This is a genomic window from Bacillus cereus group sp. BfR-BA-01381 (genome assembly GCF_022663555.1).
GTDB lineage: Bacteria > Bacillota > Bacilli > Bacillales > Bacillaceae_G > Bacillus_A > Bacillus_A pacificus.
In genome coordinates this window covers 1-57,671 of the sequence record NZ_JAKUFR010000002.1, presented here as the reverse complement: position 1 = coordinate 57,671, position 57,671 = coordinate 1, and the positions used below count along the sequence as shown (strand labels likewise).

Here is a 57,671-nt window from a genome sequence, read left to right as displayed (position 1 = left end):
GCGATTGTGGCAATTGTTATTATCAATGGTATTCTCGGCTTTTTTCAAGAAAGAAAGGCTGAAAAGTCATTGGAAGCTTTAAAAGAGCTAGCCGCCCCGCAAGTAACTGTACTGCGAAATGGAAAGTGGGTAAAGGCACCGTCTAAAGCACTCGTTTTAGGTGATATTATTAAATTTTCTAGTGGCGATCGTGTTGGAGCTGATGTACGTCTTGTTGAGGCGTCAAGTTTATATATTGAAGAATCGGCTTTGACAGGAGAGTCAGTACCCGTGCAGAAGAAAGTAGAAGCATTGCAAGGGCAAGATGTTTCAATTGGTGATCAAAAAAATATGGCTTTTATGGGTACGATGATTACACGAGGGTCTGGAACAGGAGTCGTTGTAGCAACGGGTATGAATACAGCGATGGGACAAATTGCAAATATGTTACAAAATGCAGAGCAGATGGAAACACCACTGCAAAGAAGATTAGAGCAACTGGGAAAAATATTAATTATTGTGGCTCTTGTTTTGACAGCGCTTGTCGTGTTAGCTGGTGTGTATCAAGGGAATGAAGTGTATCATATGTTTTTAGCGGGTGTGTCGCTAGCTGTTGCTGCTATTCCAGAAGGATTGCCAGCAATTGTTACAGTAGCCTTATCGCTTGGTGTACAGCGTATGATAAAAAAGAGAGCAATTGTAAGAAAGTTACCAGCAGTAGAAACGTTAGGTTGCGCTTCTGTTATATGCTCTGATAAAACAGGAACGATGACGCAAAACAAAATGATGGTAACACATATGTGGTCAGGTGGAGAGTTGTGGAAAGTGACAGGCCAAGGATATGAACCTAATGGCTCGTTTATGAAAGGTGAAAAAGAAATTAATCCAGCTAAGACGAAATCACTTTATCAACTACTTACATTTGGTTCGTTATGCAATAACGCAAATATTATTCAAAAGAAAAAGGCGTATGTATTAGATGGAGATCCAACTGAGGGAGCGCTTGTAGCTGCAGCAATGAAAGCGGGGATAACGCGTGAGGCGCTGAAAGGAAAATTTGAAATTATCCGTGAATTTCCGTTTGATTCAACTCGAAAAATGATGAGTGTTATTGTACGAGATCGAGAGGGTAAAAAGTTTGTCGTTACGAAGGGAGCACCAGATGTCCTTCTGCAAATGAGTCAAACGATTTTATGGGGGGATAAGCAGCAACCATTAAGTGAGTTGTATAGAAAAGAAGTACAGGCGGCTATTCATAGCTTAGGTAGTCAAGCACTTCGAACAATTGCAGTTGCTTTTAAGCCTTTAAAAGTAACAGACTCAATTGAACATGAAAGAGACGTTGAAAAAGATTTTATGTTAGTTGGAATACAAGGAATGATTGATCCGCCAAGGCCAGAAGTAGAGCAGGCAGTAAAAGAGTGCAGAGAAGCTGGTATTCGAACAGTGATGATTACAGGTGATCATAAAGTGACTGCAATGGCGATTGCAGAACAATTAAGCATTTTACCACCAGGTGGACGCGTTGTTGAAGGGGTAGAACTCGCAACTATGGATGTAGAAGAATTAGAAAATGTTGTAGAAGATACGTATGTATTTGCTCGTGTATCACCAGAACATAAATTAAAAATTGTTAAGGCGTTGCAAAATAAAGGACATATAGTAGCGATGACAGGTGATGGAGTAAACGATGCTCCAGCTATAAAAACAGCGGATATTGGGATAGCGATGGGAATTACAGGGACAGACGTTGCGAAAGAAGCTTCTTCTCTTGTATTACTGGACGATAATTTCGCCACGATAAAATCAGCAATTAAAGAAGGTAGAAATATATACGAGAACATACGTAAGTTTATTCGTTATTTATTAGCATCGAACGTTGGAGAAATTTTGGTCATGCTATTTGCAATGTTGCTTGCATTACCGCTGCCAATGGTTCCAATTCAAATTTTATGGGTGAATTTAGTTACTGACGGTTTACCGGCGATGGCATTAGGTTTGGATAAGGCCGAGGGAGACGTGATGAAGAGGACGCCGCGTCATCCGAAAGAAGGGGTATTTGCTAGAGGGCTTGCCTGGAAAATTATAAGCCGTGGCTTTCTAATTGGGGCAGTGACGTTAGTAGCGTTTATTATTGCATATAATCAACATCCAAATGAACTGAAATATGCACAAACTGTAGCGTTTGCAACGTTGGTACTTGCTCAGCTGATTCATGTATTTGATTGCCGAAGTGAGCATTCTGTTTTCCACCGCAATCCGTTTGGAAATGTGTATTTAGTAGGAGCGGTTATCATTTCATTACTACTCATGCTCGTCGTTATATATTATCCACCGTTACAGCCGATTTTTAGCACGATGCCAATACAAGCGAGAGATTGGTTGTTAATTGGAGGTTTATCATCAATTCCGACCTTCTTATTAGTAGGCTCTTTATTAACAGGGAAAAAGGGGAAGAAGGAAAAGCCAATATTATATAAGAAGGGATTAAACTTGAAATAGTCAATGATATGAAAATGTGATATAATTTACAGAAGGTAGTAGAGCCTTGTCTCTATTACCTTTTTCATTGAGTTATTTCATGGCTTGGATGTGATAAAAAATGATTTGTAGTATGACAGGATTTGGAAGGTCGAAAGTAGAGAGTGATACTTTTCAAATTACAGTAGAAATGAAATCGGTGAACCACCGTTTTCTAGAGATGAGTATTCGACTACCGAAGCAAATGATGGTATTTGAAGACAAAATTCGTAAAATAATTGCACAGCAAGTTCGCCGTGGACGTATTGAAGTGTCTATTAGTATAGCGGGTGAAGGGCTTGTTGAAAGAAAATTAAGTGTGAATTGGTCGCTTCTTGAGCAGTACCAATCAATTATGGAAGATATAAAAGGAAAATTTCAATTACAAGATTCTATTACACTCGAGCAATTAATGGCAATGCCAGAAGTAACAGCGATTGAAGAGGTAGAAAACGTAAATGAACAATTTGAGAACAGTTTATATGAGGCTGTTCGCCAAGCTGCTTATATGTTAAAAACGATGAGAGATGGCGAAGGAGAACGATTACATAAAGATATAGCGTATCGCTTACAAGAGATTCACAATTGTGTAAATGCTATTATTCCGCATGCACCAATTGTTACACGAAAATATCGTGAACGATTAGAAAATCGCTTAAAGGAATTACATAATCAAGATCTAGATGAACAAAGATTGCTAACAGAAGTTGCAATCTTTGCTGAGCGTTGTGATATTCACGAAGAGTTAGTTCGTTTGCAAAGTCATTTAGAACAATTCCGTGAAACACTGCAGATTGAAGAGCCTGTTGGAAGGAAAATGGATTTCATCGTGCAAGAGATGCATAGAGAAATTAATACGATTGGTTCTAAGGCAAATGACTTAACAATTTCAAAATATGTTGTAGAAATGAAAAATAACCTTGAAAAAATTCGTGAACAAGTACAAAATATTGAGTAGCTTTCAAAAAATATATAAAGTTATACGTGGTGGAGAAATCGGATAGACTTACTAGGAGGCGCAAACTATGGCCATGCGGTTTTTAAATATTGGATACGGAAATATTGTATCTGCTCATCGAATTATTGCTATTGTAAGTCCGGAGTCAGCTCCTATTAAACGAACAGTACAGGAAGCACGCGAACATAATGCTTTGCTTGATGCTACGTATGGGAGAAAAACAAGGGCGGTTATTGTTATGGATGATGGGCATGTTGTATTAAGTCCAATTCAGCCAGAGACGATTGCACATCGTTTGAATAATAAAGAAGATTTAAGTGAGGAAGGGTAGGTTTTACATATTTATGAGAAGTAGAAGAGGATTGCTCATCGTTCTTTCAGGACCTTCTGGGGTTGGTAAGGGAACGGTTCGAAAAGAGCTGTTTAGTCATGAGGATACACGTTTTCAGTACTCCATTTCAGTAACGACACGTAAGCCACGTGAAGGTGAAGTGGATGGTGTGGATTATTTCTTTAAAGAGAGAGAAGAATTTGAGGAAATGATTCGTAATGAAAAATTACTTGAGTGGGCTGAGTTCGTAGGTAATTATTACGGAACACCAATTGACTATGTTGAAAAAACATTACAAGAAGGAAAAGATGTATTCTTAGAAATTGAAGTGCAAGGAGCAATTCAAGTTAAGAAAGCTTTCCCAGAAGGTGTATTTATTTTCTTAGCACCTCCAAGTTTATCTGAACTAAAGAACCGAATTGTCGGTCGTGGTACAGAAACTGAAGATGTTATTGAAAATCGTTTAACGGTAGCGAAAGAAGAAATTGATATGATGGACGCTTACGACTACGTTGTAGAAAACGACCAAGTTGAACTAGCTTGTGAAAGAATTAAAGCAATTGTGGTTGGCGAACATTGCCGCCGCGAAAGAGTAGCAAAATATTATAAAGAAATGACGGAGGGTCTATAATTATGTTAAATCCATCAATTGATTCATTATTAACAAAAATCGATTCTAAATATACACTTGTAACAGTGGCTGCAAAACGTGCGCGCGAAATGCAACTTGCTAATAACTGTGTTGTAGAAAAACCAGTTTCTCATAAATGTGTAGGTAAAGCATTAGAAGAAATCGATATTGAAGCGTTAAGCTACGTACCAAGTGAAGATAAAGTAACTGAATAAGACTTTGTCTTCGACAATTTAAAACATAGACTTTATAATTTTCTATGTAACGGTAACAACCTATTTACAAGTAGGTTGTTATTTTTTTACGGTAGGGAAGAAATATTGATACTGATGAGCTGATAATCTTGTTTCAGTATTATAAGTTTGAAAAAGAAAGAGGACGAGCCATATGCTAAAAGGGAAAAAGATACTTTTATGTGTAACAGGAGGCATTGCGGTCTTTAAAGCTGCTGCGTTAACGAGTAAATTGACACAATCTGGTGCTATTGTAAAAGTAATGATGAGTGAGTCGGCAATGAAATTTGTTACACCTCTTACATTCCAAGCGCTTTCTCGCCATGATGTATATACGGATACATTTGATGAGAAAGACTCAGCTGTTATTGCTCATATCGATTTAGCAGATTGGGCAGATGTTGTACTTGTTGCACCTGCTACAGCCAATTGTATTGGAAAGTTAGCTAACGGTATTGCAGATGATATGATTACAACTACTTTGTTAGCTACTACAGCCCCAGTGTGGATTGCACCTGCTATGAATGTGCATATGTATGAAAATAAAATTGTTCAAAAAAATATGATGACGTTAAAAACGTTAGGATATACATTTATTGAGCCTGGAGAAGGTTTTTTAGCGTGTGGTTATGTAGCGAAAGGAAGATTAGAAGAACCTGAAGCGATTATCTCACGGTTAGAAGAGGCTTTTTCAGAACAAAAACCATTACATGGAAAAAGAATATTAATAACTGCTGGTCCAACGCGTGAAAAGATTGATCCAGTTCGTTTTATGACCAATTTTTCTTCTGGAAAAATGGGATATGCGATTGCGGAAGTGGCAGCGAACTTAGGTGCTGACGTCATACTCGTTTCGGGACCGACAGCATTACATCCACCATTACATGTAACTACGGTGCAAGTGGAATCTGCGCAAGATATGTTAGAGGCGGTTATTCAACATTATGAAGACGTAGATGTTGTTATTAAAACAGCAGCAGTTGCAGATTATCGCCCGAAATACGTTCATGATAATAAAATGAAAAAGAAAAATGGCGATGCTGTAATTGAACTTGAGAGAACAGTAGATATTTTAAAAACGTTAGGTGAGATGAAGGACAAACAGTTACTTATCGGTTTTGCGGCTGAAACGACAAACGTAGAGGAATATGCAACGAAAAAATTACGTGAGAAAAATGCGAATATGATTGTTGCAAACGACGTAAAGGCGCAAGGAGCTGGATTTGGTACAGATACGAACATTGTAACAATGTATAGAAAAGATGGAGAAGTTATAGAGTTGCCACTTTTAACGAAGAAAGAGGTTGCTCGTGAAATATTAAAGCAAATTGAAATGATGTTAGAAGATGATCGTCTATGAAATTTGCAAGTGTAATTGTTGATGTACCTGCACGTCAGACAGATCGACCATTTGATTATATTATCCCTAAAAAATGGGAAGATATTGTCCAGACAGGCATGCGTGTAGTAGTTCCGTTTGGCCCAAGGAAATTGCAAGGTTTTATTATTGGGATTAAAGATTCTGTTGAAGTAGAAAGTAAGAAGTTAAAGACAATCCATGAAATTTTAGATGTAACACCCGTTTTAAATGAAGAGTTGTTAAAGCTGGGGTATTGGCTTACAAGTGAAACGTTATGTTATATGATTTCAGCTTTTCAAGTTATGCTTCCAACGGCGATAAAAGCAACATATAAAAAACGTCTACAGCTTTGTAAACAAGAAGAAGTAGCACCTGAACTACTGTTTTTATTTCAGGACAAAGAAGCGATAGATTGGGAAGCGATTGAGACGCAGCCACATCTATACCGCACGATTCAACAAGAAATTAAACATGGCACGATTGAAGTTGTTTATCAAGTAAAAGATAAAGTACAAAAGAAGAAACAAAGAGTCGTTCAACCGGAGTTGCCAGAAGATAAATTAGAATTAGCAGCATTTGAACTGAAAAGTAAAAAACAACAAGATGTCCTCTATTATTTTGTGGAAAATTATAAAAGTGTACCGCTAAAAGTAATAACAGAAGAGTTACAAATAACAGATGCTCCAATTAAAGCACTTGTTAAAAAGGGACTACTCTCAGAAAAGTATGTGGAAGTGTACCGAAATCCGTATGACGATGACGATTTTGAACAAACGAAACCATTTCCACTTACTGAGGAACAAAAGCAAGTTATTACACCGATTTTATCATCAATTACAAATGAAACTTACAATCCATTTTTACTATATGGTGTTACAGGAAGCGGAAAAACAGAAGTATATTTACAATCTATAGCAGCGGTGCTCGAGAAAGGAAAAGAAGCTATTGTACTTGTTCCTGAAATTGCACTAACGCCTCAGATGGTAGATCGTTTTAAGGGTAGATTTGGCTCACAAGTTGCAGTTCTTCATAGTGCGCTGTCTGTTGGAGAAAAATATGATGAATGGCGTAAGATTTTAAGAAAAGAAGTGAAAGTCGTAGTTGGTGCACGTTCAGCTGTATTTGCTCCTTTTGAAAATTTAGGGATTATTATTATTGATGAGGAACATGAATCGAGCTATAAGCAAGAAGATAATCCGAGGTATCATGCAAGGGATGTAGCTGTGTGGAGAGGACAATATCATAAATGCCCTATCGTTCTTGGTAGTGCAACACCGACGCTTGAATCGTTTGCAAGAGCGAAAAAAGGTGTGTATGAATTACTGACGATGGAAAAACGTATGAACGAACAAGCTTTACCGACAGTAGAGATTGTTGATATGCGTGAAGAACTTCGTGAAGGGAATCGCTCCATGTTTTCAAAGGCGCTGCATGAAAAAATAGCAGATCGGTTAGAAAAGAAAGAACAAATGGTGCTCTTTTTAAATAGAAGAGGTCATTCTACATTTGTTATGTGCCGTGATTGCGGGTATGTTGTACAATGTCCACATTGTGATATCTCGCTGACATATCATAAAATGAACCATCGTTTAAAATGCCATTATTGCAGTTACGAAGAAAATATGCCGACTGCGTGTCCTGCTTGTCAAAGTACATACATTCGTTTCTTTGGTACAGGTACGCAAAAGGTAGAAGAAGAAATTACAAAACTATTTCCAGAGGCACGAGTCATTCGAATGGATGTAGATACGACGAGTCGTAAAGGGATGCATGAGAAATTATTAAAGGCGTTCGGGGAAGAAAAAGCAGATATATTACTTGGAACACAAATGATTGCAAAAGGGTTAGATTTTCCGAAAGTAACGCTTGTTGGTGTTTTAACTGCTGATACGATGCTTCATTTACCTGATTTTCGGGCGAGTGAAAAGACTTATCAGTTATTGACGCAAGTAAGTGGACGAGCAGGCCGACATGAATTGCCAGGGGAAGTTATCATTCAAACGTATACGCCAGAACATTATAGTATAGAGTTAGCAAAGAACCAACAATATGATGTGTTTTTTGATCAAGAAATGCAAATGAGGCGAACGAGACAATACCCACCTTATTACTATGTTGTACTTGTGACGGTATCTCATCCAGAATTATTAAAGGCAGTACAAGTGACGGAAAAAATTGTCGGTCATTTACGGACTCACTGTTCGCAGCAAACGATGGTGTTAGGACCGGTTGCTTCAGCAATTCCAAGGATAAAAGATAGATATCGTTATCAATGCATGATAAAATACAAACGGGAACCAAACTTAAAGAACGTGCTCAAAATGGTAAATGAACATTATCAAGCAGAAATGCAAAAAGAGCTACAAATCTCAATTGATTTTAATCCAACAATGTTAATGTAGCGGAGGGAAATATGGCAGTTTTAGAAATAGTAAAGCATCCAAATGAAGTGTTAGAAACACCGTGTGAAAGAGTAATTAACTTTGATAAAAAGTTAGTGAAATTGTTGAAAGATATGCATGAAACAATGCTAATTGCGGACGGAGTCGGTTTAGCTGCGCCTCAAGTAGGGGTAAGCTTGCAAGTGGCGGTAGTTGATATCGGTGATGATACTGGGAAAATTGAGTTAATCAATCCATCGATACTAGAAAAACGTGGTGAACAAGTAGGTCCCGAAGGCTGTTTAAGCTTCCCGGGACTTTATGGTGAAGTGGAACGTGCGGATTATATTAAAGTACGTGCGCAAAATCGCAGAGGTAAAGTATTTTTATTAGAAGCAGAAGGGTTTTTAGCGCGTGCAATTCAACATGAAATCGATCATTTACACGGTGTGTTATTTACATCGAAAGTGACAAGGTATTATGAGGAAAACGAATTAGAATAGGTATTAAAAGGAGCGGTTTTTAAATGATAAAAGTAGTCTTTATGGGAACACCGGACTTTTCAGTGCCGGTGCTTCGTCGTCTTATTGAAGATGGCTATGATGTAATAGGTGTTGTGACGCAACCAGATCGTCCGGTAGGTAGAAAAAAAGTATTAACACCTACACCTGTTAAAGTGGAAGCAGAAAAGCATGGTATTCCGGTGTTACAACCGTTAAGAATTCGTGAAAAAGACGAATATGAAAAAGTATTGGCATTAGAGCCGGATTTAATTGTAACAGCTGCGTTCGGTCAAATTGTACCAAATGAAATTTTAGAAGCACCGAAGTATGGATGTATTAATGTCCACGCTTCTTTACTTCCTGAACTTCGTGGTGGTGCACCAATCCATTATGCAATTATGGAAGGGAAAGAAAAAACAGGTATTACAATTATGTATATGGTAGAAAAATTGGATGCTGGTGATATCTTAACGCAAGTAGAAGTGGAAATTGAAGAGCGTGAAACGACAGGCTCGTTATTTGATAAGTTAAGTGAAGCAGGGGCACATCTTCTATCTAAAACAGTACCTTTACTAATTCAAGGTAAGTTAGAACCAATTAAACAAAACGAGGAAGAAGTAACGTTTGCATATAATATAAAACGTGAGCAAGAGAAAATTGATTGGACAAAAACAGGTGAAGAAGTATACAATCACATTCGCGGATTGAATCCATGGCCAGTTGCTTATACAACTTTAGCAGGACAAGTTGTTAAAGTATGGTGGGGAGAAAAAGTACCTGTAACGAAATCAGCTGAAGCAGGTACGATTGTTGCAATCGAAGAAGATGGTTTCGTTGTAGCAACTGGTAATGAAACTGGTGTTAAAGTTACAGAATTGCAACCTTCTGGTAAAAAGCGTATGAGTTGTTCGCAATTCTTACGTGGCACAAAACCTGAAATTGGAACGAAGTTAGGAGAAAATGCATGAGACAAAATGTTCGTGAATTAGCTCTTGATGGTTTAATTCAAGTAGAAAAAAGTGGTGCATACAGTAACTTACTTTTAAATAATCTAATTGAAAAAAGTACAATTGATAGAAAAGATATTGGTTTATTAACTGAAATTGTATATGGAACAATTCAACGTCGTGACACATTAGATTATTATTTACAGCCTTTTTTAAAAAAGAAGGTTGAAGCGTGGGTAAGAGTATTGCTTCGCTTATCTTTATATCAAATGATTTATTTAGACCGAGTGCCCGAAAGAGCGGCTATTCATGAAGCGGTTGAGATTGCAAAGCGTCGCGGGCATAAAGGAATTGCTGGTATGGTGAACGGTGTATTACGTTCGATTCAAAGAGAAGGTGTACCTTCTGTAGATGAAATCAAAGATCCAGTAGAACGCTTGGCAATTGCAACAAGTCATCCAGTTTGGCTTATCCAAGAATGGGCTTCAGAATATGGTTTAGAAACTGCTGAGAAAATGTGTGAAGTTAACATGTTACCGCCTGTACCAACAGCGCGTGTAAATGTTGATAAAATAACAGTAGAAGAAGCAATTACATTATTAGCTAGTGAAGGTATAGAAGCGAAGCGTGGCGATTTATCAGATGATGCAATTCAAATTGAAAAAGGAAATGTAGCGCACACAGATGCGTTTAAAAAAGGTTTTCTTTCTATTCAAGATGAAAGTTCTATGCTGGTAGCACGTGCCTTAGAACCAGATGAGGGAGATGTAGTTCTTGATAGTTGTGCTGCTCCAGGCGGAAAAACAACGCATATTGCAGAGCGATTAAAAGGAACTGGTCAAGTCATGTCCCTTGATTTACATGCACACAAAGTACGTTTAATTAAACAACAAGCAGAGCGACTTGGTCTAGGAAATGTCGAAACAAAGGCATTAGATGCTAGAAAAGTACAAGAACACTTTGCAAATGAAACGTTTGATAAAATATTAGTAGATGCCCCATGCTCTGGATTTGGTGTAATTAGACGTAAGCCTGATATTAAGTTAGGTAAAGATAAAGGCGATAGTGAAAGATTATCGACGATCCAACTTGCAATACTAGAAAAAATCGCACCGTTATTAAAACAAGGTGGTCGCCTTGTTTATAGTACGTGCACAATTGAAAAAATAGAAAATGAACAAGTAATAGAACGATTTTTACAAGAGCATCCTGAGTTTGAGTGGGATACTACGATAAAAGAGCGTATGCCAGAAAAGCTAAGTCCGTATATTGATGAAGGTCAAGTACAAATTTTACCGCATTATTTTGCAACAGATGGCTTTTATATTGCTTGTTTAAGGAAGAAGGTGTAGCATCGTGGAAACGACTGTGAGAAAACAAAAGAAAAATTTAGAAACGAAAAAACCATCAATTTACTCTTTACAACTTCATGAAATGCAAGATTGGTTAAAGGAGCAAGGAGAACCAAAGTTCCGTGCTGGACAAATTTTTGATTGGTTATATAAAAAACGTGTAAAAAATTATGAGGATATGTCAAACCTTTCTAAAGGATTGCGTGAAAAATTGTCGAATTCCTTTGATATTACTACTTTAAATACGTTAGTAAAACAAACGTCTTCGGATGGAACAATTAAATTCTTATTCCAATTATATGATGGATATTCTATTGAAACGGTATTAATGCGACATGAATATGGAAATTCCATTTGTGTAACAACACAAGTAGGTTGTCGTATTGGGTGTACGTTCTGTGCTTCAACGCTTGGCGGTTTAAAGCGAAACTTAGAAGCTGGAGAAATTGTAGCACAAGTAGTAGAAGTGCAACGTGCACTTGATGAATCAGAAGAACGTGTAAGTTCTCTTGTCGTTATGGGAATTGGAGAACCATTTGATAACTATGATAATTTAATGGGATTCTTACGCATCATTAACCATGAAAAAGGACTTCATATTGGTGCGAGACATATGACGGTTTCGACAAGTGGAATCATTCCGAAAATTTATAAGTTCGCTGAAGAAGACTTACAAATTAATTTTGCGATTTCACTGCATGCTCCAAACTCAGAATTACGTTCAAAATTAATGCCGATTAACCGTGCTTATAAGCTACCAGATTTGATGGAGGCTATTAAATACTATGTAAATAGAACAGGGCGTCGTATTACTTTTGAATATGGACTATTTGGAGGCGAAAATGACCAAGTTGAGCACGCTGAAGAGCTTGCTGCGCTCTTGAAAGGTGTAAAATGTCATGTGAACTTAATTCCGGTAAACTACGTACCTGAACGTGATTATGTACGTACGCCACGTGAACAAATTTTCTTATTTGAAAAAACGTTAAAAGATCGTGGAGTAAATGTAACGATTCGCCGTGAACAAGGTCATGATATTGATGCAGCCTGCGGTCAGTTGCGTGCGAAGGAGCGCAAAGAAGAGACGAGGTGACGAGATGAAAGCCGTGTTTCTATCAGATAAAGGAAAAGTTCGTCAACATAATGAAGATAGTGCAGGAGTTTTTCACAATTTAGATGGAAATATTTTAGCGGTAGTAGCAGATGGAATGGGAGGTCATCGAGCTGGTGATGTAGCTAGCTCGATGACCATTCAATTATTCCATGATTATTGGAAGCAAACGCATAATATGAACGAGCCAAAAAAAGTAGAAGAGTGGTTACATACTAGTGTGGGGATTATTAATGAGCGTATATATGAATACTCTAAGCAACATGTAGAATGTAACGGCATGGGAACAACACTTATAATAGCGATTTGTACATCAAATTTTGTGACGATAGGTCATATAGGAGATAGTCGTTGTTATATGGTATCAGAGGGGGAAATCTCGCTTGTAACGGAAGATCACTCACTTGTCAATGAACTTGTGAGACATGGTGAAATTTCAAAAGAAGACGCAGAATATCACCCGAAAAAGAATGTTTTGTTAAGGGCATTAGGAACAGAAGAGAAAGTCGGATTAGATGTGAAAACATTAGTGCTAGAGGAAGATGATCAGTTACTTCTTTGCTCTGATGGACTATCTAACAAAGTTTCTATTGCTGATATGCAACAAGTTTTACAGTTAAATGAACAGCTAGAAACTAAGGGACAACGTCTCATTCAATTGGCGAATGATCGTGGCGGGGAAGATAATATCACCCTTGTTCTGATTGATTATGCGGGTTCGACAAACGAAAGTAGGTGAAGTGCAACGTGCTGATTGGAAAACGCTTAAATGACCGTTATAAGCTACTGAAAATGATTGGTGGCGGTGGAATGGCCAATGTGTATTTAGCTCATGATGATATACTAGGCCGAGATGTAGCGGTGAAAATATTAAGACTCGACTATTCAAATAACGAAGAGTTTATTAAACGTTTCCATCGAGAAGCGCAGTCTGTTACAACGTTGTCGCATCCAAATATTGTGAATATGTATGATGTCGGAGAAGAAGATGGTATATATTATCTTGTAATGGAGTATGTACCAGGACAAACATTGAAGCAATACATAATTGAGCGAGGGATGTTACCGATAGGAGAAGCTCTTGATATTATGGAGCAGTTAACATCCGCCATGGCACACGCCCATCATTTTGAAATTGTGCACCGCGATATTAAACCGCACAATATTTTAATTCGAGCTGATGGAGTAATAAAAGTAACAGATTTTGGAATTGCGACAGCTACAAGTGCAACAACAATTACACATACAAATTCAGTACTCGGTTCGGTGCATTATTTATCACCAGAACAAGCACGCGGCGGGATAGCAAATAAACAATCAGATATTTATTCCCTAGGGATTGTTATGTTTGAGTTGTTAACAGGAAGACAACCGTTTTCTGGTGAATCTGCTGTTGCTATAGCTTTAAAACATTTACAAAGTGAAATTCCGTCTCCAAAAAGATGGAATGAAAGTATTCCGCAAAGTGTCGAAAATATTATATTAAAGGCAACTGCGAAAGATCCGTTTCATCGATATCAATCTGCCAATGCGATGAAACGAGATATTGAAACTGCGCTATATCCAGAGAGGATAAATGAGCAGCCATTTTACATACCGGAAGATATGGAAGCGACAAAAGCGATTCCGATTATTCAACAAGAACAATTATTCGAAAATGTTACTGATGAAACAATTGTTTTAAAAGGAAGTAAAGTGGATGAACAGACAAGAAAAGAAGAAACGGATTTAAATAAGAAGAAAAAACGAAGTAATAAATGGCTTAAAATTTTAATTACAACATTTTTACTTTTAGCGATCGGAATAACGTTAGCCCTTACTGTTATTCCAGGATTCTTTATTCCAAAAGATGTAAAAGTCCCTGATGTGTCTGGTATGAAATATACGACTGCAGTAAATACATTAGTTGAAAAGGGTTTTGAGGTTACGGAACCTAATATTGTATATACAGATGATGTAGAGGTCGGTGGTGTTCTAAAAACAGACCCTGCGGCCGGAAGAGTCGTGAAAGAGAACTCTAAAATTACTATCTATCAATCAGGTGGGAAAAAGAAAAATAAGATGAGTGATCTCACAGGAAAAGATTTTGAGAGCATAAGGTCTGAATTAGAAGAAAAATATAAACAAGTTACAATAAATTATATTGAAAATGATAGACCAAAAGGTGAAATCGTTGAGCAAATTCCGACGCCGGATCAAATGGTAGTAGAGGCGGAACAAGACTTGAAAATTTGGGTAAGTAAGGGTCCTTATCAAATTAGACCAGGTGACTTTTCAGGATGGACTGAAAATAGTGTCAATGGTTATTTGAATGAGAGGAAATTAACTCCAGATATAAAACGAGAGTATTCTGATACTGTTGATAAAGGACTTGTAATTTCGCAATCTCCAAAACCAGGAACGCCGTTAAAAGAAGGAGATAAAGTGACGATTGTCATCTCAGAAGGTCCTAAGCCGAAAGTAACGAAAACAGTGAAAGTAGATAATATTTCTATTCCGTATGAGTCTTCTATAATAGGTGAGAAAAAACCGCAAACGATAGAAATTTATAAAGAAGATATGCAACAAAAAATGGATAGACCAATTGAAACTAGAACAATTTCAGAGTCGGCAACTATTTCATTAGAATTTGTAATTCAAGAAGGTACAAAAGGACATTATAAAATTGTACGAGATGGTGTAACGATTATCGACAAAGAAGTACCATACCCAACTCAATAATAATGAATTCCATTTTATCTCCAAAGAGAATGGAATGTATTACTTCTGCCTGTTATGCTGTCTACATATAGTGGACTGTATAACAGGCAAAAATATATGATTCAAAAAGATATAAAAGTGATACTGTTATAAATAATATTTTAAATTTGATGGTAGATTAAATATATTAATGTGTATATATGACGGGTTTTGAAATCTTTATTTAAAGAATGATAATCCATTCAATATGAATTACAGCTTCACTTTATACAGAATAAAGGAGAATTATATGCCAGAAGGAAAAATTGTAAAAGCTCTAAGTGGATTTTATTATGTGCAGCATGAAGAAGGGATTACACAATGTCGCGGGCGTGGTGTGTTTAGAAAAAATAAAATTACACCACTGGTAGGAGACCAAGTTGTTTTTCAGGCTGATAATCCAAGTGAAGGATACGTGCTTGAAGTATTTGATCGAAAAAATGAACTTGTCAGGCCTCCTATTGCTAATGTTGATCAAGCAATTCTTGTTTTTTCAGCAGTAGAACCAGATTTTAATCCGGGACTGTTAGATCGATTTTTAGTGCTGATTGAATATCATAACATTAAGCCGATTATTTGCATTAGTAAGATGGATTTAGTGGATGAAAAAATGAGAGAGACTGTTGAATCTTATGCAAATGACTATCGTGAGATGGGATATGATGTATTATTTACTTCTATAAATACATCGGAAAGTATTGATATTTTAAAACCGTTCTTAGAAGGTTGTGTTTCCGTTGTTGCGGGGCAATCTGGTGTTGGAAAATCTTCTATGCTTAACGTCTTACGTCCAGAATTAGAACTGAAAACGAATGATATTTCCTCACATTTAGGACGCGGGAAACATACGACAAGACACGTAGAATTAATTGCGATTGGAAGCGGACTAGTTGCAGATACACCTGGTTTTAGTTCACTCGATTTCATAGATATAGAGGTAGAAGATCTTACATATTGTTTTCCGGAGTTGAAAGAAGCGAGCCAATACTGTAAATTTAGAGGGTGTACACATCTTTCTGAACCGAAATGTGCTGTGAAGGCTGCGGTTGAAGAGGGGAAGATTACAGAATATCGTTATAAGAATTACAAACAATTTGTAGAAGAAATTAGAGAGAGAAAGCCGAGGTATTAGTTATGATTAAAATTGCACCATCGATCTTATCAGCAGATTTTTCAAAATTAGGGGAAGAGATTAAAGATGTAGAAAAAGGCGGAGCGGATTACATTCACGTCGATGTAATGGATGGACATTTCGTACCAAATATTACGATTGGACCATTAATTGTAGAAGCAATTCGTCCGATCACATCGTTACCGTTAGATGTACATTTAATGATTGAAAATCCTGATAACTATATCCCGACTTTCGCAAAAGCGGGAGCGGATATTATTACTGTTCATGTAGAGGCGTGCCCTCATTTACATCGTACAATTCAGTTAATTAAATCTCATGGCATTAAAGCAGGAGTTGTATTAAATCCGCATACGCCAGTTTCAGTGATTGAGCATGTATTAGAAGATATTGATATGGTATTACTTATGACAGTAAACCCTGGATTTGGTGGGCAGAAATTTATCCATTCTGTATTACCGAAAATTAAACAAGTTGCAGAAATGGTTAAAGAGCGCAATCTAGAAGTAGAAATTGAAGTTGATGGTGGTGTAAACGCTGAAACAGCAAGACTTTGTGTAGAAGCAGGAGCAAATGTACTTGTAGCTGGGTCAGCAGTATACAATCAAAAAGACCGCGGTGAAGCAATTCGTGTCATTCGTGGATAATGAATGAACGAGTCTTTATCCCAGTGAATCTTCTAGTGTAGTAAGTTTTCACTATTTATAAAGGATAGAGAAAAAATATGTAAAAAGGCAATCTACCGAATGGCAGATTGCCTTTTTACAATAGAAGGGGGAAGGAAACATGATTATTCATATTTTAGCGGGAGGACCTGCGGAATATTGTGCAGATTTTTCTCCATATGAAAATGAAAAAGTAGTGTGGGTGGCAGTTGATAGAGGAGTATATCGTTTATTAAAAAGAGGTATTACTCCTGCTATTGCGTTTGGAGATTATGACTCGGTTACTGAAGAAGAATTAGCATGGATGGGGCAACAAACAAATGATTTACATATTGTTCCTCGTGAAAAAGATCAAACAGATTTAGAAATTGCGATTAACTGGGCGTTAGAACAAAAGCCGGCACTCATTCGTATTTTTGGTGCTACTGGCGGAAGACTTGATCACGGTTTAGCGAATATACAGATGCTTTTAAAAGGATTAGAAGTAGGAATAGAAATGGGTATTGTAGACAATCAAAATGAAATAAGTGTAAAAAGAGAGGGTACACATATAATTGAAGAAAATGAAAATTTCCCTTATGTATCTTTTGTGCCTGTTACTGAAATAGTGGAAGGGATTACATTACTTGGTTTTAAATATCCTCTAACGAATAAAAAAATAGAGTGGGGATCAACACTTTGTATTAGTAATGAACTCGTTGAGGAAAAAGGTACTTTTTCATTTACTTCTGGCATATTAATGGTGATAAGAAGCACTGATTAAAGAAACAATTTTGCTCCTTACATCATATAGTGAACAAGTGGAGTAATGGGGATTAGGAGGGAAACCATGAGATTTTATACAATTAAGTTACCTAAATTTCTTGGTGGAATTGTTCGTGCCATGTTAAATACCTTCAAAAAAGATTAAAAAAAGCACCTATTACCGGTGCTTTTTCCATTGGTATAGTAAAAAAAGAGCCTAGCGGCTCTTTTTTTTATTATTAAACACGTTCGATTTTGCCAGATTTTAATGCTCTAGCAGAAACGTAAACACGTTGAACTTTTCCGTCGATGCGTACGCGAACTTTTTGAAGGTTAGCGCCCCACTTACGTTTTGTAGCGTTCATTGCGTGAGAACGAGAGTTACCAGAACGAGCTTTTCTTCCAGTAATAGCACAAACACGAGCCATTTATATTTCCCTCCCTTGATACCTTACCATACGTAATTTTTCAATGTTAGTCTTTTATGCGATGCTAAAAACACTACTATAATTTAACACAACTAAAAAGAGAATGCAACACTGTAGAAAAAAGAAATCAAGAAAAATTACTTGACACTATATGTCAAGTAAGAAAAGTTGAAATCAAGAAAAATTGCTTGACATATTATAGTGATACATGTTGTATAATAACAATGGACTATTTTGCTCATCATAAAAAAGTGTAGTTTTCAACATAAAATATGAGAGTGAAAAAGAAAGAACGATGGAATTTTCTTTAAAAAGATTATATGATAGTAACTAAAGTAGTCTAACTCACTTTCACCATTTATGAAGGGGGAAAACGAGATGTCAATTGAAATTAAAACGAAGTACGGTCAAATTGATATTAGTACAGATGTAATTGCAACAATTGCTGGAGGTGCCGCGGTAGATTGCTACGGTATCGTAGGTATGGCATCAAAAAATCAGTTAAAAGATGGATTAACAGACATTTTACGAAAAGAAAATTTCACTAGAGGTGTTATTGTTCGTAAAGATGAAGATGAAGTACATATTGATATGTATATTATTGTGAGCTATGGTACGAAAATTTCAGAAGTAGCACATAACGTGCAGACGAAAGTGAAATATACATTAGATCAAACTGTAGGACTAGCAGTAGATTCTGTAAACATCTACGTACAAGGAGTTAAAGTAATAAACTTGTAATGTGCATTAAGGAGGAAAATCTGTGTCAATTCAAAAAATTGATGGAAAACGTTTATCACAAATGATCATTCAAGGAGCGAATAATTTAACGAATAATGTTCAGCTTGTTGATGCATTAAACGTATTTCCAGTTCCAGATGGCGATACCGGTACAAACATGAACTTATCTATGACTTCAGGCGCACGTGAAGTGAAAGCAAATCCTTCACAACATGCTGGTAAAGTCGGCGTAAGTTTAGCCAAAGGATTATTAATGGGAGCTCGTGGTAACTCTGGAGTTATTTTATCTCAGTTGTTCCGTGGTTTCTCGAAATCCATTGAACAAAAAGAAGAATTAACAACAGTTGATTTTGCTGCAGCTTTAGAAGCTGGAGTAGAGGCGGCTTACAAAGCGGTTATGAAACCGATTGAAGGAACGATTTTAACGGTTGCAAGAGAAACGGGTAAATATGCAGTAACAGTTGCGAAAAAACAGCGCGACTTTGTTTTGTTTATGGAAGACGTTGTGAAAGAAGCAAACGCATCGTTAAATCGTACGCCAGATTTATTACCTGTATTAAAACAAGTTGGCGTTGTAGATAGCGGTGGTAAAGGTCTTGTAGTAGTATACGAAGGATTTTTAGCTGACTTAAAAGGAGAAACGATTTCTTCTGATGCACCTGCCCAACCATCTATGAATGAGATGGTACGTGCAGAACATCACCGTAGTGTACAAAGCCAATTGAGTACAGAAGATATTAAGTATGGATATTGTACGGAGTTCATGGTGAAATTAGAAGCTGAAAAAGTGAAAGAACATAATTTCTCTGAACAAAAATTCCGTGAAGATATTAGTGTGTATGGTGATTCACTACTAGTTGTATCTGATGATGAAATTGTAAAAGTTCATATTCATGCAGAGCATCCTGGAGACGCTATGAACTACGGACAACGTTACGGTAGTTTAATCAAGATTAAAGTAGAGAATATGCGTGAACAGCATACTGCTTTATTAGATGAACCTGCTATGATGCCTGAGCCAACTAGCCAGTCTAAAGAGAAACAACCGTACGGTATCGTAACTGTAGCTATGGGATCTGGTATTAAAACTTTATTTGAAAGCATTGGCGCGACGAAAGTTATCGAAGGTGGCCAAACGATGAATCCGAGTACAGAGGATATCGTGAAGGCGATTGAAGAAGCAAATGCTGAAAAAATCATTATTTTACCGAACAACGGGAATATCGTAATGGCAGCAGAACAAGCAGCGTCAGTTGTGGATCAAGAAGTGATTGTAGTTCGTTCAAAAACAGTTCCTCAAGGTATGGCTGCAATGTTAGCATTTAATCCAGTTGGAACGCTAGAAGAAAATGAAGAAAACATGAAAGAAGCTTTATCTCATGTGAAAACAGGTCAAATTACGTATGCTGTACGTGATACGGAAATTGATGGTGTGGCAATTCAAAAAGATGATTTCATGTGTATCGCAGATGGAAAAATCGTATCAACAAATGCTGAAAAAGTAGGAGCTGCGAAGCAATTACTAGAAGCACTAATTGATGAAGATTCTGAAATCGTAACGATTCTACAAGGTGAAGATGCAACTGACGAAGAGGTAGCTGAATTAGTTGAATTTGTAGAAGAGAATTTTGAAGATGCAGAAGTAGAAGTACATGCTGGAAACCAACCGGTGTATTCTTTCATCTTCTCTGTAGAATAAGAAAAAATTCGTTTTGAAAATAAATGGATTACTTACTTGCTAATGGATAATAAGTAGTAATATGAAGTTTATTACTAGTTTTTATTCAAAAGGCTAGCATATTGAAGATCAAAAAGAGCCTTGCTGCTAATAGTGAGGCTCTTTTCTTTCGTGTTGTTTATGAGGGATTTGAGTAGTTTCTCTTAGAATGCCTATGATAGAATATATAGGGTGAAAGAGAGCGATTACAGATGTCAATCATGTTAATGGATAATGAATCAAAAAATAATGTGACGGAGCGTGAGAATCTTGAATGAAGTTGTACAAGTTCCTGTTACGGATGTAAAGGGAATCGGAGGAGAAACATCTGAATTACTACACGAGATGGGAATTTATACAGTTTCTCATCTATTAGAACATTTTCCGTACCGTTATGAAGACTATGCGATGAAAGATCTTGCGGAAGTAAAGCATGATGAACGTGTAACAGTTGAGGGGAAAGTTCATAGTGCTCCTTTACTGCAATATTATGGGAAGAAGAAGTCGCGTCTTACGGTTCGTGTCCTCGTAGGTCGTTATTTAATTACAGCTGTATGTTTTAATAGGCCGTACTATAAGCAGAAGTTAAATTTAGATGAAACGGTAACGATTACTGGTAAATGGGACCAGCATCGTCAAACGATTGCGGTATCAGAACTTCATTTTGGACCGGTTGTACGTCAACAAGAAGTGGAGCCTGTGTACTCAGTGAAAGGGAAACTTACAGTAAAACAGATGCGCCGTTTTATTGCACAAGCGTTAAAGGAGTATGGAGACTCTATAGTTGAAGTGTTACCAGATGGATTGCTAAGTCGGTATAAATTACTGCCACGTTATGAAGCGCTTCGGGCTTTGCACTTTCCAGCGGGGCAGGAAGACTTGAAGCAAGCGCGTCGCCGTTTTGTATATGAGGAGTTTTTCTTATTTCAGTTAAAAATGCAAACGTTACGAAAAATGGAGAGGGAAAATTCGAAAGGGACGAAAAAAGAAATTCCTTCAGAAGAATTGCAAGAGTTTATTGATGCACTTCCGTTTCCGTTAACTGGTGCGCAAAGCCGAGTTGTAGATGAAATTATGAAAGATATGACATCTCCTTATCGAATGAATCGTCTGTTGCAAGGTGATGTAGGTTCTGGTAAAACTGTGGTTGCTGCAATTGGTCTTTATGCAGCGAAATTAGCGCATTATCAAGGTGCTTTAATGGTTCCAACAGAAATTTTAGCAGAACAACATTATCAATCGCTTGCAGAGACGTTCTCGCACTTTGGTATGAAGGTTGAATTGTTAACAAGTTCAGTTAAAGGCGTGAGACGCCGAGAGATTTTGGCAAAATTAGAACAAGGAGAAATAGATATCCTTGTTGGAACGCATGCTTTAATTCAAGATGAAGTTATTTTTCATAGGTTAGGTCTCGTGATTACTGATGAACAACATCGATTTGGTGTAGCGCAGCGACGAGTTTTACGTGAGAAAGGTGAAAGTCCAGATGTATTATTTATGACAGCAACACCAATTCCACGTACGTTAGCAATTACTGCATTTGGAGAGATGGACGTTTCTATAATCGATGAGATGCCAGCTGGTAGAAAGGTAATTGAAACATACTGGGCAAAACATGACATGTTAGATCGTGTTCTCGGTTTCGTAGAGAAAGAGATAAAAAAAGGAAGACAAGCATATGTTATTTGTCCCCTTATTGAAGAATCTGAGAAACTTGATGTACAAAATGCAATTGACTTACATAGTATGCTGACTCATCATTATCAGGGGAAATGTCAAGTCGGATTAATGCATGGAAGATTATCATCTCAAGAAAAAGAAGAGATAATGGGGCAATTTAGTGAAAATAAAGTGCAAATTCTTGTGTCGACAACAGTTGTTGAAGTAGGTGTGAACGTACCGAATGCGACTGTAATGGTTATTTATGATGCAGAGCGTTTCGGTTTATCACAGCTTCATCAGTTAAGAGGACGTGTTGGGCGTGGTAGTGAACAATCGTATTGTTTATTAATAGCGGATCCAAAATCGGAAACGGGAAAAGAACGAATGCGTATTATGACCGAAACGAATGATGGATTTGTATTGTCGGAAAAAGATTTAGAGTTAAGAGGTCCTGGAGATTTCTTTGGGAGTAAGCAAAGTGGTTTACCAGAATTCAAGGTTGCTGATATGGTACATGATTATCGGGCGCTAGAAACAGCTAGACAAGATGCGGCGTTACTAGTAGATTCAGAAGCGTTTTGGCATAATGATCAATATGCGTCGTTGCGTACGTATCTTGACGGGACAGGTGTGTTCCAGGGAGAGAAGCTCGATTAAAGGGAGGCAACAAAAGTTTTTGTTGCATTCTACTTTTAATGATTATATACTACTGTTAGTACCTAGTCATAAAAATGGATGGTGCGGTATGAAAAAAAGAAGAAGTAAAAAAGAAAGACAAGAATTATTACAACAAACGATAGAAACGAATCCTTTTATTACGGATGAAGATTTAGCAGAAAAATTTCAAGTGAGTATACAAACCGTACGTCTTGATCGTATGGAATTGTCTATTCCTGAATTAAGAGAAAGAATTAAACATGTAGCTACAAAGCAACATGAAGAAGATGTGAAATCTTTACCGTTAGAAGAGGTTGTCGGAGAAATTATTGATATAGAATTAGATAGACATGCAATTTCTATCTTTGAAGTGAAGGTAGAACACGTATTTAAAAGGAATCAAATTGCCCGTGGGCATCATTTGTTTGCACAAGCAAACTCACTAGCTGTTGCAGTTATTGATGAAGAATTAGCTTTAACTGCAAAGTCTACCATTCGATACATTCGTCCTGTAAAATTAGGAGAGCGTGTTGTTGCAAAAGCGCGCGTGGAAGATGTAGAGAATGATAAAGGGCGGACGGTTGTCAAAGTGCGTAGCTTTGTTGGAGAAGAACTTGTTTTCACAGGCACTTTTGAAATGTATCGATCTAGTAATTATAGTGAGGAAGGTAACAACTTATGAAAATCGCAATAGATGCAATGGGCGGCGACCATGCTCCAAAGGCTGTCGTACTAGGAGCAATGAAAGCTATTAAGGAATATTCTGATTTACATATTACGTTAGTGGGGAAAGAAGAGGAAATTCGTCAATACTTAACGAGTGAAGAACGAATTACTATACTTCATACAGATGAAAAAATCGAATCGACAGATGAACCAGTAAGAGCGGTTCGTCGAAAAAAACAAGCTTCAATGGTACTTGCGGCGCAGCAAGTGAAAGACGGTGTAGCGGATGCTTGTATATCAGCTGGTAGTACAGGAGCTTTAATGGCGGCTGGATTGTTTGTTGTAGGTCGTATGGAGGGAATTGAGCGTCCAGCTTTATCCCCTACAATGCCAACTGTTGATGGAGAAGGTTTTGTTATGTTAGATGTTGGAGCGAACGTTGATGCAAAACCAATTCATTTATATCAATATGCAGTAATGGGATCTGTATATGCTGAGAAAGTAAGAGGAATTAAAAATCCTCGCGTTGGACTTTTAAACGTTGGAACAGAAGATGGTAAAGGTAACGAGCTTTCAAAACAAGTCTTTGCAATGCTTAAAGATGCCCCAATTAATTTCGTTGGGAACGTTGAATCAAGAGATTTATTGCAAGGTGTAGCAGATGTTGTTGTATGTGATGGTTTTACAGGGAATGTAGCACTGAAATCATTAGAAGGAACAGCACTTGCATTATTCTCTATGTTAAAAGAACAGTTAATGAGTTCGTTTACGAGCAAATTAGCAGCAGCGGTATTAAAGCCAAAACTTATGGTATTAAAAGATAAAATGGATTATTCGGAGTATGGAGGAGCGGCATTATTTGGATTGAAGGCTCCTGTCATTAAGGCTCACGGTTCTTCCAATGACCAATCGATATTTAGTGCGATTCGTCAGACGAGAGAAATGGTAGCGAAAGAAGTTATTCCTACTATTTCAAGCGTAATGGAGAAAGAGCCACTCCAATAAGAGGAGGATTTGAAATGGGAAAACTAGCATTTCTTTTTCCGGGCCAAGGTTCACAGGCAGTTGGAATGGGTAAACAGTTAGCAGAGAATAATAAAGAGGTTGCAAATGTATTTGCAAAAGCAGATGAGGTGTTGCAAGACTCACTTTCAGAAGTGATTTTTGAAGGGCCGCAGGAAAAGCTTACGTTAACAACAAATGCGCAACCTGCTTTATTAACAACGAGTTTTGCTATTTTGACAGCTTTAAAAGAGTATGATATTACACCAGACTTTGTCGCAGGGCATAGTTTAGGTGAGTATAGCGCCCTTGTAGCAGCAGGTGCATTAACTTTTGAGGATGCAGTATATGCTGTAAGGAAACGTGGGGAATATATGGAAGAAGCTGTTCCTAGCGGAGAAGGTGCAATGGCGGCTATTTTAGGTGCTGACCCACATATGCTGAAACAAGTTACAGAAGAAGTAACAAGTGAAGGATATGCAGTACAAATTGCTAATATGAATAGTACGAAGCAAATTGTGATTTCTGGAACAAAGCAAGGAGTCGAGATTGCTTCTCAAAGAGCGAAAGAAAATGGTGCAAAGAGAGCAATTCCGCTTAAAGTAAGTGGACCGTTCCACTCTGCGCTTATGAAGCCAGCGGCGGAGAAATTCCAAAGTGTCTTAAATGAAATTACAATTCAAGATACGAATATTCCGGTAATCGCAAATGTAACAGCAGACGTTATTACAAGTGGTGCGCATATTCAAGAAAAGCTAATCGAACAGCTCTATTCGCCTGTCTTATGGTACCCATCCATTGAATATATGGTGAGTCAAGGGGTAGATACATTTATTGAGATTGGACCTGGGAAAGTACTTGCTGGACTTATGAAGTCAATTGATTCATCAGTGAGAGCATACGCGATATACGATGAAGAGACATTACAAGATACCATTTCGAATTTGAGAGGAGAAAACTGATGTTAAAAGGGAAAGTAGCATTAGTAACGGGTGCTTCACGTGGAATTGGTCGTGCAATTGCGATTGATTTAGCAAAACAAGGGGCAAATGTTGTAGTAAATTATGCTGGTAACGAGCAAAAGGCAAATGAAGTAGTTGATGAAATAAAGAAATTAGGTTCGGATGCAATTGCAGTAAGAGCAGATGTTGCAAATGCTGAAGACGTTACAACTATGGTGAAACAAACTGTAGATGCATTTGGACAAGTTGATATTCTTGTGAATAATGCAGGGGTAACAAAAGATAATTTATTAATGCGTATGAAAGAAGAAGAATGGGATACAGTTATTAATACAAACCTAAAAGGTGTATTCTTATGTACAAAGGCAGTATCTCGATATATGATGCGTCAACGTCATGGACGTATTGTAAATATCGCTTCTGTTGTCGGAGTAACGGGAAACCCAGGCCAAGCAAACTATGTTGCTGCTAAAGCGGGTGTAATTGGATTAACAAAAACATCAGCAAAAGAGTTAGCGAGCCGTAATATTACTGTAAATGCAATTGCTCCTGGATTTATTGCGACAGATATGACAGACGTATTAGATGAAAATATAAAAGCTGAAATGTTAAAATTAATTCCTGCAGCTCAGTTTGGTGAGGCACAAGATATCGCGAATGCTGTAACGTTTTTTGCTTCTGATCAAAGCAAATATATTACAGGTCAAACGTTAAATGTTGATGGCGGTATGGTAATGTAATAAAAGAATCGATTTCAGCTAGTTTTTTTGGACAATATTTAATATAATATTTGAGGGGAGGTGAATGGAATGGCAGATGTTTTAGAGCGTGTAACAAAAATCATCGTTGATCGTTTAGGAGTAGAAGAAACAGAAGTAGTACCAGCTGCGAGCTTCAAGGAAGATTTAGGAGCAGACTCCCTAGATGTAGTAGAACTTGTAATGCAATTAGAAGACGAATTCGAAATGGAAATTTCTGATGAAGATGCTGAAAAGATTGCTACTGTTGGCGATGCTGTGACTTACATAGAGAGTCATCTATAATGCTTGAATGAAGTCCCGTTTTTTAGCGGGGCTTCTCGGCTTATATCTGGAGGGACCTATGCCGTACCGTAAATATAGAGAAAAAAAATACGAAACAAAATATCGTGAAGCGTTTAAAGTATTTCAAGAAAAGATAGGTATTACGTTTACAGATGAAAAATTATTGATTCAAGCATTTACGCATTCATCGTATGTGAATGAGCATCGAAAAAAACCGCATGAAGACAATGAGCGTCTCGAATTCCTTGGAGATGCAGTATTGGAACTTACTGTATCGCAGTATCTGTTTCAAAAATATCCGACAATGAGCGAAGGAGAGTTAACAAAACTACGTGCAGCTATTGTATGTGAACCATCTCTTGTTCGTTTTGCAAATGAGTTGTCATTTGGTAGCCTTGTTTTATTAGGAAAAGGTGAGGAAATGACAGGTGGACGTGAACGACCAGCTTTATTAGCGGATGTCTTTGAAGCGTTTATTGGTGCCCTTTATCTTGATCAAGGGCTAGAAACAGTATGGGGCTTCTTAAAAGAAATTGTATACCCTAAAATTAATGAAGGTGCTTTTTCTCATGTGATGGATTATAAGAGTCAATTACAAGAGTTGATTCAGCGTGATGGTAGTGGCAATATTGAGTATCAAATTTTGCAAGAAAAAGGCCCAGCCCACAATCGAGAATTTGTGTCACGTGTTACGTTAAATAACGTGGCTTTAGGACTTGGTAGTGGCAAGTCGAAAAAAGAAGCAGAGCAACAAGCTGCTGCAGAAGCGTTGAAAAAGTTAAAAGAACAACTATAAGGAATCCCCCTTTGAATGAGGGGGATTCCTTGTGCATAGAATGAAACTTTCCTTTCGTTTGTAAATGTAAGGAAATGAAATCCGTATAATCGTTTGTTTTTGTATAAACAACATTTATAGCAACGGAGAATAGGAGGAAGGCCTTTCGTGTTTTTAAAAAGATTAGAAATAGCAGGATTTAAGTCTTTTGCTGAGCGTGTATCTGTTGATTTCGTCCCAGGTGTAACGTCTGTAGTAGGACCTAATGGAAGCGGGAAAAGTAATATTACTGATGCCATTCGCTGGGTACTTGGTGAACAATCGGCAAAATCATTACGTGGTGCAAAGATGGAAGATATTATTTTTGCAGGCAGTGATACGAGAAGAGCAGTTAATGTTGCTGAAGTAACGATAACTTTAAATAATGAGGATCAACGTTTACCGATTGAATATAATGAGGTATGTGTAACGCGTCGTGTGTCTCGTTCTGGTGATAGTGATTTTTATATTAATAAACAATCATGTAGATTGAAAGATATTATCGATTTATTTATGGACTCTGGTATGGGAAGAGAAGCTTTTTCGATTATTAGCCAGGGGAAAGTTGAAGAGATTTTAAGTAGTAAATCAGAAGAACGCCGTGGTGTATTTGAAGAAGCAGCAGGAGTGCTGAAATACAAACTTCGTAAAAAGAAAGCTGAAGGAAAATTAGCAGATACACAAGAAAACTTAAATCGTGTACAAGATATAATTCACGAATTAAGTAGTCAAGTAGAACCATTAGAAAGACAAGCTTCTATTGCGAAAGATTATCTCGAGAAAAAAGAAGAGTTAGAGAAAGTAGAAGCGGCGCTTATTGTACATGAAATTGAAGAATTGCATGAGAAATGGGAAGCGCTTCGAAATCAGTTTGGGCATAATAAAAACGAAGAAGCTAAAATGTCAACGCATTTACAAAAAGGTGAAGAAGAGCTAGAGGAATTACGAGGCCAATTACAAGCAGTAGATGAGTCTGTAGATTCCCTGCAAGAAGTACTGTTACTTTCTAGTAAAGAGCTAGAAAAGTTAGAAGGACAGCGTGAGCTATTAAAAGAGAGAAAGCAAAATGCAACGACGCATTGTGCACAACTCGAACAGTTAATTGTTGAATTAACAGAGAAAGCTACAAGTTATGATGGTGAAATTGAATCGAGTACAGAAGTATTGATGCAATTTGTAAATCATGTAAAAGAGTTGGAGACGAAATTGCATGATAATGAGCAATTACTTGCAACGTTTGCTGACAATTTAGAGGAACAAATTGAGAATTTAAAAGGTGACTATATTGAACTTTTAAATCAACAAGCTAGTCATCGTAATGAGTTATCTATGATTGAAGAACAATCTAAACAACAAAACTCAAAAAATGAACGCCTTGATGAAGAAAATGCGAAATATGTAGAAATGCGTATGGAAATTACAGCGAAAAAGACAAAACTTGTGGAAAGTTATGAACAAGCAAAAGAAAAAGTAGCTGGAATTCTTTCGAATATACAAAAGACAGAAGCGGCACTTGGGAAATGCAAGGCGCAGTATAGTGAAAACGAAACAAAACTGTATCAAGCGTATCAATTTGTACAACAGGCACGATCTCGAAAAGAAATGCTAGAAGAGATGCAAGAGGACTACTCTGGTTTCTATCAAGGGGTACGTGAAGTATTAAAAGCTAGAGAAAATAGGTTGCAAGGTATTGAGGGTGCTGTTGCAGAACTGCTAACGGTACCGAAAGAATATGAAATTGCAATGGAAATTGCTCTAGGTGCAGCGATGCAGCATATAGTTGTACAAAAAGAAGAACATGCTCGTAATGCAATTGCATTTTTAAAACAAAATAAACATGGACGAGCAACGTTTTTACCGCAAGCTGTTATTAAAGGTAGATCGTTATCATTTGAGCAATTACGTATTGTAAATCAGCACCCATCGTTTGTAGGTGTGGCAGCAGAACTCGTGCAATATAACAATAAATATGAAAATGTAGTTTCAAATTTATTAGGTACTGTTATTGTTGCAAAAGATTTACGCGGAGCGAATGAGTTGGCGAAACAATTGCAATACCGTTATCGCATTGTAACAATCGAAGGCGATGTAGTAAACCCTGGCGGTTCTATGACGGGTGGAGCGGTAAAACAGGCGAAATCATCTTTATTAGGACGTCAACGTGAACTAGAAGAGTGGACGAGTAAGTTAACTGATATGGAAGAGAAAACAACGAAGTTAGAAAACTTTGTTAAAGCAGTCAAACAAGAGATTCAAGAAAAAGAAGTGCAAATACGCGAACTAAGGCAAAGTGTAGAAGCAGAGCGTGTAGATGAACAGAAATTAAGAGAAGAAATTAGTCGCTTAGAATTAGAAGAACATCGTATTAATGATCGTTTATCTATTTACGATTTAGAGATTGAAGGGTTCTTGCAAGACCAAGTGAAAATGCAAGGCCGTAAAGAAGAGTTAGAAAAGATTTTGGCGACTCTTCAGGCAGAGATTACGGAATTAGATAGCAAAATCACAGCTTTAACAAAACAAAAAAGTGAGCAACATTCTTCGAAAGAAAAAGTTCAAAAAGAAATGACTGAGTTAAAAGTGTTAGCAGCTGAAAAGCAACAACGCTTATCTAATCAAAAAGAAAAAGTAGAACGATTGACGAAGGAAAAAGAAGAAACCGATGCAACGCTTGTTAAAACGAAAGAGGATTTAGCATTCTTAAAACAAGAAATGACATCGAATTCAAGTGGTGAAGAACAAATTACGAATATGATTGAGAAAAAAGCATATGATCGTAATCAAACTTCAGAGTTAATTCGCTCTCGTCGTGAGCAACGTATATCGTTACAAGAGAGAGTAGAACAGTTAGAGCGTAACCTGAAAGAAACAACAGGTAAACATAAATACATTCTTGAGATGTTGAAAGACCAAGAGGTAAAAATAAACCGACTCGATGTAGAGTTAGAAAATAGATTACAACATTTACGTGAAACATATACGATTTCATTTGAAGCGGCAAAACTGAAGTATACAATGGTGATGCCTGCTGAGGATGCACGTAAAAAGGTGAAACTAATTAAACTCTCCATTGAAGAGCTAGGCACAGTAAACTTAGGAGCAATTGATGAGTATGAACGTGTGGCAGAGCGTCATACATTCTTACTAGAGCAAAAAGATGATCTAGAAGAAGCAAAAACGACATTGCACCAACTTATTACTGAAATGGATGAAGAAATGAAAAAACGCTTTTCTACTACGTTTGAAGGAATTCGAATGGAGTTTCAATCGGTGTTCTCTGAATTATTTGGAGGCGGTAGAGCGGATTTAGTGATGACGAATCCAGAGGACTTATTAAATACTGGTATTGATATCGTAGCGCAACCGCCAGGGAAGAAACTGCAAAACTTAGGTTTACTTTCAGGTGGAGAGCGTGCTTTAACGGCAATTGCGCTGCTATTTGGTATTTTAAAAGTGCGCCCAGTCCCATTCTGTGTATTAGATGAGGTAGAGGCTGCTCTTGATGAGGCAAACGTTGCCCGTTTTGCTCAGTATTTAAAGAAATTTAGTGATGAGACACAGTTTATTGTAATTACACATAGAAAAGGTACAATGGAAGAGTCTGATGTATTGTACGGTGTAACAATGCAAGAGTCAGGGGTATCTAAACTTGTTTCGGTTCGTTTAGATGATGGAGAAGAACTAGTTGCAAGCAAATAGGAAGGATGGGACAGTATGAGCTTTTTTAAAAAACTAAAAGAAAAAATTTCAAAACAAACAGATACGGTAACAGAGAAGTTTAAACAAGGATTAGAAAAAACGAGAAATTCGTTTGCAGATAAAGTAAATGATTTAGTCTTTCGTTACCGTAAAGTAGATGAAGATTTCTTCGAAGAATTAGAAGAAATTTTAATCGGTGCAGATGTTGGCGTTTCGACAGTGATGGAATTAATCGACCAGCTGAAAGAAGAAGTGCAACGCCGTAATATTCAAGATCCAAAAGAAGTACAAGCTGTTATTTCGGAAAAATTAATAGAAATTTATAAAGGTGACAGCGATTTTACTAATGAAATTAATGTGCAAAAGGATGGCTTGACAGTTGTTTTATTTGTTGGTGTGAATGGTGTAGGTAAAACGACAACAATTGGTAAGATGGCTCATAAGTTTAAATCAGAAGGTAAGTCTGTCTTATTAGCAGCAGGAGATACATTCCGTGCTGGAGCGATTGAACAATTAGAAGTATGGGGCGATCGCGTTGGGGTAGAAGTGATTAAACAAGGATCAGGGTCTGATCCAGCAGCAGTTATGTATGACGCTGTACAAGCTGCAAAAGCACGTAAAGTAGATGTATTACTATGTGATACAGCAGGACGTTTACAAAATAAAGTAAACTTAATGAAAGAGTTAGAGAAGGTAAAGCGTGTAATTGAGCGTGAAGTACCAGGAGCTCCTCATGAAGTATTACTTGTTATTGATGCAACAACAGGACAAAACGGTTTAAGTCAAGCGAAAACATTCCGTGAAGCAACGAATGTGACTGGTATTGTTTTAACGAAGTTAGATGGAACTGCTAAAGGTGGTATTGTATTAGCAATTCGTAACGAAATGGATGTACCGGTGAAATTCGTTGGATTAGGAGAGCAAATGGATGATCTGCAACAGTTCGATCCAGAACAATATGTATATGGTTTATTTGCGAACTTAGTAGAAACAGAAGAAGTATAAGTGAAAGAAGCGGTATTTTCCGCTTCTTTTTCTATAAAAATATGCGATGTTAAGAAAAAAACTTGACACTCTTTTGTACTCCATGTAAACTAATTCATGTAAAGGGAAATCACTTAACAAAGGATGATCCAACATGCTCGAAAAAACAACGAGAATGAACTATTTATTTGATTTTTATCAATCGTTGTTAACGCAAAAACAAAGAAGTTATATGTCGCTTTATTATCTAGATGATTTATCTCTTGGTGAAATTGCGGAAGAATTTGATGTAAGTCGCCAAGCCGTGTATGATAACATTAAACGGACTGAAGCGATGCTTGAAGAATATGAAGAAAAATTAGTATTACTTCAAAAGTTTCAAGAGCGACAGCGACTTGTTGCAAAGCTAAAACAGCTAATCAGCGAAGAAGAGCATGTGAATGAAGAAATGAAACAAGTTGTTGAAGCTATCGAAAAATTAGATTAGGAGGGCGGCAATATGGCATTTGAAGGATTAGCCGACCGACTTCAACAGACGATGCAAAAAATCCGCGGCAAAGGAAAAGTTTCTGAAGCCGATGTGAAAGAAATGATGAGAGAAGTTCGTCTAGCTCTTTTAGAAGCGGACGTTAACTTTAAAGTAGTAAAAGATTTTGTAAAGCGTGTATCTGAACGTGCTGTCGGACAAGATGTAATGAAAAGTTTGACACCTGGACAACAAGTAATTAAAGTTGTACAGGAAGAACTTACAGAACTTATGGGCGGAGAGCAAAGCAAAATTGCTGTTGCTAATAAGCCACCGACTGTTATTATGATGGTTGGTCTGCAAGGTGCAGGTAAAACAACGACGACAGGTAAGCTTGCGAATTTGCTTCGTAAAAAGCATAATCGTAAACCAATGCTTGTTGCGGCGGATATTTACCGTCCTGCAGCGATTAAACAGCTTGAAACATTAGGGAAGCAATTGGACATGCCTGTATTCTCTTTAGGAGATCAAGTAAGTCCTGTTGAAATTGCGAAACAAGCGATTGCAAAAGCGAAAGAAGATCATCATGATTATGTTTTAATTGATACAGCAGGTCGCCTGCATATTGATGAAGAACTAATGGATGAATTAGCGAAAGTGAAAGAAGTTGCGAAACCGGATGAAATTTTCCTTGTTGTCGATGCGATGACAGGACAAGACGCGGTTAATGTTGCACAAAGTTTCCATGAACAGTTAGGTTTAACAGGGGTTGTATTAACGAAGCTGGATGGTGATACGCGCGGTGGTGCGGCATTGTCTATTAAAGCTGTTACAAATACGCCAATTAAATTTGCTGGTATGGGTGAAAAACTAGATGCACTTGAAGCGTTCCATCCAGAACGTATGGCATCCCGTATTTTAGGGATGGGAGACGTCTTAACATTAATTGAAAAAGCGCAAGCTACAGTTGATGAAGAGAAAGCAAAAGAACTTGAGCAAAAAATGCGTACGCTTTCGTTTACACTTGACGATTTCCTAGAACAACTTGGACAAGTGCGTCAACTTGGCCCACTTGATGAATTGTTAGGAATGCTTCCTGGTGCAAATAAAATTAAAGGGCTGAAAAATGCACAAGTTGATGAAAAACAAATTGGGCATATTGAGGCAATTATTCGTTCTATGACTAAATTAGAGCGAGAACAACCGGAAATAATCAATGCTAGTCGCAAAAAACGCATTGCCAAAGGTAGCGGTACAACGGTACAAGAAATCAATCGTTTAATCAAGCAATTTGATGATATGAAAAAGATGATGAAAACGATGACTGGAATGCAAAAAGGTAAGAAAAAAGGACTAGGTGGATTGAAGTTTCCATTCATGTAAGGAAAAAAGATGGCTCTGTTAAGAAAAAATACTTTACAAAGCAATAGTCTTTTTGCTAATATAATTATCTGTGTGAAATAAATTCGGAGGTGCTTTATAAATGGCAGTTAAAATTCGTTTAAAACGTATGGGAGCTAAAAAAACTCCTTTCTATCGTGTAGTTGTTGCAGATTCTCGTTCTCCTCGTGACGGACGTTTCATTGAGGAAATCGGTACTTACAATCCGGTTGCTCAACCAGCTGAAGTTAAGATCAACGAAGAAGCAGCATTAAAATGGTTAGGAAATGGTGCTAAACCATCTGATACAGTTCGTAACTTATTCTCTAACCAAGGTATCATGGAGAAATTCCACTTATCTAAACAAGGTAAGTAATTGAGGCAATGACTATGAAGAAGTTAGTCGAGACGATTGTCAAGCCTCTTGTCGATCATCCTGAAGATGTAAAAGTTACACAGGAACTTTACAACGGAGAGATAAAGTATCGATTAACTGTACATCCTGAGGATGTTGGAAAAGTCATTGGAAAACAAGGGAAAGTTGCGAAAGCAATTCGAATGCTCTTGTATTCAGTGGGACATCACAATAGTGAAAAAGTAACACTGGAAATTCAATAAACGTAAAAAGGGCGAGGAGTTATTTCCTCTCCCTTTTTTAACATTTAAAGAGAAGTTGCATGTTCCATACGTGAAATGGGGATGCTTAATTTATATAGAAACCAGGGGTGACATACTGTTTATGACAAAATGGTTTAACGTAGGGAAAATTGTAAATACTCATGGCGTAAAAGGAGAAATTCGCGTGGTTTCTCGTACTGATTTTCCAGAAGAGCGATATAAAGTAGGGAATACGTTATACATATCGAATGAAAAAGGTGGAGAGCCTTTCCCAGTAAAGATTACTTCTCATCGTCAACATAAAACATTTGATTTATTGACATTCGAAGGATACGGGAATGTAAATGAAGTAGAACAGTTTAAAGGTTCTCTTTTAAAAGTGCCTGAAGATCAATTAGGCGAACTAGCTGAAGGTGAATACTACTATCATGAAATTATTGGTTGCAACGTTGTAACGGAAGAAGGAGAAGCGTTAGGGACAATAAAAGAAGTTTTATCTCCTGGTGCAAATGATGTTTGGGTAATTAAACGTCCAAAAGGTCAAGATCTGTTAATTCCTTATATTGATGATGTTGTACTTCAAGTTAACATTGAGAATAAATTAGTAACCATTCATGTAATGGAAGGGCTACTATAATGAAAATTGACATTTTAACTTTGTTTCCAGATATGTTTACAGGTGTGTTTGGATCTTCAATTTTAAAGAAAGCACAAGAAAAAGAAGCGGTAGAGCTTCGTGTTGTCAATTTCCGCGATTATACAACGAGTAAGCATAATAGTGTGGATGATTATCCGTATGGTGGCGGCGCTGGGATGGTATTAACTCCTCAGCCTATTTTTGATGCTGTAGAAGATTTAACGAAAGAGACAGAGCGTAAGCCGCGAGTTGTCTTAATGTGTCCGCAAGGTGAAAGGTTTACTCAGAAGAAAGCGGAAGAGCTTGCAGAGGAAGAACATTTAATCTTTGTATGTGGGCATTATGAAGGATATGACGAACGAATTCGTGAACATCTCGTAACAGATGAGATTTCTATCGGCGACTACGTATTAACGGGTGGAGAGTTAGCCTCTATGGTTATAACTGATAGTGTCGTACGTCTCCTTCCAGGAGTACTAGGAAATCATGCTTCACAAGTCGAGGATTCGTTTAGTACAGGTTTATTAGAGCACCCTCATTATACACGTCCAGCTGATTTTCGTGGTATGAAAGTGCCAGATGTATTAATGTCGGGAAATCATAAAAATATTGATGAATGGCGACATAAAGAATCGTTGCGTCGTACGTACACGCGTAGACCGGATTTACTAGAAGAACGAGAATTGTCTAAGCAAGAAAAGAAATGGCTAGAACAGATTAAAGAAGGCAAATAAGGGCTTGATATATTTTCTATTGCAACAGCCCTAGCAATATGCTATTATAACACTTGTGCTACTGAAATCAGTGGCCGTATTAACGATGTTCCGCTGTAATTTATTTAGACTTTATAAGAGCATCTGTTTAAAGGAGAGAATTTAATATGCAACAATTAATCGCAGAAATTACAAAAGGCCAATTAAAAACTGACCTTCCTTCATTCCGTCCTGGAGACACTTTACGTGTACACGTAAAAGTAGTTGAGGGAACTCGTGAAAGAATTCAGCTTTTCGAAGGTGTTGTAATTAAACGTCGTGGTGGCGGAATCAGTGAAACATTCACAGTTCGTAAGATTTCTTACGGTGTAGGTGTAGAGCGTACATTCCCAGTTCACACGCCAAGAATCGCGAAAATCGAAGTACTTCGCCGTGGTAAAGTACGTCGTGCTAAGTTATACTACTTACGTAACCTTCGCGGTAAAAAAGCACGTATTAAAGAAATTCGATAAGACATGTATGGGAGCTTGTAAATGCACAAGCTCCCTTTTTCCAATCTATATAAAATTTTGATATAATACGATCAGCTTACATAATCGTGGAGGGGAAAAGCATGAAGAAAGAAAAGAGTTCACTTTGGGAATGGATCAAGGCAATTTTGATAGCTGTTGTATTAGCAGGTGTTATTAGACAGTTTTTCTTTGCGCCAATTCTCGTAGATGGAGTATCGATGGCGTCTACATTACATGATCGCGATCGAATGATAGTTAATAAAATTGGTTATCACATAGGAAATCCGAAACGATTTGATATTATTGTATTCCGAGCAACGGAAGATAAAGATTATATTAAGCGTATTATCGGCCTACCAGGCGATGAAATAGAGTATCGTAATGATAAACTATATGTTAACGGAAAGGCTTATGAGGAGCCGTATTTAGACAAGCAGAAAAAACAAATTGCTGACGGACCGCTTACATATGATTTCACTCTTGAAGAAATGACAGGGAAGAAAACTGTTCCAGAAGGTCAATTATTTGTTTTAGGCGATAATCGTCGTTTTAGTAAAGATAGCCGTTCGATTGGTACAATTTCAATGGACCAAGTGATTGGAAAGGCAAATATACTATATTGGCCGTTAAAAGATGCTCGTATTGTGAAATAAAAGAAAAAGAAGGTGGCAACATGGTAATTCAATGGTTCCCGGGACATATGGCAAAGGCTAGACGCCAAGTAACAGAAAAATTAAAGTTAATTGATGTTGTAATTGAGCTTGTAGATGCTCGATTACCTTTATCTTCTCGAAATCCGATGATCGATGAGATTATTACACATAAACCAAGGCTTGTTGTTTTAAATAAAGCGGATATGGCAGACGATCGTTTAACAAAGCAATGGATCGCATATTTTAAAGAAAAAGGCCATATGGCAATTTCAATTAACGCACAGGCTGGACAAGGTATGAAGGAAATTGCGGCGGCTTGTAAAGTGTTAGTGAAAGAAAAATTTGATAAAATGGTTGCAAAAGGTATTAGACCGAGAGCGATTCGTGCATTAATTGTAGGGATACCGAATGTTGGTAAATCTACGTTGATTAATAAGTTAGCGAAGAAAAATATTGCTAAAACAGGGGATCGTCCTGGTGTGACAACAGCTCAGCAATGGATTAAAGTTGGGAAAGAAATGGAGCTGTTAGATACGCCGGGTATTTTATGGCCTAAATTTGAAGACCAATTAGTTGGGTTACGTCTAGCTACGACTGGTGCAATTAAAGATTCTATTTTAAATCTACAAGACGTAGCTGTTTATGCGCTACGTTTTATGGAGAAACATTACCCAGAGCGATTAAAAGAGCGCTATAATTTAAATGACATTCCAGAAGACATCGTGGAGTTATTTGATGCGATTGGAAAAAATAGAGGCTGTTTAATGGGCGGCGGAATGATTGATTATGATAAAACATCTGAACTTGTACTTCGGGAGCTTCGTGGTGGCAAACTTGGAAAAATGACGTTTGAAACACCGGAAGAGTTTGCGGAGCAGACAGAAGATGCAGAAAAAGTAGAAGAAGTATAAGACGTGCGTTTGTACGTCTTTTCTTTTTTTGTATATAAAAGGAGTGGCATGAATGCAAAAAGTGACTATTCAAGAGGCGGAACATTTACTACAAGAAATTAGGAGTGAAGAGGACGACCGCTTTCAAATATTAATAAAAGATGAACGTAAAGGAGTACAAAAACTCATCTCGAAGTGGTATAAACAAAAAGAGTTAGCACAAAAGGAAAAAGAAAAATTTCTAGAAATGTCTAAGTATGAAAATGCGTTACGTGAAAAAGGTCTCACATATATCGCAGGTATAGATGAAGTAGGTCGTGGACCGCTAGCTGGGCCAGTTGTGACGGCAGCTGTTGTTCTTCCGGAAGGCTTTTATATTCCAGGATTAAACGATTCGAAAAAGCTGAGTGAGGCGAAGCGAGAACGTTTTTATGATGAAATTAAAGCGCAAGCAATTGCAATTGGAGTTGGAATTGTATCACCGCAAGTTATTGATGAAATAAATATTTATCAAGCGACGAAACAAGCGATGTTAGATGCTGTTGCGAATTTATCTTGTACACCACAATATTTATTAATTGATGCGATGAAACTCCCTACACCAATTCCGCAAACATCTATTATTAAAGGTGATGCAAAAAGTATTTCTATTTCAGCTGCATCCATTATTGCGAAAGTAACGAGAGATCGTATGATGAAAGAGCTTGGAGAAAAGTATCCTGCATATGGATTTGAACAACATATGGGATATGGCACAAAACAACATTTAGAAGCGATTGAAGCGCATGGCATATTAGAAGAACATCGAAAATCGTTTGCGCCAATTAAAGATATGATTCAAAAATAAGCTGCGAAAACGCAGCTTATTTTGTATTTTGACATATAAACATTACTATTTTCCAAAAAGAATAAAGCGATTTCAGTTTTCTGACACTTTATTGTAGACAGCGTGCCAATCATCTTATACAATGGCAATGTAATGTTTTTTAAACATTAAAAAACTTTTCGAGTAAAACAGGAAAACAGGGGAGGATGGGACCATGAATATCCATGAGTACCAAGGTAAGGCAGTCCTTAGAAGCTATGGGGTTAGCGTTCCGAACGGGAAGGTTGCATTTACAGTAGAAGAAGCTGTAGAAGCGGCGAAAGAATTAGGAACGGATGTATGTGTAGTGAAAGCACAAATTCACGCTGGTGGACGCGGCAAAGCTGGCGGAGTAAAAGTTGCAAAAAATTTAGATGAAGTTCGTACATATGCAGAGAGCATTTTAGGAACTACACTTGTGACACATCAAACAGGTCCTGAAGGTAAGGAAGTAAAACGCTTACTTATCGAAGAAGGTTGCGATATTAAAAAAGAATATTATGTAGGTCTTGTTTTAGACCGTGCAACTTCTCAAGTTGTTTTAATGGCGTCTGAAGAAGGCGGAACAGAAATTGAAGAAGTAGCAGAAAAAACACCTGAAAAAATCTTTAAAGAATATATTGATCCAGCAGTAGGCTTACAAGGCTTCCAAGCACGCCGAATTGCATTTAACATCAATATTCCAAAAGAGCTTGTAGGACAAGCTGTGAAGTTTATGATGGGCTTATACCGTGCGTTTATCGAAAAAGATTGCTCTATCGCGGAGATTAACCCACTTGTTACAACAGGTGACGGTAAAGTTATGGCATTAGATGCGAAACTAAACTTTGATTCTAATGCTTTATATCGCCATAAAGACATTTTAGAACTTCGTGACCTTGATGAAGAAGATGCAAAAGAAATCGAAGCTTCTAAATATGACTTAAACTACATTCCTTTAGATGGAAATATCGGTTGTATGGTTAATGGTGCAGGTTTAGCGATGGCTACTATGGATATCATTAAACATTACCATGGCGATCCAGCTAACTTCTTAGATGTTGGTGGCGGTGCGACAGCTGAAAAAGTTACAGAAGCATTCAAAATTATCCTTTCTGACAAAAATGTAAAAGGTATCTTCGTTAATATTTTTGGTGGCATTATGAAGTGTGATGTTATTGCAGAAGGTGTTATTGAAGCAACGAAACAAGTAGGTCTTGAATTACCTTTAGTTGTACGTCTTGAAGGTACAAACGTAGAGTTAGGTAAGAAAATTTTAAATGAGTCTGGCTTAAATATTGTTGCAGCAGAATCTATGGCAGACGGTGCACAAAAAATTGTTTCACTAGTGGGCTAATAGAAAGCGGGGGAGAAAAATGAGCGTATTAGTTAATAAAGATACAAAAGTTATTGTTCAAGGTATTACAGGTTCTCAAGGGTTATTCCACACAAAACAAATGATTGAATACGGTACGAAAATTGTCGGTGGTGTAACGCCAGGTAAAGGTGGCACTGATATTGAAGGTGTACCAGTATTTGATACTGTAGAAGATGCAGTGAAAGCAACAGGCGCAAACGCTTCAGTTGTATACGTTCCACCCGCTTTTGCGGCTGATGCAATTATGGAAGCAGTTGATGCAGAAATTGATTTAGTAGTATGTATTACTGAAGGAATTCCTGTATTAGATATGGTAAATGTAAAGAGATATATGGCTGGTAAACATACACGTTTACTTGGACCGAACTGCCCAGGTGTTATCACACCTGATGAATGTAAAATCGGTATTATGCCAGGATACATTCATAAAAAAGGTCATGTAGGTATCGTATCTCGTTCTGGTACATTAACGTATGAGGCTGTACATCAGTTAACACAAGAAGGTATTGGTCAATCTACGGCTGTAGGTATCGGCGGAGACCCTGTTAACGGTACAGACTTTATTGATGCGTTAAAAGCATTTAATGAAGATGAAGAAACACATGCTGTAATTATGATTGGTGAAATCGGTGGTACAGCGGAAGAAGAGGCAGCTGAATGGGTGAAAGCTAATATGACAAAACCTGTTGTAGGCTTCATTGGCGGCCAAACAGCGCCTGCTGGTAAGCGTATGGGTCATGCTGGTGCAATCATTTCTGGCGGCAAAGGAACTGCTGCAGAAAAGATTAAAACGATGGAAGCTTGTGGTATTAAAGTAGCAGAAACTCCAGCAGTTATGGGTGAAACGCTAATCTCTGTCTTAAAAGAAAAAGGTCTATTTGAGACTTGTAAAAACTACTAATCTGTTGAAAGGCACCTTCTTGCTTGAAGGTGTCTTTTTACCAACTTCTTGTTTACATAATAAAAATTATGGGTAAGGAGAATTGAGATGAAAAGAGAACGGTTATTACATCTACATTACTTGTTAGCAGACCATTGGAAGGCGATAGAGAGGCTATTACATGTCGATCCAGAATTAAAGGAAATATACAATTTTAATACAAAACAAATTGAATGTTACACTGGAATATCCTCGAAAAAATCTTCAGAATTAGTAAATTTTCTTCAAAGTTCAAATCTCCCACAATATATATCTTATTTAGAGAAAAATCGATTCTTTTATATGACAATATGGGATGAAGATTATCCAAAATTATTACGTGAAATACAAGACCCTCCCTTTGTATTATATGGAAAAGGAGAGAAGGATTTCCTCAATAAAGCGAACAAATTAGCGGTTGTTGGAACGAGAGAACCGACTTTATATGGATATGAAAGTTTGAAATTTATTTTACATCCATTATTAGAAAAGGAATGGCTTATTGTCAGTGGATTTGCAAGAGGGATAGATACGTTGTCTCATGAAATTACAGTAAGACAGCATTGCCCGACAATTGCGATACTAGGACATGGATTATCGTATATATATCCAAGAGAAAATCAATATTTATATGAAGTGTGGAATGAATATATATTGTTATTAACAGAGTATCCTCCGCACTATGCACCGAAAAAATGGTATTTTCCAAAAAGGAATCGGATTATTAGTGGCATAAGTAAAGGTGTTTTAGTTGTAGAAGCGAAATCGAGAAGTGGAACACTTATTACCGCAGACCTTGCTCTAGAGCAAAATAGAGAGGTATTTGCACTTCCTGGACCTATATTTATAGATAGTGCATCAGGAACAAATCATCTCATTCAACAAGGAGCGAAACTAGTAAGAAATGCAGAAGATATACTGGAAGAGATTTTAAATTAACCTTATATTTTTATGTTTTTATTAAACAATTATTGACAAATGGTAGATAGGCACTGTATGGTATATTCATTCTTGATTGACAAAAACAAGAGAAATCAATAAGATTAATGAAGACTTGAATCCACCTCTTAAGGAGGCACTAGCATGTCAGATTACCTCGTAATCGTGGAGTCGCCTTCTAAGGCGAAGACCATTGAGAAATATTTAGGGAAAAAATACAAAGTTGTCGCGTCTATGGGACATGTTCGCGATTTACCTAAAAGCCAAATGGGGATAGAAGTAAAGAACAACTTCACCCCGAAGTATATTACCATTCGTGGTAAAGGTCCCGTCTTAAAAGACTTAAAATCAGCAGCAAAAAAAGCAAAGAAAGTCTATCTTGCGGCCGATCCAGACCGCGAAGGGGAAGCTATTGCTTGGCATTTAGCTAATACGTTAAATGTGGACGTTGAATCAGATTGCCGAGTTGTGTTTAATGAGATTACAAAAGATGCAATAAAGGAATCATTCAAACATCCTCGTGCGATTAACATGGATTTAGTAGATGCACAACAAGCAAGACGTATACTAGATCGTCTTGTTGGTTACAATATTAGTCCTTTATTATGGAAGAAAGTAAAAAAAGGACTAAGTGCAGGACGCGTACAATCTGTAGCAGTTCGTTTAATTATCGAACGTGAAAGAGAAATTCAAAGTTTCGAGCCTGAAGAATTCTGGACAATTAAGACAGAATTTGTGAAAGGGAAAGACACATTTGAAGCAAGCTTTTACGGTGTAGATGGTGAAAAAGTTCAATTAACGAATGAAACACAAGTGAATGAAATAATTGAACGGCTGAAAGATAATGCGTTCTCAGTTGAAAATGTAACGAGAAAAGAGCGAAAACGTAATCCTGCATTACCATTTACAACATCTTCCTTGCAACAAGAGGCAGCGCGTAAGTTAAACATGCGAGCAAAGAAAACGATGATGCTTGCGCAGCAATTGTATGAAGGAATCGATCTTGGAAAACAAGGAACTGTAGGTCTTATTACGTATATGAGAACTGATTCAACACGTATCTCAGAAACAGCTCAAACAGAGGCGCGTACTTACATTACTGAGGCGTTTGGTACGGAATACATAGGAACAGAAAAGAAGAAAGAAACGAAGAAGTCGAACGCACAAGATGCGCATGAGGCAATTCGTCCTACTTCGGTAATGAGAAAGCCAGAGGAACTAAAGAGTTTCTTAAGTCGTGATCAACTTCGATTGTATAAATTGATTTGGGAGCGATTTGTTGCAAGTCAAATGGCGTCTGCTATAATGGATACTGTGACAGCGAGACTCATTAATAATAATGTTCAGTTCCGTGCAAGTGGATCGGTTGTAAAGTTCCCAGGATTTATGAAAGTGTATGTAGAGTCGAAAGATGATGGGGCTGAAGAAAAGGATAAGATGTTGCCACCTTTAGAAGTAGGGGAAACCGTATTTTCGAAGGATTTAGAACCGAAGCAACACTTTACACAACCTCCGCCGCGCTATACAGAGGCTCGTCTAGTAAGAACACTTGAAGAGCTTGGAATTGGAAGACCGTCGACTTACGTACCGACACTTGAAACGATTCAAAAACGTGGATATGTAGGTTTGGATAATAAACGCTTCGTTCCAACTGAACTAGGTGAAATAGTAATTGAACTTATTTTAGAGTTTTTCCCAGAAATTATTAACATTGAATTTACTGCTAACATGGAGCAAAGCCTCGATGAAGTAGAAGAAGGAAATGCGAATTGGGTAAAAATTGTTGATGATTTCTACGTAGGATTTGAACCGCGTTTAGAAAAAGCGGAAAAAGAAATGCGTGAAGTGGAAATTAAAGATGAACCAGCTGGGGAAGATTGTGAATTATGTAATCACCCAATGGTCTTTAAAATGGGTAAATACGGGAAATTTATGGCTTGCTCGAATTTCCCAGATTGTCGTAATACAAAACCGATTGTGAAAGAAATCGGTGTTACTTGTCCGAAATGTGATAAAGGTCAAATTATTGAACGTCGTAGTAATAAAAAGAAACGTCTTTTCTATGGGTGCGGTACGTATCCAGAGTGTGACTTTGTATCTTGGGATAAGCCGATTGGCCGTAAATGTCCGAAGTGTGAAGGTATGCTAGTAGAGAAGAAGTTGAAAAAAGGCGTACAAGTACAATGTATTTCGTGTGATTATGAAGAAGAACAACAAATGTGAGCGTAACTGCTCACATTTTTTTCGGGAAGAAAAGGAAAGGTGATAAATATATGACAACACAAGTAGTAAACGTCATTGGCGCAGGTCTTGCAGGAAGTGAAGCAGCTTACCAAATTGCAAAACGTGGTGTCCAAGTAAGATTATACGAAATGAGACCGGTGAGGCAAACGCCAGCTCATCACACAGATAAATTTGCAGAATTAGTATGTAGTAACTCGCTTCGTGCAAACACATTAACAAATGCTGTTGGTGTTATTAAAGAAGAAATGCGCTTAATGGATTCTGTTATTATTCGTGCAGCTGATGAGTGCTCTGTACCAGCAGGAGGGGCTTTAGCGGTAGATCGTCATGAATTTGCGGCAAAAGTAACGGAATATGTGAAAAACCATCCGAATGTAACTGTGATGAATGAAGAAATTACTGAAATTCCAGAAGGTCCTACTGTTATCGCGACAGGTCCACTTACGTCGCCTGATCTTTCTGCGCAATTAAAAGAATTAACGGGTGAAGACTACTTTTATTTCTATGATGCTGCAGCACCGATTGTTGAGAAAGACAGCATTGATATGAATAAAGTGTATTTAAAATCTCGTTACGATAAAGGTGAAGCGGCATATTTAAACTGTCCAATGACGGAAGAGGAATTCGACCGTTTTTACGAGGCTTTAATCGCTGCTGAAACAGTACCTTTAAAAGAATTTGAAAAAGAAATTTTCTTTGAAGGTTGTATGCCAGTAGAAGTTATGGCAAGTAGAGGAAGACAAACACTAGTATTTGGACCGATGAAACCTGTTGGATTAGAAGATCCGAAAACAGGGAAAACGCCATATGCTGTTGTTCAGTTACGCCAAGATGATGCAGCGGGAACGTTATACAATATCGTAGGTTTCCAAACGCATTTAAAATGGGGACCGCAAAAAGAAGTGTTACAGTTGATTCCAGGACTGGAAAACGCAGAGATTGTACGTTATGGTGTAATGCATCGTAATACGTTTATTAATTCACCTAACTTGCTTCGTCCAACATACCAATATAAACAACGTGATGATTTATTCTTCGCTGGTCAAATGACTGGAGTGGAGGGATATGTTGAATCGGCGGCTTCAGGATTGCTAGCAGGTATCAACGCTGCTCGACTTGTGAAAGGTGAAGAGCCGGTTGTATTACCGCCTGTAACTGCAATGGGAAGTATGGCGAATTATATTACTGCGACAAATGCAAAAAACTTCCAACCGATGAATGCAAACTTCGGTCTGTTTGCACCGTTAGAGAAGAAAATTAAAAAGAAAGCAGAACGTAATGAAGCCTATGCAACACGCGCTTTAGAAACGATTCGAAATTTTGTAAATATTTAGTTAAATTTCTTGCAAAGGCTACTAAGTTGTGATACGATTTAGTAGCCTTTATTGAGGTGAATTGTGTGAATGTGAAGAAATTGTTACAATTATTCGTTGGATATTTACAAATTGAAAGAAATTATTCAAAATATACAATTGCAAGTTATCAAAATGATTTAGAACATTTTGTGCAATTTATGGAGCGAGAAGGCATATCCTCTTTTTTAGATATTACATACGCGGATGTTCGTTTGTACTTAACGACGTTGCACGATGAAAAGTTAGCCCGTAAATCTGTCGCAAGAAAAGTATCAAGCTTACGAAGTTTATATCGTTTTTTGATGCGTGAAGGTTATCTGAAAGATAATCCGTTTGCACTTGCGTCACTCCCCAAAAAAGAATTGTCAATCCCAAAGTTTTTATATGCTGAAGAATTAGAGGAATTATTTGAAGTTTCTGATACGGAAACCCCGTTAGGTCAAAGGAATCAAGCTTTATTAGAATTGATGTATGCGACTGGGATCCGTGTGAGTGAATGTGTCAATTTACAACTTACCGATATTGACTTTGCGGTGGGGACAATTTTAGTAATGGGAAAAGGAAAAAAACAAAGGTATATTCCGTTCGGGAGCTATGCACAAGATGCTTTAATTACTTATATAGAGAACGGGAGAAAACAGTTAGCCAAGAAAACTGAAGAACAATCTCATATGGTATTTTTAAATGCGAAAGGCACGCCGCTGACAAGTCGAGGAGTACGCTATGTATTAAATGAACTCATTAAGAAAGCTTCACTGACAATGCGTATAAGTCCTCATATGTTAAGGCATACATTTGCTACACATATGTTAGATGAAGGGGCAGATTTACGTACTGTACAGGAGCTACTCGGTCATGAAAATTTGTCTACGACACAAATTTATACGCATGTCTCTAAAGAAAGATTGCGTTCTGTCTACATGAAGCATCACCCACGGGCATAAATTGCTTTTAAAGCTATAAAAACATATAAAGGAGTTTTTTCTATGGGAAATTTCCATGCTACAACGATATTTGCAGTTCATCATAATGGAGAATGTGCAATGGCTGGAGATGGCCAGGTGACAATGGGAAATGCTGTTGTAATGAAACATACAGCTCGTAAGGTTCGTAAACTTTTTCAAGGGAAAGTTTTAGCTGGTTTTGCAGGTTCAGTTGCTGATGCATTTACTCTTTTTGAAATGTTTGAAGGGAAATTAGAAGAGTATAATGGAAACTTGCAGCGTGCTGCTGTTGAGATGGCGAAGCAATGGCGAGGTGACAAAATGTTACGTCAGCTAGAAGCGATGCTCATTGTCATGGATAAAACAACTATGCTCCTTGTTTCAGGTACGGGAGAAGTGATTGAACCGGATGATGGTATTTTAGCAATTGGATCTGGTGGGAATTATGCGCTTTCAGCAGGTCGTGCTTTAAAACAATATGCAAGTGAACATTTAACAGCGAAGCAAATTGCGAAAGCGAGTTTAGAAATTGCTGGCGATATTTGTGTTTATACAAACCACAACATAATTGTGGAAGAATTGTAGAATCGTAAGGGAGGCATTTTATATGCATTTACATTTTACTCCGCGTCAAATTGTGGAAAAATTAGATCAATACATTATCGGTCAAAAAGATGCGAAGAAAGCGGTTGCTGTAGCTTTAAGAAATCGATACCGCCGAAGTAAATTAGCTGAAAATCTACGTGATGAAATTGCACCTAAAAATATTTTAATGATTGGTCCAACAGGTGTTGGTAAAACAGAGGTAGCACGACGAATGGCGAAACTCGTTGGAGCACCTTTTATTAAGGTTGAAGCTACGAAGTTTACAGAAGTTGGATATGTAGGTAGAGATGTAGAATCGATGGTACGTGACCTTGTGGAAACGTCAGTTCGTATTGTGAAAGAAGAAATGGTAGTTAAAGTACAAGACAAAGCAGAAGAACAAGCGAACCAACGTCTTGTTGAAATTTTAGTACCGAGTCCGGAGAAGCAATCTGGATTTAAAAACCCATTAGAAATGCTATTTGGTGGCGCTCAAAATTCGAATCAAACAACAGATTCACAGGAAGATGTTGAAATCGAAAAGAAACGTCAAGATGTGGAAAGAAAGCTTACTGCAGGACTTCTTGAAGATGAAATTGTATCGATTGAAGTGACTGAACAACAGTCTTCCATGTTCGATATGTTGCAAGGAACTGGCATGGAACAAATGGGAATGAATTTCCAAGATGCATTAGGAAGTTTTATGCCGAAAAAAACAAAAAAACGTAAACTTTCTGTAAAAGAAGCAAGAAAAGTCTTGACAAATGAGGAAGCACAGCGCTTAATTGATATGGATGAAGTTACACAAGAGGCTGTTTATCGTGCTGAACAGCTCGGGATTATTTTTATCGATGAAATTGACAAAATTGCTGGTAAGCAGTCGAATAGTGTAGATGTATCACGTGAAGGTGTGCAACGTGACATTTTACCAATTGTAGAAGGATCAAATGTTGCGACAAAATACGGATCAGTAAAAACGGATTATATTTTATTCGTTGCAGCTGGAGCGTTTCATATGTCTAAACCGTCAGATTTAATTCCGGAATTGCAAGGGAGATTTCCGATTCGAGTAGAATTAACAAAATTATCAACTGATGATTTTGTTAAAATATTAATCGAGCCTGACAATGCGTTAATTAAACAATATATGGCTTTATTAGCGACTGAAGGTATAGAAATTGAATTTTCAGACGAAGCTATTCGTAAGATTGCTGAGATTGCTTATCAAGTTAATCAGGATACAGATAATATTGGAGCAAGAAGACTTCATACGATTATGGAGAAGCTCCTTGAAGATTTATCGTTTGAAGCATCTGAAATTACGTTAGAGAAAATAACGATAACACCTCAATACGTTGAGGAGAAATTAGCAACGATTGCTAAAAATAAAGATGTGAGCCAGTTTATTTTGTAATAGTGTCATCAGGTGACTCGCCCTAGTTTCCAAGTGATGAAAAAATATGTGAGTAACATGTAGGAGGAACTTTTGAAATGGAATTATTAGCAAAAACAAGAAAATTAAATGCGTTATTACAGAGCGCAGCAGGAAAGCCTGTAAACTTTAGAGAAATGTCTGACACAATGTGTGAAGTAATCGAAGCGAACGTATTCGTAGTAAGCCGTCGTGGTAAATTACTAGGTTATGCAATTCACCAACAAATCGAGAATGAGCGTATGAAACAAATGCTTGCAGAGCGTCAATTCCCAGAAGAGTATACACAAAGCTTATTCAACATTACAGAAACATCTTCAAACTTAGATGTAAACAGTGCTTACACAGCATTCCCAGTAGAAAATAAAGAATTATTTGGTCAAGGTTTAACTACAATCGTACCGATCGTTGGTGGCGGTGAGCGTCTAGGTACATTAGTTTTAGCTCGTCTTGGTCAAGAGTTCCTAGATGATGATTTAATTCTTGCTGAGTACAGCTCAACTGTTGTAGGTATGGAAATTTTACGTGAAAAAGCAGAAGAAATTGAAGAAGAAGCACGTAGCAAAGCTGTTGTTCAAATGGCGATCAGCTCATTATCTTACAGTGAGTTAGAAGCAATCGAGCACATCTTCGAAGAATTAAACGGAACAGAAGGTTTACTTGTCGCAAGTAAAATTGCTGACCGCGTAGGAATCACTCGTTCAGTAATCGTAAATGCACTTCGTAAATTAGAAAGTGCTGGTGTAATTGAGTCGCGTTCTTTAGGTATGAAAGGAACATACATTAAAGTATTAAACGACAAATTCTTACATGAACTTGCTAAATTAAAAACAAACTAATTTATAAAACTCTCCTCATTTTTGAGGAGAGTTTTTTGTGTATAAAAGATTGATGTTGTTAGTAAATAGCGGCATAATCGCATTTTTTGAAAAGCTATAAATTGCATTTCACTTTTTTGCTTAAAAGAAATGCAGGTTGGTAATACTAGAATTCGAGTATGAACAAAGAAAGTTTTACATTGTTCGCATTTTCGACTTGATTGTAATATTTCAGTATGATATAGTAAGCAGTGGTGTCAGTACAAAGTACACACGTTTACTGATTTAAGTGTTGGTGCTACGTTTGTAGTTTCGCTTAGAGATGAAGTAAACGGAGGATATCAAAAACCATTTAGGAGGAACTATATTATGTCAGTAATTTCTATGAAGCAATTGCTTGAAGCTGGTGTTCATTTCGGACATCAAACTCGTCGTTGGAACCCAAAAATGAAGCGTTACATTTTCACAGAGCGTAACGGTATCTACATCATCGACTTACAAAAAACTGTGAAAAAAGTTGAGGAAGCTTTCAAAGTTATGCGTGACATCGCTGCTGAAGGCGGAGACATCTTATTCGTAGGTACTAAAAAACAAGCACAAGAAGCTATTAAAGAAGAAGCAACTCGTGCTGGTATGTACTTCGTTAACCAACGTTGGTTAGGTGGAACTTTAACTAACTTCCAAACAATCCAAAAGCGTATCAAGCGTCTTAAAGACATCGAAAGAATGCAAGAAGATGGTACTTTCGAAGTACTACCTAAGAAAGAAGTTGTTCAACTTAAAAAAGAGTTAGAGCGTCTTGAGAAATTCTTAGGCGGTATTAAAGATATGAAAGGTCTTCCAAGTGCATTATTCGTAGTAGACCCTCGTAAAGAGCGTATTGCAGTTGCTGAAGCACGCAAATTACACATTCCAATCATCGGTATCGTTGATACAAACTGTGATCCAGACGAAATCGATCACGTTATCCCAGCAAACGATGATGCAATTCGTGCTGTAAAACTTCTTACATCTAAAATGGCAGACGCGATCCTTGAAGCAAAACAAGGTGAAGAAACTGTTACTGCGTAACAAAGTTGGAAAGGTGATAAGGGGTTCGGCCTTTTATCACCTTTTTTAAGGTATAAACACCTTTATAAAAGGTATAAATACATATTTTAGGAGGATGAAAAGTATGGCAATCACTGCACAAATGGTAAAAGAATTACGTGAAAAAACTGGCGCAGGTATGATGGACTGCAAAAAAGCTTTAACAGAAACTAACGGCGACATGGAGAAGGCAATTGACTTCTTACGTGAAAAAGGTATTGCGAAAGCTGCTAAAAAAGCAGACCGCATCGCTGCTGAAGGTTTAACTTTCATCGAAACAAACGGTAACGACGGTTTAATCTTAGAATTAAACTCTGAAACTGATTTCGTTGCGAAAAACGAAGGTTTCCAAACATTAATTAAAGAATTAGCTGCTCACTTATTAGCTAACAAACCAGCTAACGTTGAAGAAGCTATGGCTCAAACAATGGAAAACGGCAAAAAAGTAGAAGAGCACATCAACGAAGCAATCGCTAAAATTGGTGAAAAACTTACACTTCGTCGTTTCGAAATCGTATCAAAAACTGATGCAGATGCATTCGGCGCTTACTTACACATGGGTGGACGCATTGGTGTATTAACAGTTCTTGAAGGTTCTACTGATGAAGCGGCTGCTAAAGATGTTGCAATGCACATCGCTGCAGTTAACCCTAAATACATCGACCGCGATGCTGTAACAGCTGAAGAAGTTGAGCATGAGCGTCAAGTATTAACACAACAAGCATTAAACGAAGGCAAGCCTGAAAAAATCGTTGCAAAAATGGTTGAAGGCCGTCTTGGCAAATTCTTCGAAGAAATTTGCTTACTTGACCAAGCATTCGTTAAAAACCCTGATATGAAAGTTCGTCAGTTCGTTGAGTCTAAAGGCGGAACATTAAAAGGATTCGTTCGCTACGCTGTTGGTGAAGGTATCGAAAAACGCGAAGACAACTTTGCTGAAGAAGTAATGAACCAAGTAAAAGGTAGTAACTAATACAGATTAGGGAACACATTGTGTTCCCTTTTTTAAAATAAAGATGTAAGCAATTGGAGGTTCATTATGAGTAAACCGAAATATAATCGTGTCGTTTTAAAGCTGAGTGGAGAAGCTTTAGCTGGCGAGCAAGGATTTGGAATTAACCCAGCTGTTATTAAATCAGTTGCGGAACAAGTGAAAGAAATTGCAGAACTTGATGTAGAGGTTGCTGTTGTTGTTGGTGGCGGTAACATTTGGCGTGGTAAAATTGGAAGTGAAATGGGCATGGATCGTGCAGGAGCAGATTACATGGGCATGTTAGCGACAGTTATGAATTCATTAGCTCTTCAAGATAGCTTGGAGAATATCGGAATTCAAACTCGCGTACAAACTTCAATTGAGATGCGTCAAGTGGCAGAGCCTTACATTCGTCGTAAAGCAGTTCGTCACTTAGAGAAGAAACGTGTTGTTATCTTTGCAGCAGGTACAGGTAATCCATACTTCTCTACAGATACAACAGCAGCATTACGTGCAGCAGAAATTGAAGCAGACGTAATTTTAATGGCGAAAAACAATGTAGATGGCGTATATAATGCGGACCCATCTATTGATCCAACAGCTACGAAATACGAAACGCTTACTTACTTAGATGTATTAAAAGAAGGTTTAGGTGTAATGGATTCTACAGCTTCTTCTCTATGTATGGATAATGATATTCCATTAATTGTATTCTCAGTTATGGAAAAAGGGAATATTAAACGTGCCGTTCTAGGCGAAAATATCGGAACAGTTGTAAGGGGGAAATAAATATGGGACAACAAGTATTAAAGTCTTCAAATGAAAAAATGGAAAAAGCAGTTGCTGCTTATTCTCGTGAATTAGCAACAGTTCGTGCTGGCCGTGCAAACGCGTCTGTATTAGATAAAGTACAAGTTGATTACTATGGTGCACCAACACCAGTTGTGCAATTAGCGAACATTACAGTTCCAGAAGCACGTTTACTTGTAATTCAACCGTATGACAAAACTTCTATCGGTGATATCGAAAAAGCAATTTTAAAAGCAGATTTAGGCTTAAACCCTTCTAATGATGGAACTGTAATTCGTATTGCATTCCCTGCATTAACAGAAGAGCGTCGTCGTGATCTTGTAAAAGTTGTGAAAAAATATGCTGAAGAAGCAAAAGTTGCTGTTCGTAACGTACGTCGTGACGGAAATGATGATCTTAAGAAGCTTGAAAAAGCTGGCGAGATTACAGAAGACGATTTAAGAGGATATACTGAAGATATCCAAAAAGAAACAGATAAATATATTGCAAAAGTTGACGAAATCGCAAAAAACAAAGAAAAAGAAATCATGGAAGTGTAATAGCGATACTTTCGCAAATATGACCCTCTTCTTAAGGGGGTCTTTTTACACTTTTAGGCATACGTCTGCTTGTTGGAGGGTATGAATGATGTTTAAAAACTTTCCTTTTTTTAAAGGTAAAAAGGACACATCGTTTGATCATCTCGTTGAAGAAGTGAAAAAAGGATACATCCCAGAACATATTGCCATCATTATGGATGGTAATGGAAGATGGGCAAAGAGGAGAGCGATGCCTCGTATTGCGGGACATCATGAAGGCATGCAAGTTGTAAAGAAAATCACAAAATTTGCAAGCAAACTTAATGTGAAAGTATTAACTCTTTATGCTTTTTCAACTGAGAACTGGAAAAGACCAAAAAAGGAAGTTGATTATTTAATGAAGCTTCCAGAAGAATTTTTAGGTACATTTTTACCAGAATTGATTGAAGAGAACGTACAAGTCCGTGTAATAGGGCAACAAGATCGTCTTCCTACGCATACACGCAGAGCGATGGAGAAGGCCATGGAAGAGACGAAAGAGAATACGGGATTAATTCTGAATTTCGCGTTAAACTATGGAAGTCGAGATGAAATCGTTTCTGCTGTGCAACATATGATGAAAGATTGTGAGGAAGGAAAAGTTCGTGTTGAAGATGTAAGCGAAGAAATGCTTTCTTCCTACTTAATGACGAGTTCTTTACCTGACCCAGAGTTGTTAATTCGTACGAGCGGAGAGCTACGTATTAGTAATTTCATGTTATGGCAAATTGCATATTCGGAATTTTGGTTTACAGATGTGTATTGGCCAGATTTTACCGAGGAACATTTGCTAAATGCGATTACAGACTTTCAACATAGAGGGCGCAGATTCGGAGGCGTGTAGAAAGAGAGGGTTTGGTAGTGAAACAGAGAATTATTACTGGAGTGGTTGCTGCCGCGCTATTCATTCCCATCGTAATTTACGGTGGCGTGCCTTTTACGGTTTTAGTGTATGCACTTGCTTCTATAGGTTTATATGAATTAATTCGTATGAATAAGCTTACGCTTATTTCAGTGCCAACAGTTTTAGCTGCAGTATTATTATGGATTATTTTAATTCCAAGTAGTGCATCAGAACTGTTTACTTGGATTGGATTAGGTAAATTAGAAATCACATTTGTGATTGTTTTATTACTTTTATCATATACAGTCCTTTCTAAGAATACATTTACTTTTGACAATGCTTCGTTTTTACTAATGGCAACAACATATGTTGCAATGGGATTCTTATATTTGAATGAAACGAGAATTTTAGGAATTAAATATGTGTTTTGCGCATTATTTGTTATATGGGCTACTGATTCAGGCGCATATTTCGTAGGAAAAGCATTAGGAAAAAGAAAGTTATGGCCAGAAATTAGTCCAAATAAAACGATTGAAGGTTCATTAGGCGGCATCGTTTGTGGAATTATTGTAGCGCTTGTTTACAACATGTTTTTCCCAGTGGAATCGAATGTAGTAATTTTAATCGTGCTGACAATTATCATTTCTATTTTTGGACAAATTGGTGATTTAGTACAATCTGCATTTAAACGTCATTATGGCGTAAAAGATTCAGGTACAATTTTACCTGGACATGGTGGTATATTAGATCGAACAGATAGTTGGTTATTCGTTTTACCAATTCTCTACTTCTTATTACAATACAATTAATAAATGAACGAGGGGTTGGAGTCATGAAAAACATTAGTTTATTAGGTGCAAGCGGATCAATTGGTACACAAACTTTAGATGTATTACGCTCGCACCCAGACCAATTCCGTCTCGTTGCTTTTTCTGTAGGGAAAAATATTGACTACGCAGTAAAGGTCATTCAAGAATTTTCTCCGCAAATTGTCTCTGTGCAAAGAGAGGAAGATGTTTTAAAATTACAAGCTGTCTCTGGTAATACAAAAATTGTATATGGTAGTGAAGGACTTTTAGAAGTAGCATTACATCCAGATGCGGAGATCGTAGTAAATGCTGTTGTAGGTAGCGTAGGGTTGTTACCAACACTTCGTGCAATTGAGGCGAAAAAAACAATTGGAATTGCAAACAAAGAAACGTTAGTAACTGCAGGGCATCTTGTAATGGAAGCAGCGCGAAAACATAATGTTTCGTTACTTCCAGTAGACAGTGAACATTCAGCTATTTTTCAATGCTTGAATGGTGAAAATGAAAAAAGAATTTCTCGACTAATTATAACGGCTTCTGGTGGAAGTTTCCGTGATAAAACGAGAGATGAATTGCATCATGTGACCGTAGAAGATGCGCTTCGACATCCAAACTGGTCAATGGGTTCGAAAATTACAATTGATTCTGCTACAATGATGAATAAGGGGCTAGAAGTAATTGAAGCACATTGGCTTTTTGGTATCCCTTACGAGCAAATCGATGTTGTTTTACATAAAGAAAGTATTATTCATTCTATGGTTGAATTTGAAGATCGTAGTGTGATGGCACAGCTTGGCTCACCTGATATGCGAGTACCAATTCAATACGCACTTACATATCCTGATCGATTACCTCTTTCAGACACAAAGCAGTTAAATTTATGGGAAATGGGTACATTACATTTTGAGAAAATGAACCAAGAACGTTTCCGTTGCTTGCGCTTTGCGTATGAAGCTGGAAAAACAGGTGGAAGTATGCCAGCTGTAATGAATGCAGCGAATGAAGTAGCTGTTGAAGCTTTTTTACAAAAGAGAATTGGTTTCTTAACAGTGGAAGACCTCATTGAAAAAGCAATGAACCATCACAATGTCATTGCACGTCCGAGCTTAGAGGAAATTCTGGAAATTGATGCAACCACAAGACGGTTTGTGATGGAACAAATTTAGCAAAGGTGGTATGGAATTGAATACAGCGATTGCCTTTATATTAATTTTCGGTGCACTCGTATTTTTCCATGAGCTAGGGCATCTATATTTCGCAAAAAGAGCAGGTATTTTATGCCGTGAGTTTGCGATTGGTTTTGGTCCGAAAATATTCTCATTTGAAAAGAATGAAACGGTGTATACGATTCGATTACTGCCCCTTGGTGGCTATGTAAGAATGGCTGGCGAGGATGCAGATACAGTTGAGTTAAAGCCTGGGAAAAAGGTTGGCCTTGTATTAAACGAAAAAGACGAAGTTGTAAAATTAGTTTTTGATGGATATGAAAAGTATCCAAATGTTCGAGTTATTGAAGTCGAACAAGCTGATTTAGAGCATAATTTAACAATTTCGGGTTATGAAGAGTACGAGGAAGAGCTTCAAACATTCCGAGTGAATGAGAAGGCTCGTATTATTACTGCCGGTGAAGAAATTCAAATTGCTCCGTATAATAGACAGTTTGGCTCTAAGAAATTAGGTCAACGTGCTTTAACGATCTTTGCAGGTCCTGCAATGAACTTCATTTTAGCATTTGTTATTTTTGTGATTCTTGGATTTGTACAAGGTGTTCCTGTTGACAAACCAATGGTCGGAAAAGTGATGGAGAATAGTGCAGCAGAGCAAGCTGGATTAAAAGAAAATGATACAATTCAAGCTATTGATGGGAAAAACACAAGTACATGGAAAGATGTTGTTACCATTGTACGTGAAAATCCGAATAAAGAAATTACGTTACAAGTAAAGCGTGATAGTGAACAGTTTAATGTGAAAGTAACGCCAACGCTTGATAAAGAAGGTAAAGAAGAAGTTGGTAGAATCGGTGTTTATTCTCCTGTAGAGAAAACAGTGATAGGTTCTATTAAATCAGGTTTTGAACAAACATACCAATGGACGAAACTAATTTTTGAGTCTCTTGTGAAATTAGTAACCGGCCAATTCTCTATTAATGAGTTGTCAGGTCCAGTAGGAATTTATAATCTAACAGATCAAGTTGTAGATTATGGATTTACGCGTGTATTAAGTTTAGCAGCCGTTTTAAGTATTAACCTTGGTTTATTTAACCTACTACCAGTTCCTGCTTTAGACGGTGGACGTTTGTTCTTCTTCTTAATTGAGGCGTTACGCGGGAAACCAATTGATCGCCAAAAAGAAGGAATGGTTCACTTTATTGGTTTTGCATTATTAATGTTACTTATGTTAGTAGTAACTTGGAATGACATTCGTAAGTTTTTCTTGTAAAATAAAGTGAAACTTATAATGAAATAGAGCTCGTAGAATAAAATCCCTCACCTAACTCGAGGTGAGGGGTTTTCCTGCGTATAAGAGTAAAATGAAGAGGTGCGAATAAATGAAACAAAGTATGGTATTTAGTCCTACATTACGTGAAGTTCCAGCTGATGCTGAAATTAAGAGTCATCAGTTATTACTTCGTGCAGGTTTTATGCGTCAAAATGCTTCTGGTATTTATAGCTTTTTACCATTTGGATTAAAAGTGCTACACAAAGTAGAACGAATCGTTCGAGAAGAAATGGAGCGCGCAGGTGCTGTAGAATTATTAATGCCAGCGATGCAAGCTGCAGAATTATGGCAAGAGTCAGGTCGTTGGTATTCTTACGGATCTGAATTAATGCGTATGAAAGATCGTAACGCTCGTGAATTTGCATTAGGAGCGACACATGAAGAAGTAATTACGGATCTTGTACGTGATGAAGTGAAATCATATAAAAAATTACCGTTAACATTATATCAAATTCAAACAAAATTCCGTGATGAACAAAGACCTCGTTTCGGTTTATTACGTGGAAGAGAGTTTCTAATGAAAGATGCATACTCTTTCCATGCTACGCAAGAGAGCTTAGATGAAGTGTACGATCGCTTATACAAAGCATACTCTAACATTTTCGCTCGTTGTGGCTTGAATTTCCGTGCGGTTATTGCTGATTCAGGAGCAATGGGTGGAAAAGATACACATGAATTTATGGTATTATCTGATGTTGGTGAAGATACAATTGCATACTCTGATACATCTGATTATGCAGCGAACATCGAAATGGCTCCTGTTGTAGCTACGTATACGAAGAGTGACGAAGCAGAAAAAACG

57 protein-coding genes (1 of these 57 running past the window's edge) are annotated in these 57,671 nt (G+C 37.4%); 56 read left to right on the top strand and 1 reads right to left on the bottom strand.

The genetic code is table 11. The features are described 5' to 3' along the window. From MR079_RS01015 to spoVM, 17 genes are all read left to right on the top strand, one after another. Nucleotides 1-2,481: the 3' portion of a calcium-translocating P-type ATPase, SERCA-type gene (locus MR079_RS01015; RefSeq protein WP_001104744.1), read on the top strand. 243 nt of this gene lie to the left of the window's left edge; the window shows 2,481 of its 2,724 coding nt (coding positions 244-2,724); its start codon lies beyond the left edge, outside the window; its stop codon occupies nt 2,479-2,481. 100 nt (nt 2,482-2,581) lie between these two features. Then, nucleotides 2,582-3,457 (top strand): YicC/YloC family endoribonuclease, encoded by an 876-nt coding sequence (locus tag MR079_RS01010; RefSeq protein WP_242293317.1) that lies wholly within the window; start codon nt 2,582-2,584, stop codon nt 3,455-3,457. Nucleotides 3,458-3,524: 67 nt separating this feature from the next. Then, nucleotides 3,525-3,788 (top strand): extracellular matrix/biofilm regulator RemA, encoded by a 264-nt coding sequence (gene remA / locus MR079_RS01005; RefSeq protein WP_001251456.1) that lies wholly within the window; start codon nt 3,525-3,527, stop codon nt 3,786-3,788. Nucleotides 3,789-3,801: 13 nt separating this feature from the next. After that, a complete protein-coding gene (gene gmk / locus MR079_RS01000; protein WP_001257738.1) occupies nt 3,802-4,419 on the top strand; it encodes a guanylate kinase in 618 nt (205 codons plus the stop codon). A gap of 2 nt (nt 4,420-4,421) precedes the next feature. Further along, a complete protein-coding gene (gene rpoZ / locus MR079_RS00995) occupies nt 4,422-4,634 on the top strand; it encodes a DNA-directed RNA polymerase subunit omega (protein ID WP_000933969.1) in 213 nt (70 codons plus the stop codon). 172 nt (nt 4,635-4,806) lie between these two features. Continuing rightward, a complete protein-coding gene (gene coaBC, locus MR079_RS00990; protein ID WP_242293316.1) occupies nt 4,807-6,012 on the top strand; it encodes a bifunctional phosphopantothenoylcysteine decarboxylase/phosphopantothenate--cysteine ligase CoaBC in 1,206 nt (401 codons plus the stop codon). Continuing rightward, nucleotides 6,009-8,414: a primosomal protein N' gene (gene priA / locus MR079_RS00985; protein WP_242293315.1), complete on the top strand. Its 2,406-nt coding sequence runs from the start codon at nt 6,009-6,011 to the stop codon at nt 8,412-8,414. The genes coaBC and priA overlap by 4 nt, the downstream gene beginning before the upstream one ends. Nucleotides 8,415-8,425: 11 nt before the next feature. After that, complete coding sequence (gene def / locus MR079_RS00980) at nt 8,426-8,896, top strand: peptide deformylase (RefSeq protein ID WP_000279468.1); 471 nt, start codon at nt 8,426-8,428, stop codon at nt 8,894-8,896. A gap of 23 nt (nt 8,897-8,919) precedes the next feature. Then, on the top strand, nt 8,920-9,864 hold the full coding sequence (fmt, locus tag MR079_RS00975; RefSeq protein ID WP_000598791.1) for a methionyl-tRNA formyltransferase: 945 nt from the start codon (nt 8,920-8,922) through the stop codon (nt 9,862-9,864). Further along, entirely contained in the window at nt 9,861-11,195 is a 1,335-nt protein-coding gene (gene rsmB, locus MR079_RS00970) for a 16S rRNA (cytosine(967)-C(5))-methyltransferase RsmB (RefSeq protein WP_242293314.1), read from the top strand. Before fmt ends, rsmB begins: the two co-directional genes overlap by 4 nt. 4 nt (nt 11,196-11,199) lie before the next feature. Beyond that, nucleotides 11,200-12,288 (top strand): dual-specificity RNA methyltransferase RlmN, encoded by a 1,089-nt coding sequence (rlmN, locus tag MR079_RS00965; protein ID WP_000450543.1) that lies wholly within the window; start codon nt 11,200-11,202, stop codon nt 12,286-12,288. 4 nt (nt 12,289-12,292) lie between these two features. Continuing rightward, nucleotides 12,293-13,045: a Stp1/IreP family PP2C-type Ser/Thr phosphatase gene (locus MR079_RS00960; protein ID WP_139866958.1), complete on the top strand. Its 753-nt coding sequence runs from the start codon at nt 12,293-12,295 to the stop codon at nt 13,043-13,045. Nucleotides 13,046-13,053: 8 nt separating this feature from the next. After that, entirely contained in the window at nt 13,054-15,027 is a 1,974-nt protein-coding gene (gene prkC, locus MR079_RS00955) for a serine/threonine protein kinase PrkC (RefSeq protein WP_242293313.1), read from the top strand. A 268-nt stretch (nt 15,028-15,295) separates the two neighbouring features. After that, a complete protein-coding gene (gene rsgA / locus MR079_RS00950) occupies nt 15,296-16,177 on the top strand; it encodes a ribosome small subunit-dependent GTPase A (RefSeq protein WP_001113936.1) in 882 nt (293 codons plus the stop codon). A 2-nt stretch (nt 16,178-16,179) separates the two neighbouring features. Beyond that, nucleotides 16,180-16,824: a ribulose-phosphate 3-epimerase gene (gene rpe, locus MR079_RS00945; protein ID WP_000589966.1), complete on the top strand. Its 645-nt coding sequence runs from the start codon at nt 16,180-16,182 to the stop codon at nt 16,822-16,824. Between the two features lie 139 nt (nt 16,825-16,963). Then, nucleotides 16,964-17,605, top strand: a complete 642-nt coding sequence (locus MR079_RS00940; protein ID WP_242293312.1) for a thiamine diphosphokinase — start codon at nt 16,964-16,966, stop codon at nt 17,603-17,605. Nucleotides 17,606-17,671: 66 nt separating this feature from the next. After that, complete coding sequence (spoVM, locus tag MR079_RS00935) at nt 17,672-17,752, top strand: stage V sporulation protein SpoVM (protein WP_001213599.1); 81 nt, start codon at nt 17,672-17,674, stop codon at nt 17,750-17,752. Nucleotides 17,753-17,825: 73 nt separating this feature from the next. Here the strand turns inward: spoVM and rpmB are convergent, their stop codons facing one another. Further along, on the bottom strand, nt 17,826-18,014 hold the full coding sequence (gene rpmB / locus MR079_RS00930; RefSeq protein ID WP_000124776.1) for a 50S ribosomal protein L28: 189 nt from the start codon (nt 18,012-18,014) through the stop codon (nt 17,826-17,828). Nucleotides 18,015-18,392: 378 nt separating this feature from the next. Here rpmB and MR079_RS00925 point away from each other — a divergent pair, with 378 nt between their 5' ends. From MR079_RS00925 to proS, 39 genes are all read left to right on the top strand, one after another. Then, complete coding sequence (locus tag MR079_RS00925) at nt 18,393-18,755, top strand: Asp23/Gls24 family envelope stress response protein (protein ID WP_000021109.1); 363 nt, start codon at nt 18,393-18,395, stop codon at nt 18,753-18,755. Between the two features lie 22 nt (nt 18,756-18,777). After that, complete coding sequence (locus MR079_RS00920; protein WP_000027114.1) at nt 18,778-20,454, top strand: DAK2 domain-containing protein; 1,677 nt, start codon at nt 18,778-18,780, stop codon at nt 20,452-20,454. 288 nt (nt 20,455-20,742) lie between these two features. After that, nucleotides 20,743-22,791 (top strand): ATP-dependent DNA helicase RecG, encoded by a 2,049-nt coding sequence (gene recG / locus MR079_RS00915; RefSeq protein ID WP_087954491.1) that lies wholly within the window; start codon nt 20,743-20,745, stop codon nt 22,789-22,791. A gap of 88 nt (nt 22,792-22,879) precedes the next feature. Further along, entirely contained in the window at nt 22,880-23,473 is a 594-nt protein-coding gene (gene fapR, locus MR079_RS00910) for a transcription factor FapR (protein WP_000747352.1), read from the top strand. Next, nucleotides 23,470-24,462 (top strand): phosphate acyltransferase PlsX, encoded by a 993-nt coding sequence (plsX, locus tag MR079_RS00905; RefSeq protein WP_000684108.1) that lies wholly within the window; start codon nt 23,470-23,472, stop codon nt 24,460-24,462. Before fapR ends, plsX begins: the two co-directional genes overlap by 4 nt. 14 nt (nt 24,463-24,476) lie before the next feature. Beyond that, on the top strand, nt 24,477-25,421 hold the full coding sequence (gene fabD / locus MR079_RS00900) for an ACP S-malonyltransferase (protein ID WP_242293311.1): 945 nt from the start codon (nt 24,477-24,479) through the stop codon (nt 25,419-25,421). Further along, a complete protein-coding gene (gene fabG, locus MR079_RS00895) occupies nt 25,421-26,161 on the top strand; it encodes a 3-oxoacyl-[acyl-carrier-protein] reductase (RefSeq protein ID WP_016718306.1) in 741 nt (246 codons plus the stop codon). The genes fabD and fabG overlap by 1 nt, the downstream gene beginning before the upstream one ends. A 69-nt stretch (nt 26,162-26,230) precedes the next feature. Continuing rightward, on the top strand, nt 26,231-26,464 hold the full coding sequence (acpP, locus tag MR079_RS00890; RefSeq protein WP_000786062.1) for an acyl carrier protein: 234 nt from the start codon (nt 26,231-26,233) through the stop codon (nt 26,462-26,464). A 58-nt stretch (nt 26,465-26,522) separates the two neighbouring features. Beyond that, nucleotides 26,523-27,260, top strand: a complete 738-nt coding sequence (rncS, locus tag MR079_RS00885) for a ribonuclease III (RefSeq protein ID WP_001146876.1) — start codon at nt 26,523-26,525, stop codon at nt 27,258-27,260. Nucleotides 27,261-27,407: 147 nt separating this feature from the next. Continuing rightward, complete coding sequence (smc, locus tag MR079_RS00880; RefSeq protein ID WP_016718305.1) at nt 27,408-30,977, top strand: chromosome segregation protein SMC; 3,570 nt, start codon at nt 27,408-27,410, stop codon at nt 30,975-30,977. A gap of 15 nt (nt 30,978-30,992) precedes the next feature. Further along, entirely contained in the window at nt 30,993-31,982 is a 990-nt protein-coding gene (gene ftsY / locus MR079_RS00875) for a signal recognition particle-docking protein FtsY (protein WP_000007647.1), read from the top strand. A gap of 133 nt (nt 31,983-32,115) precedes the next feature. Then, a complete protein-coding gene (locus MR079_RS00870; RefSeq protein ID WP_000891062.1) occupies nt 32,116-32,448 on the top strand; it encodes a putative DNA-binding protein in 333 nt (110 codons plus the stop codon). Nucleotides 32,449-32,460: 12 nt separating this feature from the next. Continuing rightward, nucleotides 32,461-33,810 (top strand): signal recognition particle protein, encoded by a 1,350-nt coding sequence (gene ffh / locus MR079_RS00865; protein WP_000863461.1) that lies wholly within the window; start codon nt 32,461-32,463, stop codon nt 33,808-33,810. A gap of 100 nt (nt 33,811-33,910) precedes the next feature. Continuing rightward, nucleotides 33,911-34,183 (top strand): 30S ribosomal protein S16, encoded by a 273-nt coding sequence (rpsP, locus tag MR079_RS00860; RefSeq protein ID WP_000268750.1) that lies wholly within the window; start codon nt 33,911-33,913, stop codon nt 34,181-34,183. Nucleotides 34,184-34,197: 14 nt separating this feature from the next. Continuing rightward, entirely contained in the window at nt 34,198-34,425 is a 228-nt protein-coding gene (locus MR079_RS00855) for a KH domain-containing protein (RefSeq protein WP_000737398.1), read from the top strand. 121 nt (nt 34,426-34,546) lie between these two features. Then, nucleotides 34,547-35,062, top strand: coding sequence for a ribosome maturation factor RimM (gene rimM, locus MR079_RS00850; protein WP_000170268.1), 516 nt, complete (start codon nt 34,547-34,549; stop codon nt 35,060-35,062). Beyond that, on the top strand, nt 35,062-35,796 hold the full coding sequence (trmD, locus tag MR079_RS00845; protein ID WP_000686892.1) for a tRNA (guanosine(37)-N1)-methyltransferase TrmD: 735 nt from the start codon (nt 35,062-35,064) through the stop codon (nt 35,794-35,796). The genes rimM and trmD overlap by 1 nt, the downstream gene beginning before the upstream one ends. A gap of 146 nt (nt 35,797-35,942) precedes the next feature. Continuing rightward, on the top strand, nt 35,943-36,287 hold the full coding sequence (rplS, locus tag MR079_RS00840) for a 50S ribosomal protein L19 (RefSeq protein WP_001186516.1): 345 nt from the start codon (nt 35,943-35,945) through the stop codon (nt 36,285-36,287). A gap of 101 nt (nt 36,288-36,388) precedes the next feature. Further along, nucleotides 36,389-36,940 (top strand): signal peptidase I, encoded by a 552-nt coding sequence (gene lepB, locus MR079_RS00835; RefSeq protein ID WP_098977589.1) that lies wholly within the window; start codon nt 36,389-36,391, stop codon nt 36,938-36,940. Nucleotides 36,941-36,960: 20 nt separating this feature from the next. After that, nucleotides 36,961-37,851, top strand: a complete 891-nt coding sequence (gene ylqF, locus MR079_RS00830; protein ID WP_000236700.1) for a ribosome biogenesis GTPase YlqF — start codon at nt 36,961-36,963, stop codon at nt 37,849-37,851. A gap of 52 nt (nt 37,852-37,903) precedes the next feature. Beyond that, on the top strand, nt 37,904-38,677 hold the full coding sequence (gene rnhB, locus MR079_RS00825) for a ribonuclease HII (protein WP_087954496.1): 774 nt from the start codon (nt 37,904-37,906) through the stop codon (nt 38,675-38,677). Between the two features lie 193 nt (nt 38,678-38,870). Further along, nucleotides 38,871-40,031, top strand: coding sequence for an ADP-forming succinate--CoA ligase subunit beta (gene sucC / locus MR079_RS00820; RefSeq protein WP_001020785.1), 1,161 nt, complete (start codon nt 38,871-38,873; stop codon nt 40,029-40,031). 19 nt (nt 40,032-40,050) lie between these two features. Continuing rightward, on the top strand, nt 40,051-40,953 hold the full coding sequence (gene sucD / locus MR079_RS00815; protein ID WP_000115178.1) for a succinate--CoA ligase subunit alpha: 903 nt from the start codon (nt 40,051-40,053) through the stop codon (nt 40,951-40,953). A gap of 87 nt (nt 40,954-41,040) precedes the next feature. Then, entirely contained in the window at nt 41,041-41,910 is an 870-nt protein-coding gene (dprA, locus tag MR079_RS00810) for a DNA-processing protein DprA (protein WP_242293310.1), read from the top strand. A gap of 144 nt (nt 41,911-42,054) precedes the next feature. Continuing rightward, complete coding sequence (topA, locus tag MR079_RS00805; protein WP_046198501.1) at nt 42,055-44,133, top strand: type I DNA topoisomerase; 2,079 nt, start codon at nt 42,055-42,057, stop codon at nt 44,131-44,133. A gap of 50 nt (nt 44,134-44,183) precedes the next feature. After that, complete coding sequence (gene trmFO / locus MR079_RS00800) at nt 44,184-45,488, top strand: FADH(2)-oxidizing methylenetetrahydrofolate--tRNA-(uracil(54)-C(5))-methyltransferase TrmFO (protein WP_046198542.1); 1,305 nt, start codon at nt 44,184-44,186, stop codon at nt 45,486-45,488. Between the two features lie 65 nt (nt 45,489-45,553). Continuing rightward, a complete protein-coding gene (gene xerC, locus MR079_RS00795; RefSeq protein WP_139866969.1) occupies nt 45,554-46,453 on the top strand; it encodes a tyrosine recombinase XerC in 900 nt (299 codons plus the stop codon). Nucleotides 46,454-46,495: 42 nt separating this feature from the next. After that, a complete protein-coding gene (gene hslV, locus MR079_RS00790) occupies nt 46,496-47,038 on the top strand; it encodes an ATP-dependent protease proteolytic subunit HslV (protein ID WP_000526272.1) in 543 nt (180 codons plus the stop codon). Between the two features lie 22 nt (nt 47,039-47,060). After that, the gene (gene hslU, locus MR079_RS00785; RefSeq protein ID WP_139866971.1) at nt 47,061-48,452 is read left to right on the top strand and encodes an ATP-dependent protease ATPase subunit HslU; all 1,392 of its coding nucleotides are present in this window, start codon (nt 47,061-47,063) and stop codon (nt 48,450-48,452) included. Between the two features lie 77 nt (nt 48,453-48,529). Next, on the top strand, nt 48,530-49,309 hold the full coding sequence (codY, locus tag MR079_RS00780; protein ID WP_000421288.1) for a GTP-sensing pleiotropic transcriptional regulator CodY: 780 nt from the start codon (nt 48,530-48,532) through the stop codon (nt 49,307-49,309). Between the two features lie 348 nt (nt 49,310-49,657). Next, nucleotides 49,658-50,359 carry a 30S ribosomal protein S2 gene (rpsB, locus tag MR079_RS00775; RefSeq protein WP_000111483.1) on the top strand — a complete coding sequence of 234 codons (702 nt, stop codon included), beginning with the start codon at nt 49,658-49,660 and terminating at the stop codon, nt 50,357-50,359. Between the two features lie 103 nt (nt 50,360-50,462). Then, nucleotides 50,463-51,350 carry a translation elongation factor Ts gene (gene tsf / locus MR079_RS00770; protein WP_001018581.1) on the top strand — a complete coding sequence of 296 codons (888 nt, stop codon included), beginning with the start codon at nt 50,463-50,465 and terminating at the stop codon, nt 51,348-51,350. Nucleotides 51,351-51,416: 66 nt separating this feature from the next. Next, on the top strand, nt 51,417-52,139 hold the full coding sequence (gene pyrH, locus MR079_RS00765) for a UMP kinase (RefSeq protein WP_000042663.1): 723 nt from the start codon (nt 51,417-51,419) through the stop codon (nt 52,137-52,139). A 2-nt stretch (nt 52,140-52,141) separates the two neighbouring features. Continuing rightward, the gene (frr, locus tag MR079_RS00760) at nt 52,142-52,699 is read left to right on the top strand and encodes a ribosome recycling factor (protein WP_000531501.1); all 558 of its coding nucleotides are present in this window, start codon (nt 52,142-52,144) and stop codon (nt 52,697-52,699) included. Nucleotides 52,700-52,784: 85 nt separating this feature from the next. After that, nucleotides 52,785-53,561 carry an isoprenyl transferase gene (gene uppS / locus MR079_RS00755; protein WP_139866973.1) on the top strand — a complete coding sequence of 259 codons (777 nt, stop codon included), beginning with the start codon at nt 52,785-52,787 and terminating at the stop codon, nt 53,559-53,561. Nucleotides 53,562-53,578: 17 nt separating this feature from the next. Next, nucleotides 53,579-54,370, top strand: a complete 792-nt coding sequence (cdsA, locus tag MR079_RS00750; RefSeq protein ID WP_000813584.1) for a phosphatidate cytidylyltransferase — start codon at nt 53,579-53,581, stop codon at nt 54,368-54,370. A gap of 23 nt (nt 54,371-54,393) precedes the next feature. Next, complete coding sequence (gene dxr, locus MR079_RS00745; protein WP_000790363.1) at nt 54,394-55,536, top strand: 1-deoxy-D-xylulose-5-phosphate reductoisomerase; 1,143 nt, start codon at nt 54,394-54,396, stop codon at nt 55,534-55,536. Between the two features lie 16 nt (nt 55,537-55,552). Further along, nucleotides 55,553-56,809 carry an RIP metalloprotease RseP gene (gene rseP, locus MR079_RS00740; protein WP_139866977.1) on the top strand — a complete coding sequence of 419 codons (1,257 nt, stop codon included), beginning with the start codon at nt 55,553-55,555 and terminating at the stop codon, nt 56,807-56,809. Nucleotides 56,810-56,918: 109 nt separating this feature from the next. After that, the coding region (proS, locus tag MR079_RS00735) for a proline--tRNA ligase (protein WP_396022952.1) at nt 56,919-57,671 on the top strand (753 nt) is incomplete at its 3' end.

Coding starts and splice junctions, on each gene's coding strand:
- ftsY (WP_000007647.1), top strand. CDS start 30,993: ATGAGCTTTTTTAAAAAACTAAAAGAAAAAATTTCAAAACAAACAGAT.
- trmD (WP_000686892.1), top strand. CDS start 35,062: ATGAAAATTGACATTTTAACTTTGTTTCCAGATATGTTTACAGGTGTG.
- acpP (WP_000786062.1), top strand. CDS start 26,231: ATGGCAGATGTTTTAGAGCGTGTAACAAAAATCATCGTTGATCGTTTA.
- fmt (WP_000598791.1), top strand. CDS start 8,920: ATGATAAAAGTAGTCTTTATGGGAACACCGGACTTTTCAGTGCCGGTG.
- topA (WP_046198501.1), top strand. CDS start 42,055: ATGTCAGATTACCTCGTAATCGTGGAGTCGCCTTCTAAGGCGAAGACC.
- rsmB (WP_242293314.1), top strand. CDS start 9,861: ATGAGACAAAATGTTCGTGAATTAGCTCTTGATGGTTTAATTCAAGTA.
- ylqF (WP_000236700.1), top strand. CDS start 36,961: ATGGTAATTCAATGGTTCCCGGGACATATGGCAAAGGCTAGACGCCAA.
- rplS (WP_001186516.1), top strand. CDS start 35,943: ATGCAACAATTAATCGCAGAAATTACAAAAGGCCAATTAAAAACTGAC.
- frr (WP_000531501.1), top strand. CDS start 52,142: ATGGGACAACAAGTATTAAAGTCTTCAAATGAAAAAATGGAAAAAGCA.
- rpmB (WP_000124776.1), bottom strand. CDS start 18,014: ATGGCTCGTGTTTGTGCTATTACTGGAAGAAAAGCTCGTTCTGGTAAC.
- remA (WP_001251456.1), top strand. CDS start 3,525: ATGGCCATGCGGTTTTTAAATATTGGATACGGAAATATTGTATCTGCT.
- coaBC (WP_242293316.1), top strand. CDS start 4,807: ATGCTAAAAGGGAAAAAGATACTTTTATGTGTAACAGGAGGCATTGCG.
- sucD (WP_000115178.1), top strand. CDS start 40,051: ATGAGCGTATTAGTTAATAAAGATACAAAAGTTATTGTTCAAGGTATT.
- priA (WP_242293315.1), top strand. CDS start 6,009: ATGAAATTTGCAAGTGTAATTGTTGATGTACCTGCACGTCAGACAGAT.
- MR079_RS00960 (WP_139866958.1), top strand. CDS start 12,293: ATGAAAGCCGTGTTTCTATCAGATAAAGGAAAAGTTCGTCAACATAAT.
- lepB (WP_098977589.1), top strand. CDS start 36,389: ATGAAGAAAGAAAAGAGTTCACTTTGGGAATGGATCAAGGCAATTTTG.
- uppS (WP_139866973.1), top strand. CDS start 52,785: ATGATGTTTAAAAACTTTCCTTTTTTTAAAGGTAAAAAGGACACATCG.
- tsf (WP_001018581.1), top strand. CDS start 50,463: ATGGCAATCACTGCACAAATGGTAAAAGAATTACGTGAAAAAACTGGC.
- hslV (WP_000526272.1), top strand. CDS start 46,496: ATGGGAAATTTCCATGCTACAACGATATTTGCAGTTCATCATAATGGA.
- fabD (WP_242293311.1), top strand. CDS start 24,477: ATGGGAAAACTAGCATTTCTTTTTCCGGGCCAAGGTTCACAGGCAGTT.
- rsgA (WP_001113936.1), top strand. CDS start 15,296: ATGCCAGAAGGAAAAATTGTAAAAGCTCTAAGTGGATTTTATTATGTG.
- sucC (WP_001020785.1), top strand. CDS start 38,871: ATGAATATCCATGAGTACCAAGGTAAGGCAGTCCTTAGAAGCTATGGG.
- MR079_RS01010 (WP_242293317.1), top strand. CDS start 2,582: ATGATTTGTAGTATGACAGGATTTGGAAGGTCGAAAGTAGAGAGTGAT.
- fapR (WP_000747352.1), top strand. CDS start 22,880: ATGAAAAAAAGAAGAAGTAAAAAAGAAAGACAAGAATTATTACAACAA.
- hslU (WP_139866971.1), top strand. CDS start 47,061: ATGCATTTACATTTTACTCCGCGTCAAATTGTGGAAAAATTAGATCAA.
- rncS (WP_001146876.1), top strand. CDS start 26,523: ATGCCGTACCGTAAATATAGAGAAAAAAAATACGAAACAAAATATCGT.
- gmk (WP_001257738.1), top strand. CDS start 3,802: ATGAGAAGTAGAAGAGGATTGCTCATCGTTCTTTCAGGACCTTCTGGG.
- rpsP (WP_000268750.1), top strand. CDS start 33,911: ATGGCAGTTAAAATTCGTTTAAAACGTATGGGAGCTAAAAAAACTCCT.
- rpe (WP_000589966.1), top strand. CDS start 16,180: ATGATTAAAATTGCACCATCGATCTTATCAGCAGATTTTTCAAAATTA.
- rimM (WP_000170268.1), top strand. CDS start 34,547: ATGACAAAATGGTTTAACGTAGGGAAAATTGTAAATACTCATGGCGTA.
- rpoZ (WP_000933969.1), top strand. CDS start 4,422: ATGTTAAATCCATCAATTGATTCATTATTAACAAAAATCGATTCTAAA.
- plsX (WP_000684108.1), top strand. CDS start 23,470: ATGAAAATCGCAATAGATGCAATGGGCGGCGACCATGCTCCAAAGGCT.
- spoVM (WP_001213599.1), top strand. CDS start 17,672: ATGAGATTTTATACAATTAAGTTACCTAAATTTCTTGGTGGAATTGTT.
- pyrH (WP_000042663.1), top strand. CDS start 51,417: ATGAGTAAACCGAAATATAATCGTGTCGTTTTAAAGCTGAGTGGAGAA.
- MR079_RS00870 (WP_000891062.1), top strand. CDS start 32,116: ATGCTCGAAAAAACAACGAGAATGAACTATTTATTTGATTTTTATCAA.
- ffh (WP_000863461.1), top strand. CDS start 32,461: ATGGCATTTGAAGGATTAGCCGACCGACTTCAACAGACGATGCAAAAA.
- codY (WP_000421288.1), top strand. CDS start 48,530: ATGGAATTATTAGCAAAAACAAGAAAATTAAATGCGTTATTACAGAGC.
- rpsB (WP_000111483.1), top strand. CDS start 49,658: ATGTCAGTAATTTCTATGAAGCAATTGCTTGAAGCTGGTGTTCATTTC.
- fabG (WP_016718306.1), top strand. CDS start 25,421: ATGTTAAAAGGGAAAGTAGCATTAGTAACGGGTGCTTCACGTGGAATT.
- MR079_RS00855 (WP_000737398.1), top strand. CDS start 34,198: ATGAAGAAGTTAGTCGAGACGATTGTCAAGCCTCTTGTCGATCATCCT.
- dxr (WP_000790363.1), top strand. CDS start 54,394: ATGAAAAACATTAGTTTATTAGGTGCAAGCGGATCAATTGGTACACAA.
- MR079_RS00940 (WP_242293312.1), top strand. CDS start 16,964: ATGATTATTCATATTTTAGCGGGAGGACCTGCGGAATATTGTGCAGAT.
- def (WP_000279468.1), top strand. CDS start 8,426: ATGGCAGTTTTAGAAATAGTAAAGCATCCAAATGAAGTGTTAGAAACA.
- MR079_RS00925 (WP_000021109.1), top strand. CDS start 18,393: ATGTCAATTGAAATTAAAACGAAGTACGGTCAAATTGATATTAGTACA.
- trmFO (WP_046198542.1), top strand. CDS start 44,184: ATGACAACACAAGTAGTAAACGTCATTGGCGCAGGTCTTGCAGGAAGT.
- rnhB (WP_087954496.1), top strand. CDS start 37,904: ATGCAAAAAGTGACTATTCAAGAGGCGGAACATTTACTACAAGAAATT.
- dprA (WP_242293310.1), top strand. CDS start 41,041: ATGAAAAGAGAACGGTTATTACATCTACATTACTTGTTAGCAGACCAT.